The 57,671-nt window shown below is 43.3% G+C and carries 57 protein-coding genes and 1 other RNA gene (2 of these 58 running past the window's edge); 47 read left to right on the top strand and 11 right to left on the bottom strand.

Annotated features, from left to right (window positions below; translation table 11 throughout):
• Positions 1–1,077, bottom strand: partial view of a type IA DNA topoisomerase gene (locus tag CEQ75_RS02010; RefSeq protein WP_089608862.1) — the 5' portion only. It extends 1,056 nt beyond the left edge of the window; the window shows 1,077 of its 2,133 coding nt (coding positions 1–1,077); its start codon is at positions 1,075–1,077; its stop codon lies beyond the left edge, outside the window.
• Positions 1,078–1,263: 186 nt separating this feature from the next.
• Between CEQ75_RS02010 and CEQ75_RS02005 the strand changes: the two genes are divergently transcribed.
• Both CEQ75_RS02005 and CEQ75_RS02000 read left to right on the top strand, forming a co-directional pair.
• On the top strand, positions 1,264–1,692 hold the full coding sequence (locus CEQ75_RS02005) for a NapC/NirT family cytochrome c (protein ID WP_089608861.1): 429 nt from the start codon (positions 1,264–1,266) through the stop codon (positions 1,690–1,692).
• A 19-nt stretch (positions 1,693–1,711) separates the two neighbouring features.
• Positions 1,712–2,965 (top strand): ammonia-forming cytochrome c nitrite reductase subunit c552, encoded by a 1,254-nt coding sequence (locus CEQ75_RS02000; RefSeq protein ID WP_089608860.1) that lies wholly within the window; start codon positions 1,712–1,714, stop codon positions 2,963–2,965.
• A 57-nt stretch (positions 2,966–3,022) separates the two neighbouring features.
• Here CEQ75_RS02000 and CEQ75_RS01995 read toward each other — a convergent pair whose 3' ends face one another.
• Positions 3,023–4,174, bottom strand: coding sequence for an aminotransferase class V-fold PLP-dependent enzyme (locus tag CEQ75_RS01995; RefSeq protein WP_089608859.1), 1,152 nt, complete (start codon positions 4,172–4,174; stop codon positions 3,023–3,025).
• A gap of 369 nt (positions 4,175–4,543) precedes the next feature.
• On the opposite strand from CEQ75_RS01995, the gene CEQ75_RS01990 reads away from it, so the two are divergent.
• On the top strand, positions 4,544–5,320 hold the full coding sequence (locus tag CEQ75_RS01990; protein WP_089608858.1) for an acyl-CoA dehydratase activase: 777 nt from the start codon (positions 4,544–4,546) through the stop codon (positions 5,318–5,320).
• Here CEQ75_RS01990 and dinB read toward each other — a convergent pair.
• Positions 5,286–6,515 (bottom strand): DNA polymerase IV, encoded by a 1,230-nt coding sequence (dinB, locus tag CEQ75_RS01985; protein WP_089608857.1) that lies wholly within the window; start codon positions 6,513–6,515, stop codon positions 5,286–5,288. The genes CEQ75_RS01990 and dinB overlap by 35 nt on opposite strands.
• Before the next feature lie 179 nt (positions 6,516–6,694).
• Here dinB and CEQ75_RS01980 point away from each other — a divergent pair, with 179 nt between their 5' ends.
• Complete coding sequence (locus tag CEQ75_RS01980; protein ID WP_157677269.1) at positions 6,695–7,114, top strand: DUF3785 family protein; 420 nt, start codon at positions 6,695–6,697, stop codon at positions 7,112–7,114.
• A gap of 259 nt (positions 7,115–7,373) precedes the next feature.
• Here the strand turns inward: CEQ75_RS01980 and serC are convergent, their stop codons facing one another.
• A complete protein-coding gene (serC, locus tag CEQ75_RS01975) occupies positions 7,374–8,459 on the bottom strand; it encodes a 3-phosphoserine/phosphohydroxythreonine transaminase (RefSeq protein WP_089608855.1) in 1,086 nt (361 codons plus the stop codon).
• A 46-nt stretch (positions 8,460–8,505) separates the two neighbouring features.
• Positions 8,506–9,744, bottom strand: a complete 1,239-nt coding sequence (locus CEQ75_RS01970) for an aminotransferase class I/II-fold pyridoxal phosphate-dependent enzyme (RefSeq protein ID WP_089608854.1) — start codon at positions 9,742–9,744, stop codon at positions 8,506–8,508.
• A 231-nt stretch (positions 9,745–9,975) separates the two neighbouring features.
• On the opposite strand from CEQ75_RS01970, the gene CEQ75_RS01965 reads away from it, so the two are divergent.
• Positions 9,976–10,446: a DVU0298 family protein gene (locus tag CEQ75_RS01965; protein ID WP_089608853.1), complete on the top strand. Its 471-nt coding sequence runs from the start codon at positions 9,976–9,978 to the stop codon at positions 10,444–10,446.
• A gap of 170 nt (positions 10,447–10,616) precedes the next feature.
• Here the strand turns inward: CEQ75_RS01965 and mscL are convergent, their stop codons facing one another.
• On the bottom strand, positions 10,617–11,051 hold the full coding sequence (gene mscL, locus CEQ75_RS01960) for a large conductance mechanosensitive channel protein MscL (RefSeq protein ID WP_089608852.1): 435 nt from the start codon (positions 11,049–11,051) through the stop codon (positions 10,617–10,619).
• Positions 11,052–11,225: 174 nt separating this feature from the next.
• Between mscL and CEQ75_RS01955 the strand changes: the two genes are divergently transcribed.
• From CEQ75_RS01955 to CEQ75_RS19430, 10 genes are all read left to right on the top strand, one after another.
• Positions 11,226–13,133, top strand: coding sequence for an ABC-F family ATP-binding cassette domain-containing protein (locus CEQ75_RS01955; RefSeq protein ID WP_089608851.1), 1,908 nt, complete (start codon positions 11,226–11,228; stop codon positions 13,131–13,133).
• A gap of 353 nt (positions 13,134–13,486) precedes the next feature.
• On the top strand, positions 13,487–13,702 hold the full coding sequence (locus CEQ75_RS01950) for a hypothetical protein (RefSeq protein ID WP_089608850.1): 216 nt from the start codon (positions 13,487–13,489) through the stop codon (positions 13,700–13,702).
• A 358-nt stretch (positions 13,703–14,060) separates the two neighbouring features.
• Positions 14,061–14,501: a hypothetical protein gene (locus CEQ75_RS01945; protein ID WP_089608849.1), complete on the top strand. Its 441-nt coding sequence runs from the start codon at positions 14,061–14,063 to the stop codon at positions 14,499–14,501.
• A gap of 192 nt (positions 14,502–14,693) precedes the next feature.
• On the top strand, positions 14,694–15,632 hold the full coding sequence (locus CEQ75_RS01940) for an RHS repeat domain-containing protein (protein WP_089608848.1): 939 nt from the start codon (positions 14,694–14,696) through the stop codon (positions 15,630–15,632).
• Positions 15,629–16,285 (top strand): hypothetical protein, encoded by a 657-nt coding sequence (locus CEQ75_RS01935; protein WP_157677267.1) that lies wholly within the window; start codon positions 15,629–15,631, stop codon positions 16,283–16,285. The genes CEQ75_RS01940 and CEQ75_RS01935 overlap by 4 nt, the downstream gene beginning before the upstream one ends.
• On the top strand, positions 16,245–17,675 hold the full coding sequence (locus CEQ75_RS19630; protein WP_476700536.1) for an RHS repeat-associated core domain-containing protein: 1,431 nt from the start codon (positions 16,245–16,247) through the stop codon (positions 17,673–17,675). The genes CEQ75_RS01935 and CEQ75_RS19630 overlap by 41 nt, the downstream gene beginning before the upstream one ends.
• Positions 17,656–18,183: a hypothetical protein gene (locus CEQ75_RS01915; RefSeq protein WP_089608844.1), complete on the top strand. Its 528-nt coding sequence runs from the start codon at positions 17,656–17,658 to the stop codon at positions 18,181–18,183. Before CEQ75_RS19630 ends, CEQ75_RS01915 begins: the two co-directional genes overlap by 20 nt.
• Before the next feature lie 185 nt (positions 18,184–18,368).
• Positions 18,369–19,022 carry a tetratricopeptide repeat protein gene (locus CEQ75_RS01910; protein ID WP_198306606.1) on the top strand — a complete coding sequence of 218 codons (654 nt, stop codon included), beginning with the start codon at positions 18,369–18,371 and terminating at the stop codon, positions 19,020–19,022.
• A 27-nt stretch (positions 19,023–19,049) separates the two neighbouring features.
• Complete coding sequence (locus CEQ75_RS19435) at positions 19,050–19,250, top strand: ATP-binding cassette domain-containing protein (RefSeq protein ID WP_420828401.1); 201 nt, start codon at positions 19,050–19,052, stop codon at positions 19,248–19,250.
• On the top strand, positions 19,229–19,480 hold the full coding sequence (locus CEQ75_RS19430; RefSeq protein ID WP_420828400.1) for a hypothetical protein: 252 nt from the start codon (positions 19,229–19,231) through the stop codon (positions 19,478–19,480). Before CEQ75_RS19435 ends, CEQ75_RS19430 begins: the two co-directional genes overlap by 22 nt.
• On the opposite strand, the gene CEQ75_RS01900 is transcribed toward CEQ75_RS19430, so the two are convergent.
• From CEQ75_RS01900 to CEQ75_RS01885, 4 genes are read right to left on the bottom strand one after another with little or no spacing between them, the layout of a single operon-like run.
• A complete protein-coding gene (locus CEQ75_RS01900) occupies positions 19,443–20,114 on the bottom strand; it encodes a P-II family nitrogen regulator (protein WP_338031990.1) in 672 nt (223 codons plus the stop codon). The two genes, CEQ75_RS19430 and CEQ75_RS01900, sit on opposite strands and share 38 nt — an antisense overlap.
• Positions 20,089–21,594 (bottom strand): DUF1538 domain-containing protein, encoded by a 1,506-nt coding sequence (locus CEQ75_RS01895; protein ID WP_089608842.1) that lies wholly within the window; start codon positions 21,592–21,594, stop codon positions 20,089–20,091. Before CEQ75_RS01895 ends, CEQ75_RS01900 begins: the two co-directional genes overlap by 26 nt.
• 40 nt (positions 21,595–21,634) lie before the next feature.
• The gene (locus tag CEQ75_RS01890; RefSeq protein ID WP_089608841.1) at positions 21,635–22,330 is read right to left on the bottom strand and encodes a P-II family nitrogen regulator; all 696 of its coding nucleotides are present in this window, start codon (positions 22,328–22,330) and stop codon (positions 21,635–21,637) included.
• A complete protein-coding gene (locus CEQ75_RS01885; protein ID WP_089608840.1) occupies positions 22,327–23,964 on the bottom strand; it encodes a DUF1538 domain-containing protein in 1,638 nt (545 codons plus the stop codon). Before CEQ75_RS01885 ends, CEQ75_RS01890 begins: the two co-directional genes overlap by 4 nt.
• Positions 23,965–24,139: 175 nt before the next feature.
• Here CEQ75_RS01885 and CEQ75_RS01880 point away from each other — a divergent pair, with 175 nt between their 5' ends.
• On the top strand, positions 24,140–24,658 hold the full coding sequence (locus CEQ75_RS01880; RefSeq protein ID WP_157677261.1) for a DUF1648 domain-containing protein: 519 nt from the start codon (positions 24,140–24,142) through the stop codon (positions 24,656–24,658).
• A gap of 1 nt (position 24,659) precedes the next feature.
• Here CEQ75_RS01880 and CEQ75_RS01875 read toward each other — a convergent pair whose 3' ends face one another.
• Complete coding sequence (locus CEQ75_RS01875; RefSeq protein ID WP_089608838.1) at positions 24,660–24,965, bottom strand: hypothetical protein; 306 nt, start codon at positions 24,963–24,965, stop codon at positions 24,660–24,662.
• 118 nt (positions 24,966–25,083) lie between these two features.
• On the opposite strand from CEQ75_RS01875, the gene lgt reads away from it, so the two are divergent.
• The 31 genes from lgt to CEQ75_RS01720 all read left to right on the top strand — a co-directional run.
• Entirely contained in the window at positions 25,084–25,845 is a 762-nt protein-coding gene (gene lgt, locus CEQ75_RS01870) for a prolipoprotein diacylglyceryl transferase (RefSeq protein WP_089608837.1), read from the top strand.
• A gap of 152 nt (positions 25,846–25,997) precedes the next feature.
• Positions 25,998–26,333 (top strand): rubredoxin-like domain-containing protein, encoded by a 336-nt coding sequence (locus CEQ75_RS01865; protein ID WP_089608836.1) that lies wholly within the window; start codon positions 25,998–26,000, stop codon positions 26,331–26,333.
• A 172-nt stretch (positions 26,334–26,505) separates the two neighbouring features.
• Positions 26,506–27,270, top strand: coding sequence for a PHP domain-containing protein (locus CEQ75_RS01860; RefSeq protein WP_089608835.1), 765 nt, complete (start codon positions 26,506–26,508; stop codon positions 27,268–27,270).
• 95 nt (positions 27,271–27,365) lie between these two features.
• On the top strand, positions 27,366–28,259 hold the full coding sequence (rapZ, locus tag CEQ75_RS01855; protein WP_257912792.1) for an RNase adapter RapZ: 894 nt from the start codon (positions 27,366–27,368) through the stop codon (positions 28,257–28,259).
• Positions 28,256–29,308, top strand: coding sequence for a gluconeogenesis factor YvcK family protein (locus CEQ75_RS01850; RefSeq protein WP_089608834.1), 1,053 nt, complete (start codon positions 28,256–28,258; stop codon positions 29,306–29,308). Before rapZ ends, CEQ75_RS01850 begins: the two co-directional genes overlap by 4 nt.
• A gap of 24 nt (positions 29,309–29,332) precedes the next feature.
• Positions 29,333–30,289, top strand: coding sequence for a DNA-binding protein WhiA (whiA, locus tag CEQ75_RS01845; protein ID WP_089608833.1), 957 nt, complete (start codon positions 29,333–29,335; stop codon positions 30,287–30,289).
• Between the two features lie 13 nt (positions 30,290–30,302).
• Positions 30,303–30,806: an acyltransferase gene (locus tag CEQ75_RS19155; protein ID WP_089608832.1), complete on the top strand. Its 504-nt coding sequence runs from the start codon at positions 30,303–30,305 to the stop codon at positions 30,804–30,806.
• Positions 30,800–31,432 carry a DUF1405 domain-containing protein gene (locus tag CEQ75_RS01835; protein WP_089608831.1) on the top strand — a complete coding sequence of 211 codons (633 nt, stop codon included), beginning with the start codon at positions 30,800–30,802 and terminating at the stop codon, positions 31,430–31,432. Before CEQ75_RS19155 ends, CEQ75_RS01835 begins: the two co-directional genes overlap by 7 nt.
• Before the next feature lie 54 nt (positions 31,433–31,486).
• On the top strand, positions 31,487–32,857 hold the full coding sequence (rpoN, locus tag CEQ75_RS01830; protein WP_089608830.1) for an RNA polymerase factor sigma-54: 1,371 nt from the start codon (positions 31,487–31,489) through the stop codon (positions 32,855–32,857).
• Between the two features lie 242 nt (positions 32,858–33,099).
• On the top strand, positions 33,100–34,920 hold the full coding sequence (locus tag CEQ75_RS01825; protein ID WP_089608829.1) for a cobalamin-dependent protein: 1,821 nt from the start codon (positions 33,100–33,102) through the stop codon (positions 34,918–34,920).
• A gap of 5 nt (positions 34,921–34,925) precedes the next feature.
• On the top strand, positions 34,926–36,551 hold the full coding sequence (locus CEQ75_RS01820) for a response regulator transcription factor (protein ID WP_089608828.1): 1,626 nt from the start codon (positions 34,926–34,928) through the stop codon (positions 36,549–36,551).
• 216 nt (positions 36,552–36,767) lie between these two features.
• A complete protein-coding gene (locus CEQ75_RS01815) occupies positions 36,768–37,772 on the top strand; it encodes an ArsJ-associated glyceraldehyde-3-phosphate dehydrogenase (RefSeq protein WP_089608827.1) in 1,005 nt (334 codons plus the stop codon).
• 34 nt (positions 37,773–37,806) lie between these two features.
• Entirely contained in the window at positions 37,807–38,997 is a 1,191-nt protein-coding gene (locus CEQ75_RS01810; RefSeq protein ID WP_089608826.1) for a phosphoglycerate kinase, read from the top strand.
• A 1-nt stretch (position 38,998) separates the two neighbouring features.
• Positions 38,999–39,745 carry a triose-phosphate isomerase gene (tpiA, locus tag CEQ75_RS01805; RefSeq protein WP_089608825.1) on the top strand — a complete coding sequence of 249 codons (747 nt, stop codon included), beginning with the start codon at positions 38,999–39,001 and terminating at the stop codon, positions 39,743–39,745.
• A gap of 14 nt (positions 39,746–39,759) precedes the next feature.
• Positions 39,760–41,307: a 2,3-bisphosphoglycerate-independent phosphoglycerate mutase gene (gene gpmI, locus CEQ75_RS01800; RefSeq protein ID WP_089608824.1), complete on the top strand. Its 1,548-nt coding sequence runs from the start codon at positions 39,760–39,762 to the stop codon at positions 41,305–41,307.
• Positions 41,308–41,350: 43 nt separating this feature from the next.
• Positions 41,351–42,637 carry a phosphopyruvate hydratase gene (gene eno / locus CEQ75_RS01795; protein ID WP_089608823.1) on the top strand — a complete coding sequence of 429 codons (1,287 nt, stop codon included), beginning with the start codon at positions 41,351–41,353 and terminating at the stop codon, positions 42,635–42,637.
• A 132-nt stretch (positions 42,638–42,769) separates the two neighbouring features.
• A complete protein-coding gene (secG, locus tag CEQ75_RS01790; protein WP_089608822.1) occupies positions 42,770–42,997 on the top strand; it encodes a preprotein translocase subunit SecG in 228 nt (75 codons plus the stop codon).
• A gap of 25 nt (positions 42,998–43,022) precedes the next feature.
• Positions 43,023–45,074 carry a sodium-translocating pyrophosphatase gene (locus tag CEQ75_RS01785; protein WP_089608821.1) on the top strand — a complete coding sequence of 684 codons (2,052 nt, stop codon included), beginning with the start codon at positions 43,023–43,025 and terminating at the stop codon, positions 45,072–45,074.
• 68 nt (positions 45,075–45,142) lie between these two features.
• Entirely contained in the window at positions 45,143–45,541 is a 399-nt protein-coding gene (locus tag CEQ75_RS01780) for a PaaI family thioesterase (RefSeq protein WP_089608820.1), read from the top strand.
• Between the two features lie 96 nt (positions 45,542–45,637).
• Complete coding sequence (locus CEQ75_RS01775) at positions 45,638–46,804, top strand: cysteine desulfurase family protein (RefSeq protein ID WP_089608819.1); 1,167 nt, start codon at positions 45,638–45,640, stop codon at positions 46,802–46,804.
• A 70-nt stretch (positions 46,805–46,874) separates the two neighbouring features.
• Positions 46,875–48,056, top strand: coding sequence for a tRNA uracil 4-sulfurtransferase ThiI (gene thiI / locus CEQ75_RS01770; protein ID WP_089608818.1), 1,182 nt, complete (start codon positions 46,875–46,877; stop codon positions 48,054–48,056).
• Positions 48,053–50,173 (top strand): ribonuclease R, encoded by a 2,121-nt coding sequence (rnr, locus tag CEQ75_RS01765; protein WP_089608817.1) that lies wholly within the window; start codon positions 48,053–48,055, stop codon positions 50,171–50,173. The genes thiI and rnr overlap by 4 nt, the downstream gene beginning before the upstream one ends.
• A gap of 127 nt (positions 50,174–50,300) precedes the next feature.
• Positions 50,301–50,771 (top strand): SsrA-binding protein SmpB, encoded by a 471-nt coding sequence (gene smpB / locus CEQ75_RS01760; RefSeq protein WP_089608816.1) that lies wholly within the window; start codon positions 50,301–50,303, stop codon positions 50,769–50,771.
• Positions 50,772–50,883: 112 nt separating this feature from the next.
• Positions 50,884–51,235, top strand: a transfer-messenger RNA (tmRNA) gene (gene ssrA / locus CEQ75_RS01755).
• A 360-nt stretch (positions 51,236–51,595) separates the two neighbouring features.
• Positions 51,596–51,892, top strand: a complete 297-nt coding sequence (locus CEQ75_RS01750; protein WP_089608815.1) for a hypothetical protein — start codon at positions 51,596–51,598, stop codon at positions 51,890–51,892.
• 233 nt (positions 51,893–52,125) lie between these two features.
• The gene (locus tag CEQ75_RS01745) at positions 52,126–53,538 is read left to right on the top strand and encodes an amino acid permease (protein WP_089608814.1); all 1,413 of its coding nucleotides are present in this window, start codon (positions 52,126–52,128) and stop codon (positions 53,536–53,538) included.
• 406 nt (positions 53,539–53,944) lie between these two features.
• Positions 53,945–54,667 (top strand): ABC transporter ATP-binding protein, encoded by a 723-nt coding sequence (locus tag CEQ75_RS01740; RefSeq protein ID WP_089608813.1) that lies wholly within the window; start codon positions 53,945–53,947, stop codon positions 54,665–54,667.
• Positions 54,664–55,590, top strand: coding sequence for an ABC transporter permease (locus CEQ75_RS01735; RefSeq protein ID WP_089608812.1), 927 nt, complete (start codon positions 54,664–54,666; stop codon positions 55,588–55,590). The genes CEQ75_RS01740 and CEQ75_RS01735 overlap by 4 nt, the downstream gene beginning before the upstream one ends.
• Complete coding sequence (locus CEQ75_RS01730) at positions 55,587–56,408, top strand: COG1470 family protein (RefSeq protein ID WP_089608811.1); 822 nt, start codon at positions 55,587–55,589, stop codon at positions 56,406–56,408. Before CEQ75_RS01735 ends, CEQ75_RS01730 begins: the two co-directional genes overlap by 4 nt.
• Positions 56,409–56,414: 6 nt before the next feature.
• Positions 56,415–57,374 carry an ABC transporter permease gene (locus CEQ75_RS01725; RefSeq protein ID WP_089608810.1) on the top strand — a complete coding sequence of 320 codons (960 nt, stop codon included), beginning with the start codon at positions 56,415–56,417 and terminating at the stop codon, positions 57,372–57,374.
• A gap of 34 nt (positions 57,375–57,408) precedes the next feature.
• On the top strand, positions 57,409–57,671 hold the beginning of the coding sequence (locus tag CEQ75_RS01720; RefSeq protein WP_089608809.1) for a thrombospondin type 3 repeat-containing protein. Its footprint extends 442 nt past the window's final position; 263 of the gene's 705 nt are visible here — the first part of the coding sequence; the start codon lies at positions 57,409–57,411; its stop codon lies off the right edge, out of view.

Raw genomic sequence — 57,671 nt, 5'->3', positions numbered from 1 at the left:
TTTATTAAGTTTGGGCAGGGGGTTGGCCAAAATTTCCTGGGCGATCAGGCCTACTTTCTCCAGATGGCTAACGGCACGGATCATGAGGGGCAGTTCTCCCACCATGGCTTCATCAATATGCCGGGAATTGGTCCGGGGGTAAGATAGACATTTATGAGTTTCGTAGAGTTTTTGAGCCAAATCCAGGGTTTTTTGAGCAGTAAAACCCAGAGCCTTGGCCGCGGCAACCTGTAAATCACCCAGGTTAAAGAGCCGGGGCGGGGTTTCTTTTTGTCGTTCCTTTTTTATTTTAATAATTTTGCCTTGACCGGTTTTAACTTTATCAATGATTTCACGGGCTTCTTGGATGTTTTTGGTTGTATAAAAAACATCACCCTTCTCAATCAAAAGAGTTCCTTGATAAAGATGGCCGAATTCTGCCATAATTTGATAGTAGGTTTCGGGGACAAAATTTTCATTTTCCAAGGTGCGATCGACAATTAGTTTTAAGGTGGGTGTCATTACCCGTCCCACGTTAATGGTAGGTCCTGCTGCCAGGCTCACAGCTGGTGAGGCATTCATTCCTACATACCAGTCAGCATAACTTCTCAGTTTTGCGGCGCGGCTTAACCCCTGATAATTGCTTCCGTCCTTCATATTAGACCAGGCTTTTTTAATGCTGTCTTCGGTAAAAGCAGATAGCCAGAGGCGTTTCACCGGGAGCTTGCTCCCGGCATGCTGATAAATCAGATCGAAGATATATTGACCTTCCCGTCCCGCATCAGTGGCACAGACGACGGAGTCGAAAAGGTTGGTGTCTTTCAGCATTTTTTTCAGAAAATTGAATTCCTTGCTGCAGCCTTCCCGAATGGTCAGGGGAATGGTGGCAGGCAGGAGCGGGAGATGGTCATAAGACCAGCGCTTATATTTTACATCTATTTGGGCAGGGGTTTTCAAGGCACATAAATGCCCCCGGGCATGGGCGAAAACAACACCGTTTCCTTCCAAAAAGCCCGCGCTGTTTTTTCGGGCGGCAGGGGCAATCACTTTGGCCAATTCCCGCGCAACACTTGGTTTTTCTGCAATACACAGTATCATTATTATCCCTCCCTGAAACCCCAGGCTATTGTTTCCTTAAGGCTATCATTATTATAGCAGAACTTTTGGGGGATGAGGGAAAATATCTGGATTTTTGTAGAAGGGAAAAAAGAAGGAATGTCGAAATATGAGGTTATGACATACATAGAACTTTGCTTATCAGAAGGGGGGAGGGTTTAGGGGATAATGAAGAAAAAAATAGGGATGGTTTTAGGAATTCTGGTTGTAGGTTTTGGGTTGATTTTGCTCACAAAACTGCCGATTCTGGGACTTGATGAACCGGAGTTTTGCGGCGGATGCCATGTCATGGATGGGCAGTTGGAAACCTATATGCATTCTGCCCACCGTGATGTGACTAATTGCGGGAATTGCCATATTCCCCATAGCCTGGTTCCCGGGGCGACTTATAAGGCTTATACGGGAACGAAAGATTTGATCGGTGTTGTCTTTGACAAAGATCCATATCATATCCAGGCATCGCCCATGGCCAAGGATATTATTCAGGAAAATTGTCTGCGTTGCCACGAGGATTTTCTTGGAGATATTGGGGATACCAGCGAAGACGGAGGCAAGTACTGTTTTGATTGTCACCGCAGTACTCCTCACATGAAATGACAAAGGAGGGCAAATACTTTTGGCTAATAAATATTTATCAGGAAAATATTTGGGACTTGTGATCTTTGCAGGAGCAATTTTATTAATACTGATCACCTTTGGCATATCTTCCTTTTTCTTTAATAATAAGGAACTGCAAAGGGAAACCGTGGGGGAAATTGGGGCCAGGGAAGCAGACCCGGCGGTATGGGGTCAGTATTACCCCCTCACATACCAGACCTATTTAGAGAATTTTGAAAACACGGAAAAACCTTCTCATTTTGAAACCAAACCTTATATGCAAAAAATCTATGCCGGGTTGGGTTTTGCCGTGGAGTTCAATGAACCCCGGGGGCATGTTTATACCCTGGAGGATATTCGCGCTATTGCACCCCAGCGCTATAAAACAGGGGCGGCCTGCAATACCTGCAAGTCTTCTCAGATTCCGGAAATCATAGATAAATACGGGGATCAGTATTATTTGATGGATTTTAAAGAAATCAATGATCAGCTGGAGCATCCCATTGCTTGTTTGGATTGTCACGATCCGAAAACTATGGAATTAACCATTACCCGGCCGGCTTTGATCGAAGCTTATGCCCGACAGGGGAAAGATATTACAGAAGCAAGTCAACAAGAGATGCGCAGTTTGGTATGTGCCCAATGTCATGTGACTTATTATTTTGAAAAGGATACCAAGAAGGTTACCTTCCCTTGGGATAAAGGGGTAAAGGCGGATGAGATTCTCGCCTATTATGATGAGGATGGGTTTGTCGAATGGACTCATCCTGATTCCGGTACGCCCTTGATCAAGGCGCGCCATGCTGAATATGAAACCTTTATGGGCAGCACCCATCAGACCGCAGGGCTTGCCTGTGCCGACTGTCATATGCCTTATCAAAAAATGGGTAATACCAAGGTCACTTCCCATAATTGGACCAGCCCCCTCAATAATATTGAGGAAAGTTGCATGGTCTGTCATCGGGAAGGCAGCGACTGGCTGAAGTCACGGGTAGAAGATACCCAACAAAAGACGAAGGAAACTCAAGATCGAGCTGGAAATACAGTAGTGAAGGCCATTGATGAAATTAAAATTGCCCGGGCAACCCCCGGCGTCAATGCCGAACTTCTGCAGCAAGCAGATGAGACATTGCGTAAAGGATTCTGGTATTTGGATTACGTGATGGTAACCAATGGTTACGGTTTTCATAATCCCACGGATACCATGAATAACTTAGGCAAGGCCATTGATTATGCGCATCAAGCCATTCAATTTGCCAAGGACGCAAGATAGTATAGCTTCATCTTTCTAAAAGGACAAAAAAGCGGCGTGAGCCGCTTTTTTGTATCTCTATATTTCAGTACTCAGTTTCCTCATGGCATCCAGGAAAAAAGTGATCTCTTCCTGAGTGGTAAAATAACCTAGACTTACCCGGCAGGTTCCCTGCTGCAGGGTGCCGATGGTTTTATGGGCCAGAGGGGCACAATGAAGTCCGGAACGGGTGATGATGCCAAATCTCTCGTCCAAAGCGAAGCTGAGTTCGCCGCACTCCATCCCGGCCAGATTGAGGGATAAGACGGAGGTTTTTTTATGGCTGTCTTTAGGCCCATAGAGGGTAAGACCGGAAATCTCACTTAATCCGTCCATGAGCAAATTCATAAGCGGCAATTCATGTTGGCGGATAGTGGATAAGCCTGTCTCCAGAATAAAACCAACACCTGCCCCTAAACCGGCAATCCCAGGGGTATTGAGGGTGCCGCTTTCAAATTTATCCGGGAGAAACTCCGGTTGGATAATAGTCTCGGATAAAGAGCCGGTCCCTCCTTCGATCAAGGAACGGATTTCCAAACCAGGCCGAAGGTAGAATCCACCCGTGCCCTGAGGACCAAATAAACCTTTATGTCCGGTAAAGGTTAAGATATCAATGTTTTCTTCCTCCACATCAATGGGAAGGATTCCGGCACTTTGGGCAGAATCCAGCAAAAATACGGCGTTTCTCTCCCGGCAGATAGATCCTACTTCTTTAATGGGCATTATGGTACCGGTGACATTGGAAGCAGAAGTGAGAGCAACCATCCTGGTGTTTTTTTGCCAGGCTTTTTCGATATCCGGGGGATACAGACTGCCATCCGGAGCACATTCAACGACAGTGACCTCCACTCCGCTTCTTTTTAGCACACTTAAAGGACGGGTCACGGCGTTGTGCTCCATAGAACTGATAATAATATGATCACCGGGATCGAGATACCCTTTCAGCACGGTGTTAATGGCCTCAGTGATATTTTTGGTGAAGACGATGCGGGAGATATCAGAAAGATGAAAGAGCCGGGCCAGTGCCTCCCGGGTATCTAAAAGAACACCTCCGGCGGCGAAGGTTTTACTGCTGCTCCCCCGGCCGGGGTTGGCGCCAATATTTCGATGGTAGTTGTCCATGGTTTGATAAACTATTTCTGGTTTAGGCCATGATGTGGCTGCATTATCCAGATAGATGCTTGGTTTCATTTTGCCCTCCTGCTCTTAATCCCAGACCTGAATCTAATTAAAAATTTCTTTCATCACAGTTTAATCCTATTTCTTTAAAATTTCAAGGAAAGCTTGAACTCCAGTGGGGATTTGTTCTATAACCTGTTTACTGTTATCCGTTTCCAGATGTGTTTTTCCATGAATTTTAATGGAAGATAATTTAATTATACAAGTGAGTTTTCCCCATGGCCAATAAATTATATCTATTACAAAGTGAAGAGAATAAAATTAATCTATCTTTTCTTGCGATCTATACCCGTGCCCTGTGGTCAGATTCGTGATAGAATAATTATGGTGATTAAGCAGATGACACCATATTCACAATAAACTTTGAGGAGATACAATGAAATGCCAAATACTATCGGCGTGGATGTAGGTTCTACTTCCACAAAAATTGTCCTGCTTAAACAAGGAGAGATACATTACAAGATTCGTCCCACGGGATGGAGTCCCCGAGATGCAGCCCATCAGATTTTGGAGGAGCTTTTGCAGGAACAAGCCTTAAGCAGGGAAGAGATTGATTTTATTGTTGCTACCGGCTATGGGAGAGTTGCCATTACCTATGCCCATAAGGCGGTCACGGAAATTACCTGTCATGGCAGAGGAGCAGCTTTTTTGGTACCTGAAACTGATACGATTATTGACATTGGCGGACAAGACAGCAAAGTGATTAAAATTACCCCCCAGGGGAAGGTAATGGATTTTATGATGAATGACAAATGTGCCGCCGGAACAGGACGTTTTCTGGGAGTGATGGCTGTCGCTCTCGGCTTGGATGTGGATGACCTGGGGAAATTCCAGGATGTGAAACCTGCCTCCATTACCAATATGTGTACGGTTTTTGCCGAGTCGGAGGTCATTGGGCTTTTAGCTCAGGGAACACCAAAAGATGCCATCATTTCCGGACTGCACCAGGCCATTGCCCGACGGGTGGCAGCTATGGTCAAAAAAAGGGGATCCTATGAAAAGGTAGTTTTTACGGGTGGAGTAGCTTTAAATCAAGGGGTGTGCCGCAGCCTGGAAAAAGAACTAGGCACCAAGATTCTGGTGCCTGAGTATTGTCAAATCGCAGGAGCTATTGGAGCCGCACTTATCGGTCAGGATTCTTGTCCTGCCCAGTCTTAGCATGTAAGATTTGTATGGTGCCACGGTGGATTTTTTCCATACCGTGTTTCGCGCGAATTTTATCCATAACCTGATCAATGCGCTCATTGTGCACATTATGCTCACCTGTGACGGGTTTGGGGGCAAAATCAAAAAGAGACATCTGTTCCGGATTTTCTTCAGGATTAAACCCGCCGATGCTGATACCCAGGAGACGAATAGGTTTTTTTGCCTGCCAGTTTTCCTCCAAAAGGGTACAGCCGGCATGGTAGATTTCTAAAGTAGCATTGGTGCGGGGGATAGTCATTTGTCTGGTGATGATTTTAAAGTCACTATATTTTAGGGTGATTTGAACCGTATTGCCCTTTTTTTCATATTTTCGCGCGGTAATACCTACCCTCTCGGTAAGTTCCAGAAGGATGATTTTGGCCTGGTTGAGGTCGGCAAGATCCTGGGGCAGGGTTTTGGAGCGGCCGATGGATTTCATGTCTCCCGAAGAACGGGGTGTTAAAGGGGAAAAATCCAAACCGTTGGCATGTTGGTGGTGCTCCCGTCCCGCCTTGCCCAAATTTTTAACCAATCGATCCGGATCCAATTTAGCCAGATCATCAATGGTATGAATCCCCATATTATTTAATTTTTCAGCAGTTTTTTTACCCACTCCGTACATGGATCGCACCGGCAGGGGCCAAAGCTTACTTTCAATTTCATTTGGCCACAAGGTAGTGATACCAAGAGGCTTTTTTATTTCTGAGGCCATTTTGGCCAGGAATTTGTTTGTGGCAATACCTACGGAGCACCATAAGCCCAGTTGTTCTTTGATCTCTGATAAAATTTTTTCGGCAGCATCCTCCGGTTTGCCAAACAGACCTTCTGTACCAGTCATATCAAGCCAGGCTTCATCAATGCTGTTTTGTTCTATCAGGGGTGAGTAGTGAGCAAGAAGATCCATCACTTGATGAGACTTTTCCTCATAGAAATGATGATCCGGAGGTACCAAGAGCATACCGGGGCAAAGTCTCAATGCCTCATGGAGCACCATGGCGGTTTTTACGCCCTGAGCACGAGCCTCATAATTTGCTGCCAGAATAATACCTGTGCGTTTTTTGGGATTTCCGGCTACAGCGGCCGGTTTACCTTTCAGCTCAGGATTTCTGGTCATTTCACAGCTGATAAAAAAAGCATTCATATCGACAAGAAAAATAACAGGTTGCACCGGTCATTGTCCTTTCTATGGAATCTCATAAGGGTCTTTTCATTATCTAAAAATCCCTTTCATAATATTATAGCAGATGATCTGGCGCGCTGACTTGAAATCTTAAAAAATTAGCATATAGTGGTTAATAAGAAGACGCTATACTATTGATGGAATTTTTATTATTTCTGGAGGGAAATATGGCAAATTATCAATTCGATTTTCAGGGAAAAAATTATCAACTTACGGAAGGGCTATGCACTTCCTTACTCAATAACGAAGAAAAACCGGTACAGGGAATCTCCGTTAGGGAACTGCTGCAATTGCTCCAAGATCATCAAGGGGTTCAATTCGATATGGAATATTATGATCAGCCTTGTGTCCATTGTGGGACTGGAAAAAAGGAAAAAACCACTGCTTTTCCATTTTTAGAGTATCATTTTTTCCTTTATACCAAGAATGACCAATATGTGATCAGCAGTCTTTCTAAAGAATATGAAAACAGCTCTTTAAATCAACTCCTGAATACCGGCATCGTTGATAACAGCTTTATCGTAATGATTACCGTCTGTCCTCATTGCAGTGCTTACGATATCGAAATCAGTCAATGTGAAGTATAGATTACTACAATTAAGCATCATTCTGGAGAAGCTCTTGATCCGTTTTATCGGTTCTCATCAAGGAGGGACACAGACATGATCCGCTTTACAGGCGTCAGTAAATCTGGGTTTGAGATCAGTTAGTTCGGAAAATCATGCTCTTGGTGCCTTGTTGTGTTTTATATATGGTGCATATTCGTAAAGAGAGATTCTAGTGACAAAAAGGCAGCAGGGTTTAACATCTTGCCCTGCTGCCTTTTGTATTTTTGAATCATGATCCTTATGATCTATTCTTCATTTCAAAATCTTTCATAAAATCGACTAACTTACGTACCCCTTCTATGGGCATGGCATTATAAATACTGGCTCTCATGCCTCCTACAGAACGGTGCCCTTTCAGGGTACTCAGACCCTGTTTTCCGGCTTCGCTGATGAACTTTTCATCAAGAGCGTCGCTGGAGGTGGCAAAGGGGATATTCATTAAAGAACGGTATTTAGCCATCACGGGTGAGGTAAAAAGATTTGATTGATCCAGAAAATCGTAAACAATCTTCGCCTTATCCCGGTTAAGGGCTTCCATCGCTTTTATCCCTCCCAATTGCTCCAGCCATTCAAATACCAGTCCCGCCATATAAATGCTATAGCAGGGCGGGGTATTATACATGGACTGATTTTCGGCATGGGTTTCATAGCGCAGGATGATAGGTGTGTCTTCTCGATGATATCCAATAAGATCATTGCGCATAATTACCACGGTGACCCCGGCAGGACCGATATTCTTTTGAGCGCCCGCATAGATCAGGCCAAATTTAGTCACGTCAATTTCCTCGGAAAGGATATTGCTGGACATATCGGCGATCAAGGGGATCTTTCCGGTATCAGGCAATTGGTTAAAAACAGTACCTTCAATGGTATTGTTGGTGGTGATATGAACAAAATCCGCATCGGGGGAAAATTCAAACTGTTCGGGAATATAAGTAAAATTCTGATCCTCTGAAGAGGCAGCCACATGCACTTCCCCAAACAACTTTGCTTCCGCCATGGCTTTTTTTGACCAGGTGCCGGTATGGATATAATCCGCTTTCTTACTTTTGGTCATGATATTCATGGGAATCATGGCAAATTGCTGGGAGGCCCCTCCTTGCAGAAAGAGGACGGTAAATGTATCGGGAATATGCATTAGATTACGCAGTCTTTCTTCTGCATTTTCAATAATGGAGAGATAAGTTTTGGAGCGGTGGCTCATCTCCATAACAGACATGCCGCTTCCTTGATAATTCATCATTTCAGCTGCAGCTTTTTCTAAAACTGATTCCGGGAGCATTGAAGGTCCCGCGGAAAAATTATATACTCTGTTCCAGGTCATTTCATCCATTCTCCTTTTGTGAACTAATTACGGTCAATGTAGAATTTTAAAGGGCTTCCTTGAATTTTTTTGCAATACCGGGAATTTTGTGTGTTGGAGTTGCGCAAATGGCAATGCGAATTCCCTGGCCGGTGCCGGTAGCGAAAATATAATCCTCGGTTAATTTTTTCAAACTTGCTGCGGGAGCGGCTGCCGGAAGGGTAATAAAGAAACCACTGTGGTAGGGAAAGGTTTTTAACCCTATTTCTTGGGCTTCATTTATAAAGATGGCCGCTCTGTTAGCCAACAATTCCTGGGAAGCATCTCTTTCTGCGTCGATTGCGGCCCTAAGGTCAGGATTCTGCATCACGTCTGCCAGCAATCTCTGGGCACACCGGGTACCGTTAGACCAGACGCCCCGGTTGGAACCGGTATTGACCTGGGCAAATTCATTCACCACTTCTTCCGAAGAACTTAGGCCGATCAATGCCCCGGAACGCAAACCATAGACTAAAAAAGATTTGGACATGCTGTAAGCAATAGTCACCAAGAGATTTTGGGGCAGGTGGTGGAACAGGCGGAAAAATCTCCTTGTTTCATCAGCTTTACCGGCGTAATCAATATAGGCGATATCTAACAGCAAGGTGATCTTTTTGCTTTTGTCCTCGGCACATTCTTTTAATAAATCAAGCACTTGAGTCCAGTCTGATTCCGTTAAACTGTATCCGGTGGGATTATGGCCGGGGGTGTTAAAAAGCAGAACTAAATGATTTTGTTCTTTCAGCGTTGCTTTGACCTTGTCCCGGATGTTGGGAACATTCAATTGGTTATTTTCATCAAATAATGAATAAGTATCGTAGCTTCGATCCTGCTCTGAGGCGATGTTTCTATAATTTCCCCAATGCCAGTCAGGAATCAGTACTTTTTGACCAGCCTCCAGATAATTTTTAAATACGTGACGCAAGCCACCCGTTCCTCCGGGAGTGGCTACCGCCCGGGCAAAAGTACCTTCCGGCATGTTCCCTTGAAAAGTTACATCAATGGATGCTTGTAAAAATTCGGGGATTCCGGCAATCGGTGCATAATTCATTAATTCTTCCGGTGCCATTTGCTTCAAATGATCTACTACGGTTTTAAAGGTAGCGAATTGTTCCTGATCATCATATAATGCGCCAATGGAAGCATTAACAACCTTCTCCCTTCCTACTTGCAGCGCCGCCTTACGTGCAGCCATGGCAACGGCAAAAATAGGGTCAGGACTAGCCCCCTTGTTTTCAGCATGAGAAGCAACCATAAAAGTTGACATAATATACTCCTTCCTTCTGGTTCATATTCGTGATTTTTTATTGCTGCGAGCTTTTTATTAAACTTTAATCTATTATACTCATATTTTAAGCAACTGTAATAAAAACTACAAATTTTTTTCATTTTTGATGCTATAATATCTGTTAAAATGACATTAAGGATCAAAAATGAAAGCTAAAAGTTGCTTGCGGATAAGGTATGGGCTGTGGAAAAATGTTCTAAGGGGGACGAGATGACTCAGAAGGAAAGGATCTATCAATTATTGGCAAAGGAAGCTTTTGATCAATTATTGGTGTTGTTTGATCAAAAACCTAATATGATACGGAAATATGCCACGATGGCAGCTTATCATCTGGATGAAGGATTTCGCAAGAAGTCGATTGATTTTTTTGGCTACCTGTCAGAGAAAAGAGCAGTTGCCCAGCCGGAATATTTCCGGGAAATTATGCGGCGGCATCTATGGGGCATGAATGAGGAAAGCGGCAATATTGACTGGTCCGCTCCGGAAATTATTGGGGCCATCGTTGCTGCTCAGCCAGACCTGTTTAAGGAATTTGCGCCTATTATGATCGAAGCCGCTCTTTGTGAACCTGTTTTTCATCAGGGAATGCTGAAAGCTGTGGAGAGAATGGCAGCCAAAGATGAGAGGCTGATTGAATATCATCTGCCACGGCTGAAAGAACTGAAGCAACGGTGGCATTAATGAGCCCGCTTGGATAATGGGTAAACTCATTTGAACTAAAAAATACCCACGCAAGAGGAAAATGATTTGATTAGTTGAAAAATCAAGATAAGAATAAGAGATATAAATAAAAGCCCCGGATGATGGGGCTTTTATCATAGAAGTTTCACTTAATCCTTAGTTAAACGAAATCATTCCACCACGGATGTACAATGAGGACATCTGGTTGCTTTTAAAGGAATTTCACTAAAGCAGAAGGGACATTGTTTTGTGGTGATCTCTGCCGGAGCTTCTTCCTTTTTGGTGATTCGGTTGATTTGCCTAATCACAATGAAGATGGAGAAAGCAATGATCAGAAAGTCGATAATATTATTAATAAAAAGTCCATAGTTTAAGGTTGCCACACCGGCTTCTTTTGCTGCCTGAATGGTAGAAAATTCCCCATCGCCCAGAATGATAAATAAATTGGAGAAGTCGACATTACCTAAGAGCATGCCCACCAGGGGCATAATAATGTCTTCGACCATGGAGGAGACAATTTTACCAAAGGCTCCTCCAATGATGACACCGATGGCTAAATCCATGACGTTCCCTTTCATCGCAAACTCTTTAAATTCCTTCCACATGAAACACGCCTCCTTTCTTCATCATATTTTCTCGATATATCATACACTTTGATGATCTTGCTTTCATTTTTATAATAAATGATGTAATATAATTAATCAATAGACCAATAAAAAATTTGTCTATTTGTGGAACAATGGATAATATGATAGATAATGAACGGCTGGAGAAAATATATGAATTTATTAACCGTGGAGAATATCACAAAAAGTTATGGAGAACGAATTTTGTTTAATATCCCTGCTTTTGTTATTGGGGAGCAAGAAAAGATTGGATTAATCGGGGTGAACGGTACTGGCAAGTCCACTTTTTTAAAGATTATTGCGGGAAAGGAGACGCCGGATCAAGGAAAACGAATCATAAGTCATCATATGGTTATTGAATTTTTACCCCAAAACCCCTTATTCCTGGAGGAAGCCACTGTGCTCCAACAGGTTTTTCAGGGGGATGCGCCGGTGATGAAATTGATTCGGGACTATGAAGGCATTCTGGACAAGGTGAATCAAGGCAGAGAAGAAGATGCTGAAAAGGAATTGGTTGCCCTAAGTCAGCAAATGGATCAGATGAATGCCTGGGGTATGGAAAGCGAAGCGAAAAACATCCTGCATAAGCTGGGTGTTGAGGATTTTTCAGCTCAGGTGAAAACCCTTTCCGGGGGACAAAGAAAAAGAATTGCTTTGGCTGCTGCTTTAATCCAACCGGCGGATTTATTGATTTTGGATGAGCCGACGAATCATCTTGACAGCCAAGGAGTGGACTGGCTGGAGGAGTATCTGAATCAGAGAAAGGGTGCCCTTTTAATGGTAACCCATGACCGTTATTTTCTGGATCGAGTGGCCAATCGCATCATTGAACTGGATCAGGGTCACTTATACAGTTATATGGGAAACTACAGCTATTTTCTCGAAAAAAAGTCAGAACGGGAAGAATCGGAGATTGCTACCCAAAAGTCCAGAAAAAACCTTTATCGTCAGGAACTGGCCTGGATGCGAAAGGGCGCAAAAGCCAGAACCACTAAACAAAAGGCGCGGATTGAACGCTTTGAAAAACTGGCCGGTGAGATGGGTGAGACAAAAAATGAAAAATTTGAAATACAGACGGGGGCAACTCGTTTAGGCAAAAAGGTTTTCGAAATTGAAAATTTGGGAAAGAGCTTTGGAGAAAAAACACTGATTCATGATTTTAACTATATCTTTACCCGCCGGGATCGCATTGGAATTATCGGATCTAATGGCATTGGGAAATCTACCTTATTGAACATTATTGCCGGGAAGATTCTTCCTGATCAGGGCCGGGTGGAAACAGGCACCACGGTAAGACTGGGGTTTTTTTCCCAGGAAAATCAGGAGATGGACCTTGATCAAAGGGTCATTGATTATATTAGAGAGGGAGCGGAAGTGATTCCCATAGAAGGCGGCGGCACCATCAGTGCTTCTCAAATGCTGGAACGCTTTCTCTTTGCCCCTCAGGTGCAGTGGAAACCCATTGCCAAGCTATCCGGAGGTGAAAAAAGGAGACTTTATTTATTGCGCATCCTCATGGAGGCACCGAATGTACTTCTTTTAGATGAGCCTACCAATGATTTGGATATTGCCACCCTGACTGTTCTGGAAGATTATCTGGATCATTTCCCTGGCGTCGTCATCACTGTCTCCCATGATCGTTATTTTCTGGATCGGGTGGTAGAAAAAATCTTTGCCTTTCAAGAAAACGGGGAGATCCTTCCCTATGTGGGCAATTACTCGGAATATTATAATTATCTCATGCATGTCGCTGAGCAGGATTTAAAGGAGAAAAAGGAGTCAAAAGAACAAAAGGGAAGGGACGACCGCAAGAGAAAGCAGGTATTAAAGTTTACCTTTAAGGAACAAAAAGAATTTGAAACCATTGATGCTGAGATCGAAGTGATTGAAACGGAACTGGCGCAATTGGATGATGAAATCAACGAGGCAGGAGGAGATTATCTCTTGTTGCAGGATCTGCTGAATAAAAAAGAAACACTAAAAGAGCAGCTGGATGATAAGATGGGAAGATGGACCTATTTAAATGAATTGGCTGAAGAAATCCAACGGTCCAGAAGTTAGTTTATTTGATAATAAGAGCCATCCGAGAGAAGGATATTTTGTAACAGTCTCCCGGATGGCTTTATATGTTAAGCTCCCTTCGTGTTATCTAAAAAAGGCCGTTGCAAGATGAACAATTCTGTACATTTAGCAAGGCCCTATTTTTGTTATTCTTTGATTATGCCACATAACACTGGGTATTATTGTCACAACATGACATATTATGTCGAATAAAACAAATAAACAACATATTATGATAAAATATATTAAGTATAGCAAAATATAGAACAGGGGGATAAATAAAAATCAAGGTAAATCACTTAAACTAAAATTAAGTTCAGAGGATATATGATTGTGAAGAGGGGATGAAGGATTTGGAAGTAAGGAAATCTCTACACAATGCTTTTAATAATGTTAATCTTGGGAGTGGAGTGGCATCTGGAGTTACAGGGCTTGCTTTTGGAGCTATTTCTGGAGTCACAGGTAATATTTTGGGCATGTATAATATCCAAACTCAAAATTTATTAAAGCGTGCCGCTACAACAGCTTTAAGTTTTGATGATGGCTTGGCCTTTAATAGCTCAATGTAAGGAATTTTTAATTCAGCATAGGCTACCAGAAATAATTGGGTAACAGCGGAGGCTACCCTCACCACCATTTATAATATGGGCTCGACGTATTTTGATCCAATATTTAAGCCGCATATAACAGGGTATGGAAATTCAATCATGCACAATAATGGAATTTTACTGATTGGTATGACACGCTTCTTACCAATTACAGTAACAGTTATTTTACTACTACCTATTCATACGGTAAGTATTAATAAACAGAATATCAGATTTTACTTTAGTATGAATGGCTATATTATAAGTTGTTATTTATAGTACCTGATTAAATACTTAGAATATTGTTTTGTTTTATAAGGAAAAGAGTAGGAGGGATTCAATGAAAAGGTTTCTATATCTTGAATATAAAGCCATTTTGGTTGTGTCTATATTTTTAGTTGTAACTTTTCTCATCTTTTTCTCTATCATGCTTTTAAGCAAACAAGAAATAGGAAAGATAATATTTTTACTTTGGTGTTTAGTAGAAATCTACATGATATGGTACTTATTTTGGGAAAAAATTGTTATTGATGAAATTGGAGTTAGGTTTATAACGCTATTTAAAAAGAATGAGCTAAACTGGAATGAAATTAAAGAAATTGGGATAGGACATTTTTACCCTAGGGGTTCCAGAGGTTCTGACTACATATACTTTTCTAAGCATGATGAATTGTTGGGCAATCTAATATATCCTAAGATGGTAGGTAGAGATTTTATTATAATGCAATACAGGCAAAAGGCAATAGATGAAATACGCAGATATTGGGACAAACCTCTTTAAGAGACAAACTATAATGCATCCGGGTGCACAGTCGGGTAAGCGAGGCGCGGTGACGCACCTCGCTTACCCGACTGTGCTCTTGAATGAAACGATTTTGACCTACAGGGCAGGCTGATTTCATCCACCAATGAAAAAGGGGAAATCACTGGGTATTATTATGAGAATACGACTTATCCCGGCAATCTCACCAAGATGACGAAAGAACTGGGGGGTGGGAAAACCAGGACAATTACCTATGACTACACCGGAGCTTATAATGCCTTTCCCACTACGGTCACCGAACACTACACGGAAGAAGGGACGGCCAAAACTTCCGTCACCCATAATAACTATGAATTTATTTGGGGCAATGTAACCAATAGCACTGACCCCCTGGGTAATGTGACCAACTTTAGTTATGACGGACAGGGACGAGTCAATCAGATTACCTATCCGGTCACCAAAGGTCAAAGCGGGGATTATTTGATCAAAGAAAAATATAGCTATTACAAGAGCATAGCCCCAGGGGAGCTTGGCGGACAGCATACCTATCGTGTGTACCATAGGAAGACGAAAACCCTTGTGGGACAGTCAACAGAAACAACTTATGCCTTCAGCTATGACTATTATGATGACCGGGGCAATCTTCTTTTAACCAAAGACTACGATTATGATCAGGGCAAATATATCACAGAAATCTACAGTTATGACTCTACCGGTAATTTATCCTGGATCAAGGATGCCAAATCCAATCAGACCAACTATGCTTTTGACGAATGGGAGAGGATCAAAGAGATCACCGACAGTCAGGGAAATCGTCAGCTCTATAACTATGACATTTTCAACCGGACAGAATCAACGCATTTTGTCCCTGCGTCTACCGGAGTGGCTGAAAACCATTACAGCGAGGGGTATGACCAATGGGGAAATCTAATCAATCGTAAAGGTTATCCGGATGGCCTGGGTGCGCCCGCCTTGGTGGAAGAATCATATCAGTATGATCTGGTGGGGAATTTGATCACATCAACAGATCCGGAGGATCATGTAACCGCCTTTCAATATGATGCCCTGAATAACCTGGAAAAGGTCACCGATGCTTTAGGCAAACGGTGGATTACCAGTATGATCAAATGGGAAATATCAGTGAAATGAAGCAGTATGAAGGTGCAACATCCTTTGCATCAATTAAGGCATATGATGAAAGAGGTCTGCTGATATCCAGCAGACAGCCCGGAGGGGAGACCACAAATATTAAGTACAACAGGGCAGGACAGCCGGTGGAGATGAAAGATCCTTCGGGTAAGATCACCACGATGAGCTATGCTCCGGATGGAAAGCTTTTTGAGATGCGGGCTAATCGGGATCGGATCAGACAATATATCAGCCCTTATGGGGGAATAGAAAAATATGAGGTCTGGAACGATGATACAGGAAACGGGGAAAATCTGAGTTTTACCTATTATTCCACCGGTTTAATAAAAAATAAAATCTTGGGGAGTAAAGCCATCTCCTTTCAATACGATGATGTGGGAAATCAGACGAAGGTGACGGATCCTTTCAGCACACCCCTGGCAGTGGACTATCAGTATGATACTTTAAACAGGAACACGACTATTACTGCCGGGGCCAAGGTATTCACCTATGAATATTACCCGGATGGGATGGTAAAAGCCGGAATTTATCCCACACTGGACAATGGTCAAACCCTAAAAACGCTCAAGACCTACGATAACATGAACCGTCTGAAAACCTTAACAAAATCAAATTGGCACCCAGATTATTTCCCAGTACAGTTATGGGTATGATTGTAACGGCAATATCACATCTATCAACCAGAATGGGGATACAACAACCTATCAATACGATGCCTTAAACCGCCTGAAGAAGATAACAAGACCCAATGGCAACCAAATTGAGTATCAATATGATACCAGGGGCAACCGGACCCAAACCAATGGAAGCATCACAGGAGAAAGCAGCTATATCTCCGGGGTACTTACCTATAACGCCTGGGATGAGCTGGCGGATTTTAAAACCGGTAATCAAACCTACGAATATCAATATGATTCGGAAGGAATCAGGAAGAAGAAAACGACACCTGCCGGAACGATCAATTATTACTGTGATGATCTAGGCAGAGTAATCGGAGAAGCTGATGGCGCAGGAAATGCCATCGCCCAAATAATTTGGGGAAAGCAGCCATTGGCCCGGAAGATAGGGAGTAACTTCTATTACTACATCACCAACGGACATGTGGATGTAGTGCAAATGGTTGATGTGAACGGCAACATTGTTAACAATTATTCCTATGACGAATGGGGAAATATTCTCAGTAAAACGGAAAGTATCGCGAACCCCATCCGCTATGCGGGGGAATACTTTGATGAAGAAAGCGGCTTTTATTATCTAAGGGCTAGGTATTATGATCCAAGCACTGGCAGGTTTATTTCGGAGGATCCTTATGAAGGTAGTATTGACAATCCACTTAGTTTGAATCTTTATACTTATTGCAGTAATAATCCGATAAAGTTTGTTGACCCTAGCGGATTTGTCCCAGTCGTCCTTAGAGATGCGCTGCCCAAAGGTGCAATAATTTCTTGGGATAATATATCTAAAACCGCTTATGCTACAGTAAATGGTGTTACAACAGCATATAAAGGAAACATTGATAAGAATAACCGGTTATGGGTGGATGATTCATCAATTGCCAATAGTCAAAACTTTACAATTTCGACAGGCCCTACAGGTTCAATTGGCGGCGGGCCAGGGGTAATGGGTTCTCTTACTTATGCAATGGATAATCAGGGAAATAAAACGGCGCTGATAACGATTGGAGGAGGAGGAACTACACCAAATGTTGGATATGGATGGACACTCACTATTACTAATGCTCCGACAGTATACGATTTGACCAAATGGGGTGGTGAAACAGGTGGTTCAATCGGATATGTAACCATTGAATACGTTCAAGCAGGGAAGTATCGGGGTGTTAGTTTTACCGGTGCACCAAAACCACCACTTTATCCGGTCGAAGGGCATGGATATGTTACCTATACTTGGAATATGAAGCCTTCGCCACAAAAGGCTGCTCAAATTGAAAAAGAAATCAAACAGAGAATGAATTGGTTGAACGATAATTTACCTGATGATATCAAGGAGCAGCTAAATAAATACATTGGAACGCCAGTTTTTTAATAAGTATGAACCTTGGGCATTCTGGAAATGGAGGTGTGTAATCATTTTTATTCCATATTATACACTGCAAATTAATACCAACCTTGAATCAGATGAAATAAGGGAAAAATTGCAAAGCATTGTTGCCCCGCCGTCATTGTTATGGAATCTGGTTTATCTCACTACAAAACCTTTTCAAGGGAAAATTGGGGAAAAACATTTTAAGATAACGCGTATAAATGAAGGAGGGAAAATTGAAGGAGGTGCATTTTCACCGGTAATTAAAGGAGAAATAAAACAAAACGCGATAATTATAAAAATGCGACTTAGAATAAGTATGACTGTGTTTATGAGTTTTGGAATAATTTTTGTCGGTGTAACGGGTCTCAGTGTGTTAATAGAAGAAAGAAATGTACTTGCTTACTTGATGTTCCTCATGATCATGGCTTCGGGATACGTTATGACTACAGGTTCTTTTAGATATGGAGCTTATAAAGCGAGTACCATTCTTAAAGAGTTATTTCAATAATTCATTTAATGCGTGAGTCGGTTGATCACAAAAGACCAGTAATACAAGTTGTATTCTGTAGCCTACTAATACAATGTTTCTCATAAACCAGGGGGACGGTCCCTCCTGGTTTTGTAGTTTAAGCGGAGAGAAGGAAATAACTACCTATGAGGCCTACCATTCTGAATTTAAGGATGCGGTGCTATTTGCAGCTTAAAGAATTTGACTCTGCGATTAAAATATTTAAAGATTTAATCAGTGACTACCCGGATTGGGAAAGACCGTACTTTAACTTGGGCAGAGTATATTTAGAGATGGGTGTGATGGACCAGGCTTTAAAATTGTTTGAGGAGGCTATTTTACTAAGTCCTGAAGATGAAGATGCTTATTATTACTTAGGTATTTACCATTACAATAATAAGGATTACGAGGAAGCAAGGAAATGTTATGAAAAATCATTAACTCTGAATCCGAACCAACCTGAAACCCATCTTAACTTAGGAACATGTTATAGTCAACTGAAATTGTATGAAAAAGCCCTGATAGAATTTGACCTTGTTTGTAAAATTGACCAAGAACTGCATGAAGGGGCTTTGATTGATTTTGACGCTCCAGATCTGTTTGATCAAGAATGTCTGGATGCTATTTATAATAAAGGATTAGCACTGTTTTACTTAGAAAAATATGATGAGGCAATTAAGAAGTACATATTATTAAACCAATTGACTCCAACGGATACTGAAGTTATGATGAAAATTGCTGACTGTTATTATGAAAAAAGAGATAAGGAGAATGCAATTATATGGTCAAAAAAAGTCTTGGCAGCAGAACCAGAAAATGAATCGGCCCATGATTTATAGAATTCAATTGAGGAACTGTAGGGTTTTATGATTCATGATTTTAACTATATCTTTACCCGCCGGGACCGCATTGGAATTATCGGACCTAATGGCATTGGGAAATCTACCTTATTGAACATTATTGCCGGGAAGATTCCTCCTGATCAAGGCCGGGTGGAAACAGGCACCACGGTAAGACTGGGGTTTTCCCCCAGGAAAATCAGGAGATGGACCCTGATCAAAGAGTAATTGATTATATTAAAGAGGGGGCGGAAGTGATTCCCATAGAGGGTGGCGGCACCATCAGTGCCTCTCAAATGCTGGAACGCTTTCTCTTTGCCCCTCAGGTGCAGTGGAAACCCATTGGCAAGTTGTCCGGAGCCATCCGAGAGAAGGGTATTTTGCATCCTGTCTCCCGAATAGCTTTTTTCGATAAAAAAGTTAATACAAACCGTAGGTTTTATTTACATCCAGGATAAAAATGATCCCTTTACCCGGTTCATCAATATGGATGATCTCCTTAATAGAGGTAACGATCTCCTCGGTCAGTTTGTTTTCCGCCAGGATCAGGACAATTTCTTTTTCCGGCTCGATAGGCATGGCGAATAAGGTATGGGTTTCATGAATTCCGGAACCGCGGGCGTTCATGATGGTCCCACCCCGGGAGCCTGCTTTCTGTGCCGCTTCAATGACGTCTTCTGCATTGCCTTTATCGACAACTACAAAAATTGCCTTATACATGGTATCTGCACCACCTTTATTTTCATTCATGTTATCAGAAATATTGCATTTTTTACTTCCCAGTATTGCATCCACAGTCAAAGTAAAAGCGATGCCGTGGTTGGGTTTGTTGAAATGGAACTCTTGATTTAACTTTTCCAAGGCTTGGGCACTCACTGATTTTTCGGCAATCATCATCACGATTTCTTTACGAGTATCGTTTAGATCCAAAAATTCTAAGAGGCGGTTTTTTATTGTGCCTTTGCCTAAAAGAATGGTCCCTCCTGTGATGCCGTTTTTCTTAGCAATTTTAACAACCTTGCTTCCAATACCAAAGTTTACAATCACATAGATTAATTCAATTTCTTTATGATCCCAGCTGTTGATCATCATTTTTCAGACCTCCTTTACCGGACTTCAATTTAAAAATCAGACCTAAGATCTGCAAAGTGATCAGGGGTGTTAAGGCAACCATGGAAATCACGCCAAATCCCTCTCTTAAAACATCTGCCCCTTCAACCGCTTCTGCCACACCTTGAGCAAAAGCCAGAATAAACGTTGCTGTCATGGGACCGGAGGCTACTCCGCCGGAATCAAAGGCAATTCCAACAAATAATTTGGGCGTTAAATAGCTCATGATAATTGCAATTAGGTATCCGGGCAAGAGGTAATGCCATAATTGCACATTGGGTACGATGATTCTGATCATGGACAAGGCTACGGCAAAACCAACTCCAATGGACAAGGCCAATAATACTACCTTGGTTTTCACATAACCGCTGGTAACATCTTCAATTTGATGGGTTAAGACATGGACAGCGGGTTCTGCCAAGATAGTGACTAAACCTAAAATAAATCCTACCAGAATCACATAAAAATTATTATCCAAGGAAGCCAAACTGTATCCGACCACACTGCCTACGTCCATAAAGCCGGCATTTACACCGACTAAAAACAAGACCAGTCCCAGAAAGGTATAGAAGATGCCTTTCAGGATTTTTCTGAGGCTTTTTGAGGTCAGATGAAAGGAACCTTTTTGAAAAAGAAGGAGCAGGATTAAAATGGGCAGCAAAGCAAGAGCAATTTCTCCTGCGATCACAGGGATCTTTTGGATAAAGGGATTCAGGATAGAAACGGATTCGGACACATTGTATTTAAGGCTGCCGGAGAGCTCATTTGTCTTAAAAAAGATATTCATGATCATCACTGTGATGATCGCACCGGTAGAAGTTACGGCTACCAAACCGAAGCTGTCTTTTTCTGAGGCCTTACTATCCTTTTTTAAGGCGGAAACACCAAAAGCCAGGGCTAAGATAAAGGGCACGGTTAAAGCGCCGGTGGTGGCTCCGGAAGCGTCAAAGGAGATGGCTAAAAACTCCGGGGAGGTAAAAAGGGATAAAATAAAAATGATGAAATAAAGCACTGTTAATACTTTGTATAAAGGAATATTATAGGCAATTCTGATTAAACCTAAGGACAGCATCAGGGCAATGCCTATGGACACAACGACAATGATGCTCAGTTTGGAAATGACACCTGCGGTCACAAAATCCACTTGGCCAGCCAGAATATGCAAATCCGGCTCGGCAATGGAGATAAAAAAACCCAGCAGGATACCGGCTACACCGACGACCAGGAGTTTGTTGGTTTTCATGATGGTTGATCCCATTAAGTGGCCAATAGGGCTAATTCCAATATCAACACCTACTAAAAAGATGGATAATCCAATAACGATCAGCACCGCCCCCAGGATAAATCTCATAAGTTGGGGCATCGCCAGAGGGGTAAGAGTAAAATGCAAGATGAGAACGATGATGGTGATGGGAAGCACGGAAAAAAGCACTTCCTTAATTTTTTCGATCAATATATTCAAATAAAACCACTTCCTGCCTATGAGTTTTTGTAGGTTTTCTTTATTTCTTGAACATGTTTTCGATACCGACGACATCATTCACAGGCAAAGAGAAGACGATGGTATTGGCATCACTTTTTGGGCCCGTCTCTACCGCAATGGCTTCCATAATTTGCGGCCGCAATTCTCTCGAAGTGAGAATTAAGATGATGTCTTTTTCCGGCTGAATGGTGACGCCAAAAAACTTTTCCGCTTCTTTGATGCCGCTGCCCCGGGCATGAATAATCGTTCCTCCAGTTGCCTGGGCCGATTTGGCAGCTTCCATGACCTCTTCGGAAAATCCTCGGTTGGCGATAGCAATAATTAAATCATGGGGATAGGTTGGTGCCACAGAACTCCCTCCATTTCTTTGTGCAGTGCCTCTTAAATGTTTTTCCGCTCGAAAACCGCATACACTGTCCATGGGGATAGAAAAAGCGATGCCCCGTCCGGGGATGTCCAGGGAAAGTTTCCGGTTTAATTCCTTTAGCAGGTGTTGGGATTGATTCAATGTCATGGTACTAAACAAGATGTCCTTTTCCGTTTCACCTAAGCCTAGGTAATTTAATATTTTTGAATCTGCCGTACCTAAACCATGGGTTAACAGGATGAAGGTCACACCTTCACCTGCCAGATATTGAGAGATTTTTTCACCCTCCCCCCGATCTATGATGGTAACCATAAATGCCAAAGGGGCATAATTGCATACTTTGCTCAAGAACCTTCTCCTCCTTTCCGGGATTCCTCCTCATTGATTTCAAAAGGCGATTCATAGGCTGAACTTTCGTCCATGTATTCGATAATTGCCAAATCCCGGTCGGATGGACGTTCCATTGCTGCTATAGGAAGAAATTCCTGGTCCAAATTATTGTCCGCCATAGGAAGAAGGATATCCTGGGCGCGGCGCATTTTCTTCTGATAAAAGAAACCGAGGATTTGGATGGAAATCAAAGGGGTAGAGGCTACCATAGCCACAAGACCAAAGGCATCAGTCATGGCATTCCCTCCGATGGCAGCAGAGACGCCCAGAGCAAAAGGGGTTAAAAAGGCAGCCGCCATGGTCCCCGCAGCCACACCCCCTGAGTCGAAAGCGATGGAGGTAAAGATACGGGGCACAAAAAAGGTTAAGGCCAAAGCCAGGATATAGGCAGGTAAGAGAAAATACCAGATGCTGATCCCGGCCAGAATACGTATCATGGCCAGGGTTAAGGCAATACCCACCCCGACGGATAATCCGGCCATCATCATTCTTTTGGAAATCGCCCCTACCGTGATTTCCTCTACCTGCTTGTTAAGTACATGAACCGCAGGTTCAGCCGCCACCACGAAAAAACCGATAACAAAGCTCAAGGGGATCAGGATCCAATAATTGGTTAAAGAGGCTACCGCCTCACCCAGATATCTTCCTACAGGCATAAAACCGATGTTTACCCCGGTAAGGAAGATGGTCAGCCCTACTAAAGTAAAGATAATGCCAACGGCGATTTTGATCACCTGATCCTTGGGTAATTTTAATTGTATCAGCTGGAAAAAACCAAAGAAAATCATGATGGGCAGCAAAGCAAGGGTAATTTCCTTGAAAAACAAAATCAAACCTTGACCGTATAAGGTGAAAAAGGCCTGGACACTGTGCACGGAAAATACGGTTTCAAAGGCGAAATTTACATTGGAAGCATCATAGAACATGCCCATAATGAGCACAGTAAAGATAGGACCGATGGAACAGATGCCGCTTAAGCCAAAGCTGTCTTCTTCGGCACTTTTGCCGCTGCGTACGGAAGATACCCCCATGCCCAAAGCTAGGATAAAGGGTACTGTGATTGGCCCGGTGGTGACTCCTCCGGCATCAAAGGCCACAGCCAGGTAGTCCGGTGCGGTAAAGGATCCCAGGATAAATACGAGAGTATAGGCGACAATCAAAAAATAATTCATCGGGATCTGATAGAGAATACGCAGCAAAGCCAAGGAGAGAAAGAAGCCTACTCCAAGGGCTACCGATGAGACTAAAACCTGATCCGGAACTGCAGGTACTTGCTTGGCCAATACCTGGAGATCAGGTTCTGCCAGCGTCACCAGTGTCCCCAGGATGAAGCTGGTAATAATTAAAAGCCATAGTTTCCGGGAGCGTACTAATTTGGCGCCAATGATTTCCCCCATAGGCATAATAGCCATATCCGCTCCCATCGTAAAAAGAACCATGCCGATGATCAGCAAAAAAGTGCCGGTGATGAACAAAGCCAAGGTACTTAACGGCATCGGGGTGATGGTAAAATGGAGTAAAAAAACCAGAATGGCAATAGGCAGAATCGATTGGGCCGGTTCCTTAAATTTATCCAGTAAGTTTTCCCACATGGGCAGCCTCCTTTGGATACCTAATTTTCAATAGGATGTCGGCAATGCTTAATTATAACATAACAGGAACTATCATGAAAGGCGCAGCACCCGGGTCTTGCATTCATGATGAAAGAAGGATAAAATTTAAGATATTCTCTTTTCGCGGAGGACAAACATGTGGGGGACAAACATAATGAGGAAAGTTAATCGAAAAAAAGACTCCCGACCGGTGCTGGAGATTTCCCGCACCTATGAAGATTGGTTTTTAGATGCGGCATCATTAATTGGCCTGATTTTACTGGTCAGTTGCCTGATCTATTATTGGCCGCTTTTGCCCAATACAATACCGACCCATTTTGGTTTCTCCGGCCAACCGGATGATTGGGGCGGCAAATCAACCGTGATTATTTTACCGGTTACTGCTGTCTTGCTTTATATTCTTTTATCCGCGGTAAGTTATTTCCCCCATACCTACAACTATCCCTGGGCCATTACAGAAAAAAATGCCCGGGCTCAATATCTTTTGGCCCGGTCACTGCTGGGGTGGATGAAGGCGGAAATTATTTGGTTATTTTTATATTTAACCTGGATCACGATTTTAATTGCTCTGGGTCAGAAGGACAGCTTGGGTCCGGCCTCTATCTTTATCTTCCTGGGTGTGATTTTTGGAACGGTAGGTATTTATTTCCTCCTATCCGCTCGAGCCCAATAATTTAGAGGCTGCCGTCAATATAGATCCTGACCTTAATCCTTCCCTCAATGGGGTCTAAGACCTCCATACGGATCAGAGTATCTTTGATTTTCCCTTGTTCCACCAAGCGGGTCAGTTCCCCCATATTGATGTCCTGCAAGTGAATTCCGCTTTTCCTCAATTCCTTGACCGTTTCTTGGGGGATTACGTTCAGTGCTAAAAGGGGAAATTTTGCGGTTGCCTTTAGGATCCCCAGGGGAATATTGATATCGGCTTTAATTTCGGAATCCGTGTGAATTTTGATATGCAGGAAACGTTGGTTGGTCATATTTACCTCCCTTGAATGATTCTTTCCTATAGGATATGAAAGTCGGGGGATTTATCTTCTCTTTTTAAAAAAAAGGGAAGGAGTTGCGCGCTAAAAATTTGTAAAGGAGGGGAAAGCTATGTGGACACCTGATCCCATTGCATTTCAAATTGGTCCCTTTGTGATTCGTTGGTATGGGATCCTGATCAGTATTGGCATGGCACTTGGTACGTATTTGGCCTATCGGGAGGCAGAAAAACAGAAGCTGGATCCGGAACATGTGATAAATCTGGTGGTAGTGGCAATCCCTTTAGCATTGCTGGGGGCACGCTTGTATTATGTGATTTTCTATAATCTGGAGTATTATTTAGCCAATCCAGGGGAAGTTCTTGCTGTCTGGCATGGTGGTTTGGCAATTCACGGCGGCCTCATCGGCGGTATTCTTGGCGGTTACCTGGTAGTGCGCCATTACAAACTTAATTTTTGGCAGATGGCGGATATCGTAGCGCCCAGTATTATTCTGGGACAAGCCATCGGACGCTGGGGTAATTTTTTTAACCAGGAAGCTTACGGTTTTGAAACAGATCTGCCTTGGGCGATGTATATTGACGGGGCATTTCGCCATCCCACCTTTCTCTATGAATCAATTTGGAATCTGATGGTATTCTTCATTTTAATTTTTATCAGGCGGAAAAGTTTTCTCAGAAAGGGAGATTTATTTGCCGGCTATGTTATCCTTTATTCATTGGGAAGGGTCATAATTGAATCTTTCAGGACAGACAGTTTAATGTTTGGTCCTTTCCGGGTGGCTCAGTTGGCAAGTATTTTGGGGATCATAGCAGGAATAGCTTTTATTCTTTACAATCACAGGAAAAAGTTAGCACCCGCTAACCGCCTCTAAGACATCCGTTTTTCACAGCTCCAATAGACAGCCGTTTTTTATAAAAAAGTGCGAACAAAGGAAAATATATCAGTTGACTAAGGATTGTAATAATTATATAGTTTATACAGAGGCAGGTTCCTAAAATAAAATCTATGAGGAGGAGAGACCAAATGATTAAACTATGGAAATGCTCTGTATGCGGTATGATCAATAAGGGGGATGAGATTCCCGATTTCTGCCCTAAGTGCGGCGCTCCTAAGGAGAAAATCGATTTTATGTCGGATGAAGATGCCCAAAAGGTGATTGCCTCAGATCGAACAAATGATATCCATATGGCAATTACTAAATTAGCTATGGAAATCGTAGAACTGGCCAAGGAAGGAATCAAAATTGATCTTGACCCTCCCTGTGTAGCTCTTTTTAAACAGGCTAAAGATGAGGCTTGGATTATTAAACAACGGAGCAAGGCTGAAATCGCCGGCCATGTAAGCAGAGGCAAATGGTAAAATAGAATTCTGGCCCTCAACTTCTCAGTAAAGAAGTTTGAGGGCTTTTTATGTGACAGGGGACGTTCTTTGACAAGAGAACATCAAGATGATATGATTTTCCCATCAAATAAGCAAATTTCCCCAGATTCTTAAAGATCCAAAAAAATTCTATGATTTTGAGGTGAAAGATGTGCCCCGAAAAAGTAATTTTTTCTGGACGGGAGATTTTCATACCCATTCCAGATATAGTGACGGCAGAAATACTATTTCTGAGATGGTGGAGGCCGCATGTGAGAAAGGTTTAAAAAATCTGGCCATCACAGATCATGGTCCTTCCAATATCGGAACGGGTGTCTCCGCATCGGAAACCTTTTTAGCCATTAAAGAAGAAATTAAGGGTATTCAAAAGAATCATCCCGAAATCAGGATTCTCACCGGGGCAGAAGCAGATATCGTCAGTTGCCAAGGGTATATTGATATCTCAAAAAAAGTAATTCCCCAGCTGGATCTCCTTTTAGTGGGTCTTCATCCTTATGTGATGCCGAAAAGCTTTCGTGATGGGCTTCGTTTTGTCCTTGGTAATCAAATTTCCCGAGTGATCCCAAGTTTACGCCCGCGCATACAAAATATCAATACCAAAGCTTTGGTGGAAGCGATGCATAAATTCCCGGTGACAGCCGTTACCCATCCCGGATTAGGTATGCCCATCGACGTGGAGGAGGTAGCCCAGGCTTGTGCCGCAACAAATACTGCCTATGAAATTAATACCGGCCATAGGTACCAAAAAAAAGATGAAATTAAAATAGCGGGGAAAACCGGTGTTCAATTTATCGTCAACTCAGATGCTCATTTTACTCAAAGTGTAGGCGATCTGGATTTTGGATGGTCACTTTTACAGCAAGGGAACATTTCATTTCAGCAGATTATTAACTTGGAAATCAAAGATATGATATAATGTATATAGATAATATTGTTGGAGTTATGATCTCTCTGATCAACTGGGATAAATAAGGTGAGCAGCAAGAATACTCCTAAAAGGATGTGCAAATCGTGCAGGAACAGAAAAGGCCAGGGTTACAGCTGGAAATTATTACGGGAATGTCCGGGGCGGGGAAAACTCAGGTCATCCATTCCTTGGAGGATATGGGGTTCTATTGTGTGGATAATTTACCACCCGCCTTAATCCCCAAATTTACTGATCTGATTACCCAATCACCCAGCAAAATGGAAAAAGTAGCTTTAGTGATTGACATTCGGGGGGGAGAGTTTTTCCCTGACCTGTTTGAAGCCTTATCCAAGTTGAAATCTCAGAAAATTCCCTATGAGATTCTATTTCTGGAGGCCTCCAATGAGACATTGGTGCGTCGTTTTAAGGAAACGAGAAGGCGTCATCCCCTGGCACCTATGGGCAGAGTACTGGACGGTATCATCGAGGAGAGGCTGCGCCTGCAGGAATTGCGGGGTATGGCGGATAAAGTGATTGATACCTCTGATCTCTCGAACCAACAGCTGAAGGATCAGATCTGGAATCATTTTGCTGATAATAAACAGGGACAGCTTTCTATTACCATCATGTCATTTGGTTATAAATATGGGTTACCCTTAGACGCAGATTTAGCCATTGATGTACGCTTTTTGCCCAATCCCTTTTATATCGAAGCTTTACGTCCTCATACCGGGGAGAATAAAGAGGTTATGGAGTATGTACTGTCAAATCCCCTGGCGCAAACATTTTTAAAGAAATATCTGGATTTATTAGATTTTTTAATACCCCATTATTGTGAAGAAGGTAAGATGCATCTGATGATTGCTATTGGTTGTACTGGTGGGCAACATCGATCCGTAGCCTTGTCCAATTGGATTGCAAAATCTTTGAGAGGGTGTGGGTATCAAGTCGTCGTTAATCATCGGGATATTCTGAAATCGGGTGTGAAGCATACATGAAGTTATTCAACAGGTTTTATCCCGGCCTGAAGCTTAAACTCCGGCACCATTATTTAAAAAGGGGCCCACGAATTGTCGCTATTGGCGGTGGTACAGGTTTATCCACTTTACTGCGCGGATTAAAAGAACTCACTTCCAATATAACTGCCATCGTCACGGTCACGGATGACGGTGGAAGTTCCGGTAGATTAAGGGAAGATTTAGGCATGTCTCCCCCGGGAGATATTCGTAATTGTTTAGTAGCTTTGGCAGAGCAGGAAAACATCTGCGTGAATTTATTTAATTATCGGTTTTCTCATGGCAAAGAGATGTCCGGACACTGCCTGGGCAATTTGCTTTTAGCCGGTCTCACGGAGATGTCGGGCAGTTTCGCCATTGCCGTCCAGGAGATGAGTCGGATCCTGGCAGTCCGAGGCAGGGTATTGCCGGTAACCTTAGAGAATGTGGTCTTGGTGGGCGAGATGCAAGACGGGCGGATTATTAAAGGGCAGACCGAGATGGTCCATGACCCCGGCCGAATTAAAAGAGTCTTTTTAGAACCTGACGCATGTTCCCCTCTTCAGGAAGCCATTGATGCCATTTTATCTGCCGATGCCATCATTGTCGGACCGGGCAGTCTTTATACCAGTGTGATACCCAACCTGCTGGTCCCCGGCATTCGTGAAGCGATTCAGAAAACTCAGGCCAAAACATATTATATTTGTAATATTATGACTCAACCGGGAGAAACAGACGGCTACCAGGCTTCCCACCATCTAAAAGCCATTCTTGATCATACCGACCAAGGCTTGATTGATAAAATTATCGTCAATAATGAAATCATTTCTGAGAAACTTAAGCTGAAGTATCAAGCCCAGGGAGCAAAGCCGGTGTTAACGGACGAAAAAAATTTGGGAAAATTAGATATAGAAGTAAGTAGTTATCCTCTTTGCGCAGAGGACAATCTGGCCAGACATGATCCTCAAAAAATTCTGTGGGCGATGACGATGGAGCTTAGACAGCATCGGACATGTCTATTTGCCAACACCGGTAAGAATCCTCGGAAATGAGCATTTCGCTAGGATGTGATCGCATTGTCTTTCTCTGTAAAAACAAAAAATGAACTGGCCCAAATTATTTCCCATAAAAAATGTTGTCAACTGGCAGAACTGGCTGCTTTGTTTCGCATGGACGGTACCATTCAAATCAGTGCTTATCAAAAGATTTCCTTAGCGGTTATTACAGAAAATGCGGCGGTGGCTCGCAAAATATTTAAGCTGACCAAGGAACGATTTGGTATCCAGACAGAGATTCTTGTGCATAAGAAGAACCGTCTGAAAAAAAATAATGTCTATTCTATTCGTATTCCCCCCCAACCCCAGGTGGCTAATGTGTTGCGGCTTTTAGGTTTTGTGGATGGGGAAAATAACTGGGTGATGAATTATCAGAAATCTTTTCCCAGTGAACTGGTGCGTGATGTATGCTGCAAAAAAGCTTATTTAAGAGGGGCCTTCCTGGGAGGAGGTTCTGTAAATAATCCTGAAGGGACATATCATTTGGAGATCATCAGCAACAACAAAGATCACGCGGAGATTATTGCAGATTTGATGCACGATTTTCATTTGCCGGCCAAGATCAGCCGCCGTAAAAACTGGTATGTTGTCTATTTGAAGGAAAGTGACCAGATTGTAAACTGTTTGAATGTTCTCGGAGCGCACCAGGCTCTTTTAGATTTTGAAAATACGCGCATTATGAAAGAAATGAGAAATCAGGTAAATCGCCTGGTAAATTGTGAAACTGCCAACTTAAATAAAACGGTAGATGCTGCTGTCCGACAGATTGAAGCCATTAATCTTATCGAAGCCACCACAGGTTTGAATAAACTTTCCCCGGCGCTGAAACAAGTGGCGGAACTACGTTTGGCTTATCCCGATTTAAGCTTAAAGGAGCTGGGAGAAACGGCGACACCTAAAATCGGCAAATCCGGCATCAGTCATAGGATGCGTAAATTAGAAATGATTGCAGATCGCTTGAAAGAGCATAATAAATAGAGGAGGTTATTTTTTGAGGAATCTGGTGCACCATTCAGTGGAGGGCAAAAACTCTCTGCGCTTTTGGCATCGAGCAGTTCATCCTCTGCGGGTGGTACTGAATTTTTTAATCATTCAGTTTTGCCGTTATTCCCCTTCCCTGAAGCTGAAGAATCCACTTTATCGGATCTTGGGGATGAAGGTGGGTAAGAACGTTTCCTTTGGACTGATGGCCATGATGGATGTCTTTTTCCCTCAAATGATTACCATTGGGGAGAACAGTATCCTGGGCTATAATTGCACCCTGCTCTGCCATGAATTTCTCATTCATGAGTATCGCACCGGACCGATTGTAATCGGGAAGGATGCGATGATCGGCGCCAATGCAACCATCCTTCCCGGCGTAACTATTGGGGATCGGGCTGTTGTGGGGGCAGGAGCAGTGGTTGCTGCCAATGTACCCGCTGATACAACGGTTTTTGGCATACCGGCGAAACCAAAGGAATTGATTGATGATCAAGAAGGAGAGGTATGCTGAAAACCATGGTGCAATGGATCGACGATTTATTACGAAATCCCAGGTTTTTAACAGGATTATTCGTTGTAAATGTGATCGGTTCTATTTATGGCTATTATTGGTATTGGGGACAGTTGTCCTCCACCCCAAAATATTTCTGGATTTTTGTGCCTGACAGTCCTTTGTCAACCACCCTCTTTGCCATCGTACTGCTGTCAGTATTCCTGGGGAGAAAATTAAGGTTGCTTCCTTTTTTGGCCAGTGCATTTCTCATCAAATACGGATTCTGGGCGGTGTTGATCAACCTGCAGCTCTTATGGATCGGTGAGAGCTTTACGCTGATGAATTTAATGTTGGCCCTATCCCATTTAGGCATGGCCTTGGAAGGGATCATTTATTATCCTGGCCAAAGGATTGCTTTTGGGGAGGCCGCCTCCCTTACCGTCATTTTGCTTTTTCAGGATTTTATGGATTATGGGTTGGGATTACATCCCTATTTATTTAATACGGCCCAGTATGTCTTTGCCCAAAATGGGGCGTTGATGCTCACTGGTTTGCTCATCGGGTTCATCTGGTATCACTATTTTTTCCCGATAACTAAAAAGAGTTTTTTTTATCTGAACATTAAGAAGAGGAATTTTGACTAATAAAAAGAATAGTATAAATATATGCATAATGAAGGGATAGCAGGGTGAATATATATGGAGCCAAGACTGATTCTGGAACAAAGTCAAAAATTGATCATGACGCCTGAACTGAGGCAGGCAATTACCGTCTTAACTTTGCCTGCGTTGGAGCTGACCAATTATATTCAAGAACAGATGGAAGAGAACTCCGTTCTGGAACTGCCGGATGGTACGGTTGAACCCGATTTGCCTCAAAATGAAGATGGAAACAGGGATTTAAAAGAATTATTTGCGGACAGCAGCGATTTAGGGATTGGTTCCGGAGTGCGCCTAGAAAAAAACGAAAACGTTTTTGAGCCCGTAGTGGTGCAGCATTCCTCTTTACAGGACTATTTAAAGTTTCAGTTGCACATCATAAAATTAACAGCACAGCAAAGCCGCATTGGGGAATATATTATCGAAAATATTGACCAGGAAGGTTATTTAACGGTTGAGCTGGCAGAAATGGCAGAAATGCTCAAGGTATCTCAAGGGGAAGTGGAGGAGCTTTTATCGATCATTAAGAGCTTTGATCCTGTCGGTGTGGGTGCTTCCAATTTGTCCGAATGTCTGAAGCTGCAATTAGATCCCAGTGATCCCAGGTACGAGATTCTATTGGAAATGCTGGAACATCATTTAGATGACATTGCCAGCAATCGATTGGCTGTAGTAGCAAAAGCTTTGAAATTAAGTATTAAGGAAATTCAGGATCTGGTCTCGGTAATAAAGACTTTGGATCCGAAACCTGGTTTGGAATATGCGGAAGAAAAAACGGCGGTATACATCATGCCTGATGTGGTTATTGAACGGGTAGGAACGGAATATGTGGTGCTGGTGAATGATACCACGGTACCTCGTTTAAATATTAATTCTTATTATCGCAAAATTGTCCAGGGTGACGTGCATTCCGATGAAAGCGTACGCAAATTTGTAGAAGGTAAGCTTAATTCCGCCCTTTGGTTAATTAAAAGTATCGAACAAAGACGATTCACCTTATTTAAGGTGGCATCTGTGGTGGCAGAATATCAAAAGGAGTTTCTGGACAAGGGGGTTGCCTTTTTAGTGCCTCTTACTTTAAAGGAGGTAGCGGAAAAGGTCGGTGTTCATGAATCTACCGTGAGCCGGGCAGTAAATAATAAATATGTTCAAACACCCCGCGGCACCTTTTCCTGGAAATTCTTTTTTGCCAGCGGTATTGGGACCGATAAAGGGGAGGCTACCTCTGCTAATTGGGTTAAGAAGATGATTCAGGATCTGGTCTCGGAAGAAAATGAAACCCGGCCTCTTAGTGATCAAAAATTGACAGATCTCTTAACCGAAAAAGGGCTGCAAATCTCTCGCCGTACGGTAGCAAAATATCGGGAAGAGTTGGGAATACCCAGTTCCAGCCGCAGGAAACGATATTAAAATCCCTTGGGCAACAAAGCTTACATTTCGCAATATCTTAGTCTTGTCCATAACAGCAACTAAAGGTAATATTTAATTTGAGGGAATGTAAAATCTCATTTAAAGAAGTGAAAATAGCAATTGGCCGTAAGAGAAGGACCCTCTGCGGCCTTTATTTTTAAGGCTATGACAGTTAAGAAGATAGATAATCTGATGTAGTGTCTAAACAATTAATTATTGAACCGGTTGAAAGGATGAAGGAAATGTCTGGTCCCATTGAGAAAATAATTTATGAAGTGTTATGCGGCAATGCATTAGGTGTGCGGAATCAGGTAAAAAAAGCCCTAGCCATGGGGGAAAAACCGGATCATATTATCTCCCATGGTTTGGTAGCGGCGATGGATATTGTTGGCGCAAAGTTTCAGAATAATGAAATCTATGTAACGGAGCTGATCGTCACTTCCCGGGCGATGAATGCCGGGATGGATGAAATTGCTCCCCATATGGAGGTCGTTGTTGGTGTCATCCCCAGTCGGGTGGTACTGGGCACAGTGGCTGGAGACTTGCATGATTTGGGCAAAAACCTGCTTAAACTATTGCTGGAGGCATCAGGTTTTCGCGTTTATGACCTGGGCGTGGATGTTTCGCCCGGTGCCTTTGTGGAAGCCGTTGCCAAGCATAAACCCCAGGTTTTATGTATGTCCTCTCTCCTGAGTACCACGGTACGATCCATGCAGGAGACGATCGAGGCTTTAACGGATGCGGGTTTGAAAGAACAAGTGAAGGTCATTGTGGGCGGCGCGGCTGTGACTGCAGAAATAGCGGAAGAGGCGGGTGCCGATGCTTATGCGGATGATGCCTTCGGAGGTGTACAGAAGATCAGAGAACTGGTCAGCACTTCCCAATCGGTCACGGCGCCTTTAAGCATAAAGCATATTTTATCACGTTCTTCCCTGCAGGAATTGCAAAAATCCTTTTCATATCTGACAGGATTGGATGTAATGGTGGTGGATGCCACAGGAAATCCTGTCCATTCACCGGGCAAGTTTTTGGATTGTTCCTGCTGCTGCTCGGAAGCTAAAAAAGTATTGGGGGAAATTGGTTATCAGACGATACCTCTCTGGGAAGGACTGAAAGATGCTTTTGCATATCGCTGCCATGCCGGCTTAATTGAAATTACTTATCCTTTAATTGGCAGTACAGGGCGGATCGGTGCCATTCTTTGCGGCCATTTTCTGATGGAAGAAGATTGTACCGGAAAATGCCTGAAGGATATTCCCATATTAAATCAGGAGAAGTTGGACAACATTTGCCGCTTCTTATCCTTTATTGGAGGAAGAATTACGGATCTAGGCCAGGTTTTAGCAGAGAAACATCAGTTTGAAGAGAAGAGGAGCAGTTTTATTCATTTTATGAAGAGACAGCATCGATTGGAAGAAGCCTTAAAGGATGCGGAAATGAATGCACTGCAATCCCAGGTCAATCCTCATTTTCTGTTTAATGCTTTAAATACGATTTCCCGCATGGCTTTGCTCAAGGGGGATTCTTCCACCGAAAAGGTGGTCGGCTCCTTAGCCCGCTTGATGCGTTATAGTTTGTATCAGGTAAGATCCTTAGTTACAGTTCAGGAAGAAGTGCGCTCCATTCAAGATTTTATGATCATTCAAGATGCCCGCTTTCAGGGCCGGATTACCAGCCGCATTGAGGTAGATGAGGAGATCATGAAGGGAGAAATGCCCTGTATGATTTTGCAGCCTTTGGTTGAGAATGCCTCCCTTCATGGTTTAGAGCCTTTGAAGGAGGGGGGCATGATCATGGTGAAAGGCTGGCGGGACAAGGAACAAATATGTTTTTCTATTGAGGATAACGGAGTGGGTATGACTGAACAAACCAAGGTAGATATCTTTCAAATGTGGGATCAGGAAAAAAGCCGAGGACAGGTCAGCGGTTTAGGACTGCCCAATGTGCTTCGCCGGCTTCAATATCAATTCGGCAGCGATTGTGCTTTAAATATTGAAAGTGAGTTGGGTAAAGGGACAAAATTGCAGTTATCCTTTCCTTTTATAAAACGTGAAGGGAGGTAATTCTGATGTTAAATATTTTAATTGTGGACGATGAACCCTTAGAACGTCAAGGGATCAGATTAATTCTGGAAAAATACCGACCGGAAGATCAAGTGGTAGGAGAAGCGGGTGATGGGGAGGAAGCGGTGCAAATCGCCACCCGGGTCAAGCCGGATGTGATTCTCTTGGATATTCGCATGCCGGGCTTGGATGGGATGGAAGTTACAAAAATATTAAGACCGATTCTTCCGGATACCCGGATGGTTGTTATTACTGCTTATGGGGAGTTTAATTATGCCAAAAAAGCAGTCTCATTAGGAATATCCGATTATTTGTTGAAACCGGTGGACACCCAAGAACTATTAATTTTATTGGACCGTCTGGAAACAGAGGTGTTGACGGAACGGAAATCAAAGGAAGAAATGAAACGTCTTCAGGAGACCTTGAATGATGCACTGCCTTTGATTCGAGTAGGCTTTGTCATGGATCTGATTAACGGCAGTCTTGCCAATCCTGAGGAAGTTTTCACCAGAGCCGAGTTTCTGGGCATTCATCAACCCCTGCGTCTGGCGATGCATGTGTGGATTGACGAGCAAATCGGCAATACCACCTATCATTCAGAATTGGAATATCAAGTGCTGCAAAAACAAGTGGGAGATATTATTCAAAAGATTTTCCAAAATTGGAAAGGCGCCTTGACTGCCCCTGTAGGCAGCGGTCAGTTCGTAATTCTGCTTCCCTTTAATAATGAAGAGGAGCCCCAGATGATTCGTGAAATTGGTCAAAAGATAGGAGATGATATCTGTTCCCGGGTACGGATCAAGACCAATGCTACCGTGACCATCGGGATCGGACGGGCCGTAAATAATGCTGTTGGTATTATCCGCTCTCACCAGGAAGCCCTGACGGCAGGTGAATTTCGTCTTATCTATGGAGGTGACCAAGTCATTCATGCCGATGATGTCACCACCCCTCATGATTCCGGGATATTTTTAGAACAGGGGAATGAAAAAGGGATTGCCATGACGATTCGTATGGGTGACTGGGAAAAAACAAAGCAGCATTTTCAGTTTCTCTGGGCAGATATGCCGCCGGAAAATCGGTATAATGCCGGGGATATTCGCATGAAACTTTTGGAGGTTTCAGCTCTGGCTTCCCGGGCCGCTGTGGAAGGAGGCGTCAAAGCCGAGGATATCAGTGCCTTAAAGATGCCTTCCGATCAAGATGCTATTACCGCCCAATCCTTATTAAAGATTTATGATCACGTTCTTGATTGGTTAGGGGAATTGGTTTCGCGGGTGCGCTCTTCCCGGGATTTTCGTAATAACAGCTTGATAGAAAAAGCGGTGCATTATATGGAGGAAAATCACCCTAATGAGCTGAGTTTAGAGGATGTAGCTCATCAGGTTTATTTAAGTCCCTGTTACTTCAGCCGCTTGTTTAAACAGGTGAAGGGCTGGAGTTTTTCCGAGTATTTAACCCAGATACGTATGGAAGAAGCCAGGAGATTATTAGTCAATACGGATTTTCAAGTTTCGGAAATCGCCTCCCGGGTGGGATATCGGGATGCCAGATATTTTAGTCAGGTCTTTAAACGGAATGAAGGATGTACACCCATCAGCTATCGCCGGGACAATATAAAATATAATTAAACAAAATTTTACTGAAAGAGGGTTTGCGCTGAACTGAAATCAAGCAAACCCTTTTTTATTAATGTATACGAAAAGTTAGTTAGAATAATAATAAGTTTTGAGCAGGATTTTTTTATTATGTGTTGAATGATTAATAATGACATGTGGGAAAATTATCCTATTATCAGTTTATTTAGATAAGTGAATGATCAATATAATTTAAGAGGGGGATTTATCATGACAGTAAAAATAGGAATTAATGGATTTGGCAGGATCGGAAGATTGGTATTTCGAGCGGCACTAAACAAACCCGAATTAGAAATTGTGGCGATTAATGATTTAACCAGTGCGGAGACCAATGCTCATTTGCTGAAGTATGATTCTATCCACGGTACTTTTCAGGGAGAAATCAAGGCAGAAGACAACAATATTATCGTGAATGGGAAAAAAGTCAAGGTTTTAGCAGAGAGAGATCCTCAGAATCTGCCTTGGGGAGATTTAGGTGTGGATATTGTGGTGGAATCCACAGGTTTATTTACAGATGGAACCAAAGCAGCTGCTCATCTAAAAGGCGGGGCTAAAAAAGTTATTATCTCTGCCCCGGCAAAAAACGAGGATATTACCATCGTTTTAGGGGTTAATGAAGATAAGTATGATCCCAATGCCCATCATATTATTTCCAATGCTTCCTGCACCACCAATTGCCTGGCACCTGTAGCCAAGGTGCTTCATGAAAAGTTTACCATCAAAAGAGGCTTAATGACCACTGTTCATTCTTACACAAATGACCAGCGCATCTTGGATCAGGCGCACAAAGATTTGCGTCGAGCGCGCACGGCAGGGATGTCGATTATTCCTACCACCACCGGAGCTGCCAAAGCTGTGGCCTTGGTTTTGCCGGAATTGAAAGGCAAATTAAACGGTTTTGCCATGCGGGTTCCTACCGCCAATGTCTCCGTGGTGGATTTAGTGGCTGAATTGGAGCAAAACGCTACCGTGGAAGAAATTAACGGGGCATTAAAGAAGGCTAGCGAAAATGAATTAAAAGGCATTTTGGGATATTCAGAAGAACCATTGGTCTCCAGGGACTATAACGGGGATGAGCGATCCTCTATCGTAGATGCCCTTTCCACAATGGTGATTGGCGATAACTTAGTAAAGGTCATCTCCTGGTACGATAATGAGTGGGCTTATTCCAAACGGGTTGCTGATTTGGCTGCAATGGTTGGCCAAAGGATTTAACCTGACTAACTTGCTTCAAATTGGAGGAGGAAGTATGAATAAGAAAACAATTCAGGATGTGGACGTTAAAGGGAAAAAGGTCATCGTGCGCGTTGATTTTAATGTGCCTTTGGATCAGGATGGCCATATTACCAACGACACCCGGATCAAAGCGGCATTGCCCACGATCAGCTATTTAAGAGAAAAAGGTGCCATTGTGATCCTGATGTCCCACTTGGGCCGTCCCAAAGGTCAGGTGAAGGAAGAGCTTCGTTTAGGGATTGTGGCAGACCGGTTAGGGCAATTAATCGATTGTAAGGTGCTCTATGCCAAGGATTGCATTGGGCCGGAACCGGAAGCTCTTATATCCGGGATGCAGCCGGGGGATGTGCTTCTTTTGGAAAATCTGCGTTTTTACCCTGAAGAGGAAAAAAATGATCGGGACTTTGCCCGAAAACTGGCTTCACTGGCAGAGCTTTACGTTAATGATGCTTTTGGTACGGCTCATCGAGCCCACGCTTCCACAGCGGGAATTGCCGAGTTCCTGCCTGCTGTCGCCGGTCTTTTGATGCAAAGCGAAATTGGCATCATGGGAAAAGCCCTGGAAAACCCGGAACGTCCTTTTGTCGCCATTCTTGGGGGCGCCAAGGTTTCCGATAAGATGGCCGTCATCGAAAACCTGATGAACAAGGTAGATACTTTGATTATCGGGGGCGGCATGGCCAATACCTTTTTAGCAGCCCAGGGTAAGGATATGGCCAAATCACTGGTAGAAACAGACAAAATTGATTTAGCCCGTTGTTTGATGAAACAAGCAGCGGAAAAGGGCAAAGCATTTCTTTTGCCCAGTGATCTGGTGGCAGCGGAAGCTTTCGCTGACGATGCCAAGCATCAGGTGGTAGCGGCAGATCAGATTCCTGCCGGCTGGATGGCGATGGATATTGGTCCGGCAAGCATTGGATCTTTTGGGGAAGTTATCAAAAATGCTAAGACCATACTTTGGAACGGCCCCATGGGGGTTTTTGAAATGCCTTCCTTTGCCAAGGGTACCAATGAAATCGCCCGAGCGGTGACCGAAGCCCAGGCTGTGAGTATCGTCGGCGGAGGAGATTCCGTGGCTGCCGTACAAAATACCGGACTGGCTCACAAGATTACCCATATATCGACGGGTGGCGGAGCAACCCTGGAATTTTTAGAAGGAAAGGAGCTGCCCGGGGTGGCAGTGTTACAAGATAGGAGTGAGTGAGATGCGAAAACCGATCATTGCCGGAAATTGGAAAATGTTTAAAACTCCGGACCAGGCGGTCAGCCTGGTGAACGAGCTAAAGGAATTAGTCCATCAGGATCAGGTGGAGGCAGTAGTTTGTCCTCCTTTCGTAGATCTGCCCGGCGTGCTCCAGGCAGCGGAGAAAACCGGGATTAAAGTAGGTGCCCAGAATATGCACTGGGAGAATGAAGGGGCTTTTACAGGGGAAATATCTCCTTTAATGCTCACAGCATTAGGCTGTGAATACGTGATTATCGGCCATTCAGAAAGACGCCAGTATTTTGCCGAAACAGATGAAACCGTTAATTTAAAGGTGAAAGCAGCTCTGCACCATGGCCTGAAACCGATCCTTTGTGTGGGTGAGACTTTAGAGCAAAGAGAAGCCGGAATTGCAGAAACCTGGGTCGAAGGGCAGGTGCGAAAGGCTTTAGCCGATGTTCTTCCCCAGGATGGGGAGCAGTTGATCTTGGCTTACGAGCCGATCTGGGCTATTGGAACAGGGAAAACAGCTACGGCAGATGATGCTGGAAAGATGTTGACTCATATTCGTGGAGTGCTCAAGGAACTCTTTGGTATGGAGATGGCGGAACAAATTCGCCTGCAATACGGAGGCAGTGTCAAGGCAGAGAATATCAAGGAGCTGATGGAGAAGCCTGATATTGACGGAGCCCTGGTCGGAGGAGCCAGCCTGAAAGCGGAAACTTTTAGCCGAATTTTGCTTTTTTGAATGGGGGAAACTTCGTGTTCACAAAGAAAAAACCATTAATACTTATGATCCTGGACGGCTGGGGGAGCTGCGAGCAAGTAGAGGGCAACGCTATTATGTGTGCCTGGCTGCCCAATTATCAGCACCTCCTGAGTACTTATCCCCATACACTTCTCAAGGCTTCCGGAGAAGCAGTAGGCTTACCTGAGGGTCAAATGGGCAACTCAGAAGTTGGCCATTTGACCATTGGTGCCGGACGGGTCGTCTTTCAGGAATTAACCAGGATTCATCGCGCCATTCGAGATCAAAGCTTCCGGGAGAACCACGTTCTCTTGGAAGCCTTTCATATGGCTCAAGAAAGGGGCTCACGGGTGCATTTGATGGGTCTGCTTTCTGATGGCGGGGTACATAGTCACATTAATCACCTGATAGCAATTCTGGAAATGGCAGCGGAACTTGGGGTGAAAGAGGTTTATCTCCATTGCTTCTTAGACGGCCGGGATGTGTCTCCGACAAGCGGCAAGGAATATCTTGCAGAGATCCAAGAAAAAATGGCAGCATTAGGTGTCGGGACCATTGCTACCATGATGGGCCGGTTTTATGCCATGGATCGGGATCAGAGATGGGATCGGGTAGCCAAGGCTTACCAAGCGATGGTTTATGGAGAAGGGATAAGGGCTGTTTCCCCTCAAGCTGCTCTGGAACAATCATATGAACAAAGAGTCAATGATGAATTTGTCGAGCCTGTGGTGTTTGTGGATGAGCAAGGCCGGCCCAAGGGCAGGATTCAATCCGGGGATACGGTGATTTTTTATAATTTCCGCGCGGATCGGGCCCGGGAAATTACCCGGGCATTTATTGAACCGGAATTCAGCGCCTTTGATCGGGGAACTAATCCCCCCCAGGTGCACTATGTATGTATGACCCAGTATCATCATGAATTTCAGGTGCCGGTAGTTTTCCCGCCTCAAAACTTAGACCATACCTTGGGGCAGGTATTGGCTGAAGAAGGATTAAAACAATTGCGCATCGCGGAAACAGAAAAATATGCCCATGTGACCTTCTTTTTTAACGGAGGGGTAGAGGAGGCCAATCCGGGAGAAGACCGGATATTGATTCCTTCTCCTCATATAGCCACCTATGACTTAAAGCCTGAAATGAGTGCGTACGAAGTTACGGAAAAAGTAGTGGAAAAAATAAAAAGCGGCATCTACGATGTCATCATAATCAACTATGCCAATCCTGATATGGTAGGACATACAGGCATGATGGATGCCACTGTGAAGGCGGTAGAAACGGTGGATGTTTGTCTGGGAAAGGTAGTGGAAGCAGTACGAAATCAAGGGGGCAGGCTGCTCATTACTGCTGACCATGGCAATGCGGAAGCCATGATTGATATTAATACGGGAGGTCCTCAAACAGCCCACACCTCAGATGAGGTACCGTTCATTCTTGTGGACGATGAACTGATTGGTCTGGAACTTAAGGAGAAGGGTGCCTTGTCAGATATTGCACCGACCATGCTGGAATTGTTAGGAATTCGGCAGCCGGAAGAAATGACAGGGAAAAGTTTATTAAAATAATTGCAAAAAAAGTAAGAAGAACCATAAAAATGGAGGGAATAGCATGTCGATGATTACGGATGTTAATGCCAGAGAGATTCTGGATTCTCGGGGAAATCCCACAGTAGAGGTAGAGATTTATTTGGAAGACGGCACCATGGGACGGGCAGCTGTCCCATCAGGCGCGTCTACAGGTGCTTATGAAGCAGTGGAATTAAGGGATGGAGATCAAACCCGGTATTTAGGTAAGGGCGTATTAGAAGCTGTGACCAATGTCCATACCATCATCGCGCCTGAAATCATTGGTTTAAGCGTTTTCGGCCAGACTCAAATTGATAAGGTGCTTTTAGAATTAGATGGAACGCCCAATAAAGGGAAACTGGGGGCCAATGCTATTTTGGGAGTATCTTTGGCTTGTGCCCGAGCTGCCGCCAATTATTTGGAACTTCCCTTATATCGTTATTTAGGGGGGGTAAATGCCAAGGAACTGCCAGTGCCCATGATGAATATTTTAAACGGAGGAAAACATGCCGACAATAACGTGGACATCCAGGAATTTATGGTGATGCCCGTGGGGGCAGCCAGCTTTGCCTCTGCTTTGCGTATGGGCGCGGAGATTTTTCATCATTTAAGGAAGGTGCTGCAAGGAAAGGGATATAATACTGCTGTGGGAGACGAGGGTGGCTTTGCGCCCAGTTTAAAATCCAATGAAGAAGCCTTGGCCGTGATTGTAGAAGCTATTAAAGCTGCCGGATATGAACCGGGAAAAGATGTGATGCTGGCCCTTGATGTGGCGGCAACAGAACTTTATCAGGATGGAAAGTATCATCTCCAGGGAGAAGGATTGGTCAAAACTACGGAGGAAATGATCGATTTTTATGCTCAACTGGCAGAGAAATATCCTGTTATTTCCATTGAAGACGGCTTGGCGGAAGATGATTGGGAAGGGTGGGCTAAGTTAACCCAAACCATCGGTCAAAAAGTACAAATTGTTGGAGATGACCTTTATGTGACAAACACGGAAAGACTGGTGAAAGGGATTCAAACCAAGGCCTCCAATGCTGTATTAATCAAGGTCAATCAAATCGGAACCTTAACAGAAACCCTGGATTGTATTGAGATGGCAAAAAGAGCCGGTTTTACCGCTGTGGTATCGCATCGTTCAGGTGAGACTGAGGATACCACCATTGCGGATTTGGTGGTAGCAACCAATGCAGGACAAATTAAAACCGGTGCTCCATCCCGTACTGATCGAGTAGCAAAATACAACCAGTTGATCAGAATAGAAGAGGAATTGGATGAAACCGCCTCCTACGCCGGACGGGAAGCTTTTTATAATTTAGGTAATTAAAACACAGGCAGCCTCTCCGGATTGATTTTTTTTACCGCATCATCTAAATTGATATAAGAAAAAAGCATTTGGTTGTAACATAATAAGATTTATGTTACAATGAATTGATATTTTTTGAGATGGGGGTGAAAAATGTTGAAAACGTTCTTGATGGTTATACAGGTATTGGTTTCTTTAGGTCTGATTGCAACTGTACTTTTGCAATCTGGAAAAAGCGCCGGTATGTCAGGAGCGATCGCCGGGGGGGCGGAAACCTTTTTTGGCAAGAAGAAAGGGATGGATGAACTATTATCCAAAATTACTGCTTATCTTGCGATAGGTTTCCTGGTTATCACACTTATGATCTCAATAGCTTTTTAAAAATTTGGGGGGTATAAATTTAGTAATGGAAACGTTGTATTTTGCTGCTCCCATTACGGGAGTCATTGCGTTATTATTTGCTTACTATCTTGCTGCGAAGATTAACAAGATGGAACCGGGTAATGCCCGTATGCAGGAAATCGCCCATGCTATTCATGAAGGGGCGATGGCTTTTCTTAACAGGGAGTATCGTGTTTTAGTTGTTTTTGTCATTGCTTTGGCTGCAATTATTGCAATTGTTGGTTTTGCAACCAGCGGGCCGGAAAGCATGCATCCTGCCACCGCGATTCCCTTTGTCATCGGGGCGGTTTGTTCCATATTGGCCGGTAATATCGGGATGCGGGTGGCCACCAAAGCCAATGTACGCACCACTAATGCTGCGATGACCAAGGGTATGAACAAAGCTTTAGATATTGCTTTTTCCGGCGGAGCCGTCATGGGAATGTCGGTTGTTGGTTTGGGCCTTATTGGATTAGGTATTGTTATCTTTTTATTCCCAGGGCAGTTTGCTATTATTAACGGTTTTGCTTTAGGCGCTTCTTCCGTAGCTTTATTCGGCCGTGTCGGCGGCGGGATTTATACCAAAGCGGCTGACGTAGGTGCAGACTTGGTTGGTAAGGTAGAAGCAGGGATTCCTGAAGACGATCCTCGCAATCCCGCAGTTATTGCCGATAACGTGGGGGATAACGTAGGGGACGTGGCCGGGATGGGCTCCGACCTTTTTGAATCCTATGTAGGTTCTATCATTGCAGCTCTTGCTTTAGGTGCCTCTTTAAGCATTGGCAGCAATGGAGAAGGGGTATTAGCTCCGGTATTAGTAGCTGCAGCCGGAATCATTGCCTCGATTATTGGCATGCTATTTGTACGCACCGGTGAGGGGAAAAATCCTCAAAAGGCGTTAAATATGGGGACTATGACCGCCAGTCTCTTGGCAATTGTAGGTACATATTTTGCTTGTGTGATGATTCTTCCGGACTCATTTACCGTTGTTTCCTTTGGTGTTGAAGCCACCTATACCAACACGGGGGTTTTCTGGGCCAGTATTGCCGGTTTAGTTGCAGGTACTCTCATTGGGAAAATTACGGAGTACTATACTTCTGCCGATTACCAGCCCGTTAAGGATATTGCTAAATCCTGTGAAACAGGAACAGCAACCAATATTATTTCCGGGATTGCCACTGGGATGCTGAGCACCATGTTTCCCATCATTGTCATTGCCATTGCCATTATCGTAGCCTTTCAATTTGGCGGTCTTTATGGGATTGCCATGTCGGCCATTGGGATGTTGTCCACTACCGGGATTATTGTGGCTGTGGATGCTTATGGTCCTGTTTCTGATAATGCCGGCGGGATTGCCGAAATGGCTCATTTGGATCCCAAGGTAAGAGAAATCACCGACAAACTGGACTCTGTGGGTAATACCACTGCAGCCATTGGAAAAGGCTTTGCCATCGGTTCTGCTACTTTAACAGCATTGGCTCTCTTCACTGCTTATTCTCAGGCTGTGCATTTGCAAATGATTAATATTTTAGATCCCAAGGTTGTTGTCGGATTATTTATCGGCGGGATGCTGCCCTTCCTTTTCTGTGCTTTAACGATGAATGCAGTTGGACGAGCTGCCGGTTATATGATCGCAGAAGTGCGCCGTCAGTTTAGAGAAATCACTGGTTTGATGGAAGGCACAGCCAAACCGGATTATGCTCGTTGTGTGGATATTTCTACCACTGCCGCATTACGTGAAATGATTATTCCCAGTTTAATTGCTGTAGTTGTGCCGGTTGCTGTCGGGTTAATGCCTGGGTTGGGTAAAGAAGCTCTGGGTGGAGTTTTAGCCGGTACCTTAGTCACCGGGTTCTTACTGGCCATTTTCATGGCTAACTCCGGGGGTGCCTGGGACAACGCCAAGAAATATATTGAAGAAGGACATCATGGCGGAAAAGGCTCCGAAGCTCATGCAGCTGCGGTCAATGGGGATACCGTAGGTGACCCCTTTAAGGATACTTCCGGACCGTCCTTAAACATCCTGATCAAATTAATGACGGTTATTTCCCTGGTGTTCGCACCGATGTTCCTCTAAAATTTAAGTCACTAAAAGTGTTGGGATTGCATCCAACACTTTTTTGACATTAAGGGAGTTGTTTGCTGATGGATCAAATGGATAAGATGTGTTTTGCCTGCGGTAAAAAGAACCCCATTGGTTTAAAATTGGAATTTTTTGATAATCATGGGGAATATACCACTGTTTTTACACCAAAGGAGGAACATCAAGGGTATCCGGGAATTATACATGGCGGAATTACAGCGACCATTTTAGATGAGGTGACGGCACGATACGTTTTGTCCCAGGGTATTGTTGCCTTTACCGCTTCTTTGAATGTGCGCTATCGGAAGGGGATTCCCATCGGTCGTCCGGTAACTTTCAGAAGTCGTTTGGTACGGCAAAAAGGGCGTTTATATGAGATGGAAGCTCAAGCAATTTTGGATGATGGGACTGTGGCAGCAGAGGCTTCAGCGAAGGTAATGGAAGCGAAAAAACCAAGCTAAAAAGCAAAAGGATCATAACTTATGATTCTGTGAATACGTCCATGAATGAATGGGGTAAAATATTACTAAAAGAAATGGACAGATGGAGTGTATGTGATGGAGAGAGAAATCTATTTTGATAATAGTGCCACCACCCCGGTTCATCAGGAGGTGGCAGACCTAATGCACGAAACAATGAACCGTAATTTTGGCAATCCCTCTTCTTTGCACAAAAAAGGGATTCAAGCAGAACAGGGCGTGAATCATGCCCGTAAAATCCTGGCCGCCGCTTTGGAAGTGCATCCGGAGGAAATTTATTTTACTTCCGGGGGCACGGAAAGTAACAATATGGCCATCAAAGGCATTTGCCATGCTAATAAAAGCCGGGGCAATCATATCATTACCTCCAATGTAGAGCATCCTTCCGTGCTAAATGTTTATGATCATATGGAGGAGCTGGGTTTCCGGGTTAGTTTTCTGCATGTGCAGGAAAACGGTGTTGTCGATACCGAAGAGTTAAAAGAACTCCTTTGTCATGATACCCTGCTGGTCAGTCTGATGCATGTCAATAATGAATCTGGCGCCATACAGCCCATTCAAGAAGTGGGGAAGATTTTAAAAGATTATCATAAAAAAGTCTATTATCATGTAGATACGGTGCAATCCTTCGGTAAACTGCCGGTCTTTCCCGATAAATGGGGCATCGATATGCTATCTGTCAGCGGGCATAAACTTCATGGATCCAAAGGGAGCGGCTTATTGTATCTGCGCAAAGGAACCCGGATCAAGGCCTTGGTTGAAGGCGGCGGGCAGGAAAAAAGAATGAGATCGGGTACGGAAAATGTCCCGGGCATCGTGGGACTGGGTAAGGCTGTGGAACTGGCTATGAAAGATCGGGAAGAACATGTGAAAAAGATGGCGGCCATCCGGGAAACCTTGGCGTCAAGAATCAAGGAGCAGGTTCCGGATTGTAAGATCAATAGTAATTTTGATGATACTGGGGCGCCTCATATTTTGAATATCTCTTTTCCCGGAATCAAAAGTGAGGTTCTCCTCCATTATCTGGAGCAAGACGGGATCTATGTTTCATCCGGTTCAGCCTGTTCTGCCCGTAAGGGAAAACTGAGCCATGTGCTCACCGCGATGCACCTGACGGATGAAGAGATGGAAGGTTCGATTCGTTTCAGTTTTTCCTATATGAATGAATTGGAAGAAGTAGTGCCGGTGGCGGAGAGTGTGGGAAAAGCAGTGCGGGAACTACAGCAGCTTACCGGCAGGGGGTAGAACAGGGGACGGTTCTTTGTTTCAAACTGCTATTTGCACATAGAGAGTAGAGAAATAGGGGAGGTAACCTATGTACGAATTGATTTTGGTGCGTTATGGGGAATTGGGTTTGAAAGGGAAAAATAAATCTCAGTTTATTAATCGCTTGGTCTTAAATATTAAAAGGGGGATCAAAGGCTTGGCACCCCGGGAAGTAATCTCTACCTGGGGGAGGATCTGGGTACCGGTGCGGGATGATTTGGATCAGACCATCGAAAGATTGCAGCAAGTATTTGGCATTTATTCCGTGAGTCCGGTGATCAAGGTGGAGAAGAATTTGTCCGCCATTCAGGAAGCTGCTTTAAAAGTCCTTCATGATGCCCTGCCCCAAGGTGGATCTTTCAAGGTGGAGACCCGGAGACCGGATAAAACTTTTCCCATGCTTTCTCCGGAAATCAGTAAGGCGGTGGGATCCTATCTTTTTGCTCATAGTCCCGATATCTATCAAGCGGAAATGCACCATCCGGAACATACCATCCAAGTGGAGATTCGCAGCGAAGGAGCATTTGTTTACGGTCAGGTGATTCCCTGTGCCAAAGGGTTGCCGGTGGGTTCCAGCGGCCGGGCTGTGCTGATGCTGTCCGGAGGGATCGACAGCCCTGTCGCCGGCTGGATGGCAATGAAAAGAGGTGTCACTATCGAAGCGGTCCATTTTCATAGCTTTCCGTTTACCAGTGAACGGGCGAAGCAAAAGGTAATTGATCTTTGTCAGGTTTTAGCCCTTTGGGGCGGCAAGATTCGTCTCCATGTGGTTCATTTTACGGAAATTCAAAAGGCGATTCGCCAGAACTGCCGGGAGGAATATGGTATCACCATTATGCGTCGGATGATGTTTCGCTTGGCGGAACGGATTGCCGCCGAAAACAAAGCCTTTGCCATCTATACTGGTGAGAGTGTTGGGCAGGTGGCCAGTCAAACCCTGGAGAGTATGTATACTATTAATCAGGTTACCAATATGCCGGTGCTCCAGCCCCTGGTAGGGATGGATAAGGAAGAGATTATCAAGATTTCTCAAAGCATCAAGGCCTTCGACATTTCCATTCGTCCTTATGAAGATTGCTGCACCATTTTCTTGCCGGATTATCCCAAGATTCGTCCCCGTTTAGAAGAGGCCATCATGATGGAAGAAAAATTGGATGTTGAAGCACTGATCCGGGAAGCCTTAGAAAAAACAGAAGTTCTGGAGATTATCCAGGAGGAGATAATATCATGAATGAACAGGAATTACTGTCCTATATGCGGGAAAGCACTTATAAACCGCTGAATGCGGCGGAATTGATTGAGGCGCTTCAGATACAGGATGTGAAAGATTTTCTGATGCTGCTTCGTAATATGGAAAGCAAAGGCTTAATTGTCTTAACGCGAAAAAATAAATATGGACTGCCGGATAAAATGGGGCTGACCGCAGGTCGTTTCCAGGCTCATTCCAAAGGCTTTGGTTTTCTGATTCCTGATGATCGGGAATTAAGTGATATTTTTATCGGCGCGGATAATACCAATGGTGCAATGCATAATGACCGTATTATGGTGCGCCAGTTGAAGCAACAGGGGGAAGGGGCCCGTCAGGAAGGTGAAATCATCCGTATTCTGGAAAGAGCCAATCAACGGGTGGTGGGGCGATTTGAGGATGCAGGGCGGTATGCCTTTGTTCTTCCTGATGAGCAACGCTTAGCCCAGGATATTTTTATCGCTAAAGATAGTTTCAATGGAGCCAAGGATGGAGATAAGGTGGTAGTTGAGATTACCAAATGGCCGGAGGCGAGAAGAAATGCCGAAGGAGCGGTGGTGGAAATATTCGGCCGGGCCGGGGATCCGGGAATTGACGTTTTATCCATTATTAAGAAATTCCAGCTGCCGGAGGAGTTTCCGGAGCATGTTTTAAAACAGGCGGAAAAAATCGCTGTGATCCGGGAAGAAGATTATCAGGGACGTCGGGATTTGCGTCTATTGCCCATGGTTACCATTGACGGTGAGGATGCTAAAGATTTGGACGATGCCGTTTCCCTGGAAAGAATGGAAAATGGTCATTGGTATCTGGGCGTGCACATTGCTGACGTAGGCCATTATGTGCAAGAAAACAACGCCCTGGATCGGGAAGCTTTTGCCCGGGGAACCAGTGTCTATATGGTGGACAGGGTGATTCCCATGCTGCCCAGACAGCTTTCCAATGATATCTGCAGCTTAAATGCCGGTGTGGATCGCTTGGCCATGACCTGTTTTATGGAGATCAATGAACAGGGAGAGGTTCTGTCCCATGATATCACTCCTGCCGTGATCAATGTCAATGAACGCATGACTTATACCGATGTGAACAAAATTCTCAAGGAAAATGATCCTGATTTGATCGAAAGGTACCGGGATTTTGTCCCCATGTTTAAAGATATGTCTGTGCTCATGTATACTTTGCAACAAAAACGTCTGCTGCGCGGAGCAATTAATTTTGAATTTCCTGAAGCCAAGGTAATCCTTGATGAGGAAGGGAAACCGGCAGCTATTGTCAAAAGGACTTCTGATGTAGGGGAAAAAATTATTGAAGAGTTTATGATCGCCGCCAACGAAACCGTAGCGGAGGAATATTATTGGCGCAAAGCCCCCTTCCTTTATCGTGTCCACGAATCTCCTGATCCGGATAAACTGGAGGAAGTAAACGAATTCCTGCATCGATTTGGCTACCATATTAAAGGATCGGTTCATGAGGTTCATCCCAAAGCTTACCAGGATATTATTGAAAAAGTGGAGGGACGCCCGGAGGATCGTCTGATCAGTACGGTGCTGCTGCGCTCTATGCGCCATGCCCGCTATGCTGCCGAAGCCTTAGGACATTTTGGCTTGTCCTCAAAATATTATTCTCATTTTACCTCACCGATCAGACGTTATCCGGATCTGGTAATCCATCGGGTGATCAAAGAGTATATCCAGCATGGGGAATTATCTGATCAGCGCAAGGAAAAGTTGCGCAAGCGTATGGACGAATATGCAGAACAATCTTCTTTCCGGGAAAAAATTGCCGAAGATGCGGAGCGGGAATCCCTGGAAATGAAGAAGGTAGAATATATGGAACGCCATGTAGGAGAGTCCTTTGATGGTGTCATTTCGGGAGTAACAGCCTTCGGTATCTTTGTGGAATTGGATAACACAGTGGAAGGCTTGATTCATGTTTCTACCATGACAGATGATTACTATGAGTTCTATGAAAAAGAACTGACTTTAATGGGCCGGCATACCAGAAAAGTATATAAGCTGGGCGATCCCATACACATTACCGTTGCCAGGGTTAATGTAGAGGAAAGGTTCATCGATTTTGAATTGGCTTGTGAGGAGCCATCTTGACATTTACTGGGCATATGATATAATATGTTTAGCAAGTTGACATGATTATGAATGAGAGAGAAAACCCTTTCGGCAGGTTGGAAGAATGTTTCATCTGTGCGTGAGGGTTTGTTTTTCGGGGTGCCGTATGAAAGAAAAACAAGGAATCAAAGTTGTTACTGATAATAGAAAAGCAAGACATGACTTTCATATTCTGGAAACCTATGAAGCGGGGATTTCCCTCCAAGGTACGGAGGTTAAGTCATTGCGTGGCGGCAAGGCCAATTTAAACGATGCCTATGCCCGGATTGAAGATGGGGAAGCATTTCTCTACAATATGCACATCAGCCCTTATGAACAGGGCAATCGTTTTAATCATGATCCGAAACGTACTCGGAAATTGCTCATGCATAAGTTTGAAATCAACAAGCTGTATGGCACGGTCAGGGAAAAGGGACTTACCCTGGTTCCTCTAAGGGTCTATTTTTCCAAGGGAAAGGCGAAGGTTGAACTGGCTTTGGCCCAGGGCAAAAAGCTCTACGATAAACGTCAGGATATGGCATCGAAGGATGCGCGTCGGGATATGGACCGAGCTCTTAAGGATAGACAAAAGGACTAAGCAAAACCTTGGTTAACTAGAAAATTATAGCGGTTGACAATTGGCATAAAATCATGTAAAATCAGCAATTGAAGGGTAAAGAATGTTGCTATTTGATAATTTCATAAATCATGGGGGTGTACTGGATTTCGACGGGGGATGAATTGGCAGAAGTAGCGAGCCGGGGTTCCATCAGCCCGAAAAACGTTGGAAAAATTAATTAAACAACAACGATAATTACGCTTTAGCAGCTTAATGCTGCTAACATCCTGCCTCATTTTCCCGCGGTGAGGATTTAGGGTGTCAAATTAGTGGGATACTCTGATACCAATTCTCGGAGGTAAAAAGAGGAATTTTATCGAGATAGCAACCCAGCAGGCTGTTTGTGGCCGTCTGGGAAGCGAAACTTAAAACACAAACTGCGCTCGGAGAAGCTTTTGTGGGTTTTCTTTCGGACAGGGGTTCGACTCCCCTCACCTCCACCACATTTAAACAGACCTGATAGATGGTCTGTTTTTTTATATTTGCATAAAATTTTTATAAAAACATTCTTTTTGTTTTTATAAATCTTCTGAGTATCTGCCATTTCGCAGTGTAACTTTTTTGTATTCGCTTAATAATAAAAATGCATCATTTTTCTGGTGGGGATAATAAAAAAACAAAAACCGTGTCGACATTATTAGACATTATTTCTAAAGGTATTTCGTGCCAAATAGCCGAATATTGTCCTCATATGTAGAGTGAAGGGGCAAATATGGTATGAATAATAACCAAAAGAGTGACAACATAAATGGCCTTTGTGAAGAAGCAAAAACAGAATTGCCCTGAGCTGCCGCGCCGAGGAGTTGGAGAACAAGGAGAAAGAATATCTCGAGATCATAGACAGCTTTGCAGAAGGTGCATATATAAAAGACCTTGAAAAAGGCGAAATATGCTTTTCAAACGAATGGAAAAAGAGACTGGGCATGGAGCATTTGTCCCCGAAACTTTTTGCAGGAGACCGCGGAGCGAACCTGGGATGCGGTAGAGCGGGCGAAAGCCGAAGGAAAGCCCAGAAAAGCCCAGAAAAGCCCGTGAGCTTCTGGAGGTTCGGGTTCGGGAACGAACTAATGAACTCGCTGAGGAAAGGCAAAGATTGTTAAATGTACTTGAAACGCTGCCGGTGAGACCGCATCCTTGACAACCACCCTTGATAAATCGTTAAATTGTATTAAGAACTAATCATTGAAGCAATGGTTGGTTCTTTTGACGTATGCAAAAGCTATGATGTGGTTAAGGTCTTGAATTATTCTTGTTGCAACTTTATTTAGTTTGTATTAATATATAATTTATAAAATTTTTGATATTAGCCTTTTAGCTTAAGATGGGGGATAAAATGGAACAATTATCATCAGAAAATCAGAAATTATCGAGAGGGCTAAAAAATCGGCACGTTCAATTACTTGCAATTGGCGGTGCAATTGGTACGGGGTTATTCCTTGGTTCCGGTAGGTCAATCCATTTGGCAGGTCCATCTATTTTATTTGCGTATATGATAACAGGAATAATTTGTTTTTTTATTATGCGTGCCCTTGGAGAACTATTGCTTTCTAATTCAAACTACCATTCCTTTGTAGACTTTGTATATGATTATTTAGGAGAAAGAGCAGCATTTATTACTGGATGGACCTATTGGTTCTGTTGGATATCACTAGCTATGGCTGACTTAACTGCTGCCGGACTTTATATACAATACTGGTCCCCAAATATTGCTCAATGGGTTCCAAGCCTTATAGTTCTTGTAATTTTACTAATTATGAATCTTACTACTGTAAAGTTATTTGGTGAAATGGAATTTTGGTTTGCTTTAATTAAAGTTGTGGCAATTTTATCACTAATTATAATTGGTATATTTATGATTATTAAAGGATTTTCTACAGATGCTGGTATATCATCCTTTACCAACCTTTGGAGTCATGGAGGCTGGTTTCCAAATGGAGTTGGTGGATTTATCCTTTCCTTCCAAATGGTTGTATTTGCTTTTACCGGGATCGAATTAGTTGGTTTAACTGCTGGTGAGACTGAAAATCCAGAAAAAGTTATTCCAAAGGCTATTAATAATATTCCAATTAGAATTATTATTTTTTATATCGGCGCTCTTTTGGTTATTATGAGTATATACCCATGGAATTCAATTAATCCAGATAAAAGCCCATTTGTACAGGTATTTGCTGCAGTGGGAATTGCAGCAGCAGCAAGTATTGTAAATTTCATTGTACTAACTTCAGCCGCATCTGCGTGTAACAGCGGTATATTCAGTACAAGCCGTATGGTCTACTCCCTTGCTAAAGAAAATAATGCACCTGAATCAATGAAAAAATTAACTTCAAATCACGTACCTGCTAATGCAACAATATTCTCCGCAACTGTCATATTGATTTCAGTTATTTTGAACTATATGATGCCAGAAGGAGTATTTGTACTAATTACAAGTATATCAACATTTTGCTTTATCTTCATTTGGGCAATTATGGTCATCTGCCATCTAAAATATCGTAATTTTAATCCTGAACTTGCTGCTAAAAGCAAATTCAAAATGCCATTTTACCCAATCGCTAACTATATAATTTTAGCATTTATTGCTTTTATTATCGTTGTATTGGCACTTAATAAGGAAACCCGGGTAGCCCTATTTGTAACACCTGTTTGGTTTATAATGCTTGGAGTGATTTACAAGATACTTAAATTGAAAGCGAGAAATAAAAAAAGTACCCAAAGTAGCTTAGGATATAATGGTCCAATAAATTAGGTAATCTAACTTTATAAATTCGGCTTTTTGCGATATTCCGAAGATATTTGAACCCCCGTAAGCAACTGAATAGGGTTTTTGAATAAAATGAGCAGGCGTATTTTCACAGTAAAGATACGCCTGTTTTTTTATCGCATTTTTAAGCTATTCTTAGAAATTTCTCAGATTTAGCTAATTTATTTCTCAGATTGGATCTTTAGACTAAGCGCTATAAACAGAATTAACAAATTAGGTTCTGTTGGAAATTATGATAACTGATTCAGATGGTGAAAAATAATGAGAAGACTAAGAAAAATATCAGCTTGATATTATTGAGCTCTCGGATAACTGCTTTATAGTTATCTCGATAATAAATTTAATGCTCTAAATGCAATTAGATATTTTCAAAGTGAAATGAGGTGCAGCAATGCTGATAACAAAAGATCTTGGGAAAAAATATGGCAGCTTTTCAGCAGTTGAACACTTAAATTTAGAAGTTAAGGAAGGTTCAATTTTTGGATTTCTTGGTCATAATGGAGCAGGAAAGACAACAACGATATCAATGCTGACAACGTTGGTCTTACCCACATCGGGGAGAGCTAACATCTGTGGTTACGATATAGTGAAAGATAACCTAAAGGTAAGAAACCTGATAGGTTATCTTCCGGAAAATGTGACCCTGTATGGAGATCTTACAGCAATGGAGAATCTGAAGTTTTTTGGTCAGCTTTCTGGTGTGAAGGATGTGGATGCACGTATAGAGGATATCTTAAAGCTGCTTGAGTTTACCGAATGGAAAAACAGGAAGGTGAAAACTTATTCTAAAGGTACGAGGCAAAGAATCGGTATAGCCCAGGCAATTTTGCACAACCCTAAAATCTTGTTTCTGGATGAACCGACATCCGGCCTTGACCCACAGGGAACAAAAGAGCTAAGGGATATATTGCTCATGTTGAATCAGGAACGGGGAACAACGATTTTTATGAATACACATCTTTTGTCAGAAGTGACGAAGTTATGCTCGGATATAGGCATTATCAGCAAGGGGAGACTGCTATTAGCCGACTCAATAAAAAATATCGAAAATAAGTTCCCCGAAGAAAAATCCCTTGAGGAGATCTACTTTAAAATTGGGGGGGCAAAAAAATGAATGGCATCATGACGCTAGCCCGAAAGGAAGTGAAAACGGCATTTCGGGATTATATTTTTTTAATTGTGACAGGTTTGTTCGTTCTGTTGTCTGTTATTTCGGTCTATATAGGCTCCAGCACGAAAAATGCAGAATTGCAGGCATATCAGGATATCGTACAGCTGCTAAAAAGCCAGGGGGCAACAAGTTTGCCTGTACCGCCGGCGATTTATCCGCTGTCTGTTTTAAGCAATATTGTAAGCTACGTGAGTATGATTGGAGCGGTTGTGGCAATTTTCCTTGGTTTCGAATCCTTCAGCGGAGAGCGAAATAATGGTACTTTAAAATTAATTGCGGTAAGACCAGTATATAGGGATCAGATCGTAACCGGCAAACTACTGGGCGGGGGAATGGTTATAGGTGTTCTTCTAGGTATCATTTTGATTTTTAATCTTGTGCTGTTTGTTTTCGTGTCCGGTCTGACTCCTGGCATAAATGAGATTATAAGGCTGCTGAGCTTCTTTTTGCTTGCATTTGTCTATATGATGGTTTTTTATACAGCAACAATGTATGTTTCGATCAGGACCAATGACAGCGCGTTTGGTTTCATGCTGATGATGATTATATGGGTTACAATTTCTTTTCTTTTGCCTCAGCTTGCAGATAGCCAAAGGAGCTTTGCTTATGCTTTAAATGCGACAGCACAAACTGTAACACAGGTTCCATCTGATACAGTTGTTTCAAAAATGATAGAGCTGTTTTCGCCTGCGGCACAGTTTCGGAGCATTGGGAAAGACTTGCTTCAAGTGATTCCTGAAACATCAAACATCGGTCTTGTGGAATTGCTGCTAAAACAAACAGGAGCCATTATTGAAATTTTGATGCCGGGGTTGGCAATGCTGCTTCTTTCCTATAAAGCTGCTCAGAAGGAGGAAGTAATATGAAGAGCTTGAAAAAAACAATACTGCTTTTGAGCATGTTAATTATTGTGCTCGCATTCTCCATATCGACAGCATTTGCAGCAGATGTGAGCGACAGGGAATTTTTAACCGGATGCAATTTGTCACCTGGAGCAAGCAAAGCAATAGCACTGTTCATAGGAAATGCTGATGCAGCATCACATAGTTACACCCTGACTGCAGGAGATTCTGCAAACAGTTATGAGTTGTATTTTTCTACCGACGGGGCTGCGGTAAAAAGCCTGACAGTGCCAGCAGGTACAAGCGGCCAAGTCGATTTAAATATAAACTTAAAAGGCGAGTCATCAGTAAATGAGGATAAGCTGAGCGTAAAAGCGGTCCGAGACGATGGGAAAGAGAATGTGATTAATCTTTCCATCATAATTAACAAAGATCATATGCTTACAGTTAAAAGCATGTTGGATAAATTTGACGTATTTAGCGGGAAGTCAGCTGAAATTACCCTTTCGGTAACAAACAACGGATCAAAGGATCTGAATAACATTAAGATTAAACCCGAACTGCCCTATAAATGGTTTGTCAGCCAGGGGACCGAGACTGTTATGAACCTAAAGCCGGGAGAAACCGGTACCTTGACGATAAAAGTTGATGTACCAAGTTCACAAGTAGCAGGGAATTTTGCAGCTAAATTCACAGCAATGAGCGACGAAATGAGCAGTGGCCAGATTAGCATCCCTGTGACTGTAAAAACCAGTTCCAATATTGGTCTCTGGATGCTTGGTATTTTGATTCTGATAGCAGGTTTTACGCTGCTTCAATTCAAAAGGCATGGAAGGAGGTAATGAGAAATGATCATTGAAATTGCGAAGAAAGAAATAAGTGATGCTTTCAGAAACAAACTATTTCTCAGCATTCTTGTCATGCTTCTGGTACTGACCATTGTATCGATAATCCTCGGTTCATACCAGGTGAAAATCGCAATGGATAATTACAACAACTCGATAAGCTTCCTGCAATCACTTGGTAAGGCTGAATTACCTCCTATGCCGAAGCTCAATCCGATTTCTGCATCAAAGGGTTTTGTTAATTATATCGGAATGGTCGGAGCGCTGCTGGCAATTGTGTTAGGCAATACCGCCATTTCGAAGGAGTATAAAAATGGAACCATGAAGTTAATTTTATCAAGGGGAGTGTTTAGAGATACATTTTTGAACGGGAAACTTCTGGGTAACCTTGCCATATTGGCTGGAATTACAGTCTTGACAGGAATCATTACTTTTGTAGCTTTAGTAGCAATCGGAGGCGTTGCCCTTACGACTTATGACGTGATTCGGCTATTGCTGTTCTTCGGGATGTCATTCCTATATATGACGTTCTTTACTGTACTAAGCATGGGAATTGCCACAGTATCCACGAAAGGGAGCCGGGCACTGCTTATAACAGTGATTGTTTGGCTGGTATTGTCCTTTGTTCTCCCTCAGATTGGAGATACAATGGACATGGATAATCAAATACCGGGAGGCTTTTTTAGTTCGATGGGAATGTCCAGGGATCAGGAGCATCAGGTACTTAAGCAATTTAAGTTTTATGAAACGCTCCGGGATGGAGTTGAAGAAATGTCGCCAACAAAGCACTATGAAAGGATAAGCTACGCTCTCCTGAATGTAAAGCCAGGGTTCGAAGCCAATACGCCATTGGAGGTGGTCGGCTTAAAATGGGTTAACCTTTTAGGCTTGCTGGCTCCAAGCTTAGCTGTATGGCTACTTACCTATATTGCTTTTTTAAGGCGTGAAAATATTATCAATTAAACTAAAAACAAAAATTAATTTGGGGGTAATGAAAATGAATAATAAAATCACTTCGTGTAAAACAAAAAAAACAACCTTGGCAGCGGCCTTAATTATTTCGCTTTCAATTGTTGTGCTTGCAGGCTGCTCATCGGGAAATAACTCTAATCAAGCTACTAATTCAGGTACAAGCACGAGTAGCTCACAGACTGCCGCAGGTAAAAGTTCAACGGATACTAATGGAGATGGCATTCCAGATTCAGTGGAGAAAACATATGGAACCAATCCATATGTTGCTGATACAGACGGTGATGGGGT

Source organism: Dehalobacterium formicoaceticum, assembly GCF_002224645.1.
GTDB classification, from domain to species: domain Bacteria; phylum Bacillota; class Dehalobacteriia; order Dehalobacteriales; family Dehalobacteriaceae; genus Dehalobacterium; species Dehalobacterium formicoaceticum.
The sequence above is the reverse complement of the archived record's forward strand: the minus strand, read 5'-3'. Positions and strand labels throughout refer to the sequence as shown.

Bases quoted from the DNA above. Each gene is read 5' to 3' on its own strand.
- CEQ75_RS02005 (WP_089608861.1), top strand. From the start codon at position 1,264: ATGAAGAAAAAAATAGGGATGGTTTTAGGAATTCTGGTTGTAGGTTTT.
- CEQ75_RS01995 (WP_089608859.1), bottom strand. From the start codon at position 4,174: ATGAAACCAAGCATCTATCTGGATAATGCAGCCACATCATGGCCTAAA.
- CEQ75_RS01990 (WP_089608858.1), top strand. From the start codon at position 4,544: ATGCCAAATACTATCGGCGTGGATGTAGGTTCTACTTCCACAAAAATT.
- CEQ75_RS01980 (WP_157677269.1), top strand. From the start codon at position 6,695: ATGGCAAATTATCAATTCGATTTTCAGGGAAAAAATTATCAACTTACG.
- serC (WP_089608855.1), bottom strand. From the start codon at position 8,459: ATGACCTGGAACAGAGTATATAATTTTTCCGCGGGACCTTCAATGCTC.
- CEQ75_RS01970 (WP_089608854.1), bottom strand. From the start codon at position 9,744: ATGTCAACTTTTATGGTTGCTTCTCATGCTGAAAACAAGGGGGCTAGT.
- CEQ75_RS01965 (WP_089608853.1), top strand. From the start codon at position 9,976: ATGACTCAGAAGGAAAGGATCTATCAATTATTGGCAAAGGAAGCTTTT.
- mscL (WP_089608852.1), bottom strand. From the start codon at position 11,051: ATGTGGAAGGAATTTAAAGAGTTTGCGATGAAAGGGAACGTCATGGAT.
- CEQ75_RS01955 (WP_089608851.1), top strand. From the start codon at position 11,226: ATGAATTTATTAACCGTGGAGAATATCACAAAAAGTTATGGAGAACGA.
- CEQ75_RS01945 (WP_089608849.1), top strand. From the start codon at position 14,061: ATGAAAAGGTTTCTATATCTTGAATATAAAGCCATTTTGGTTGTGTCT.
- CEQ75_RS01940 (WP_089608848.1), top strand. From the start codon at position 14,694: ATGACGAAAGAACTGGGGGGTGGGAAAACCAGGACAATTACCTATGAC.
- CEQ75_RS01935 (WP_157677267.1), top strand. From the start codon at position 15,629: ATGAAGCAGTATGAAGGTGCAACATCCTTTGCATCAATTAAGGCATAT.
- CEQ75_RS19435 (WP_420828401.1), top strand. From the start codon at position 19,050: ATGATTCATGATTTTAACTATATCTTTACCCGCCGGGACCGCATTGGA.
- CEQ75_RS19430 (WP_420828400.1), top strand. From the start codon at position 19,229: ATGGACCCTGATCAAAGAGTAATTGATTATATTAAAGAGGGGGCGGAA.
- CEQ75_RS01900 (WP_338031990.1), bottom strand. From the start codon at position 20,114: ATGATGATCAACAGCTGGGATCATAAAGAAATTGAATTAATCTATGTG.
- CEQ75_RS01885 (WP_089608840.1), bottom strand. From the start codon at position 23,964: ATGTGGGAAAACTTACTGGATAAATTTAAGGAACCGGCCCAATCGATT.
- CEQ75_RS01880 (WP_157677261.1), top strand. From the start codon at position 24,140: ATGAGGAAAGTTAATCGAAAAAAAGACTCCCGACCGGTGCTGGAGATT.
- CEQ75_RS01875 (WP_089608838.1), bottom strand. From the start codon at position 24,965: ATGACCAACCAACGTTTCCTGCATATCAAAATTCACACGGATTCCGAA.
- lgt (WP_089608837.1), top strand. From the start codon at position 25,084: ATGTGGACACCTGATCCCATTGCATTTCAAATTGGTCCCTTTGTGATT.
- CEQ75_RS01865 (WP_089608836.1), top strand. From the start codon at position 25,998: ATGATTAAACTATGGAAATGCTCTGTATGCGGTATGATCAATAAGGGG.
- CEQ75_RS01850 (WP_089608834.1), top strand. From the start codon at position 28,256: ATGAAGTTATTCAACAGGTTTTATCCCGGCCTGAAGCTTAAACTCCGG.
- CEQ75_RS01835 (WP_089608831.1), top strand. From the start codon at position 30,800: ATGCTGAAAACCATGGTGCAATGGATCGACGATTTATTACGAAATCCC.
- rpoN (WP_089608830.1), top strand. From the start codon at position 31,487: ATGGAGCCAAGACTGATTCTGGAACAAAGTCAAAAATTGATCATGACG.
- CEQ75_RS01825 (WP_089608829.1), top strand. From the start codon at position 33,100: ATGTCTGGTCCCATTGAGAAAATAATTTATGAAGTGTTATGCGGCAAT.
- CEQ75_RS01820 (WP_089608828.1), top strand. From the start codon at position 34,926: ATGTTAAATATTTTAATTGTGGACGATGAACCCTTAGAACGTCAAGGG.
- CEQ75_RS01815 (WP_089608827.1), top strand. From the start codon at position 36,768: ATGACAGTAAAAATAGGAATTAATGGATTTGGCAGGATCGGAAGATTG.
- CEQ75_RS01810 (WP_089608826.1), top strand. From the start codon at position 37,807: ATGAATAAGAAAACAATTCAGGATGTGGACGTTAAAGGGAAAAAGGTC.
- tpiA (WP_089608825.1), top strand. From the start codon at position 38,999: ATGCGAAAACCGATCATTGCCGGAAATTGGAAAATGTTTAAAACTCCG.
- eno (WP_089608823.1), top strand. From the start codon at position 41,351: ATGTCGATGATTACGGATGTTAATGCCAGAGAGATTCTGGATTCTCGG.
- secG (WP_089608822.1), top strand. From the start codon at position 42,770: ATGTTGAAAACGTTCTTGATGGTTATACAGGTATTGGTTTCTTTAGGT.
- CEQ75_RS01785 (WP_089608821.1), top strand. From the start codon at position 43,023: ATGGAAACGTTGTATTTTGCTGCTCCCATTACGGGAGTCATTGCGTTA.
- CEQ75_RS01780 (WP_089608820.1), top strand. From the start codon at position 45,143: ATGGATCAAATGGATAAGATGTGTTTTGCCTGCGGTAAAAAGAACCCC.
- CEQ75_RS01775 (WP_089608819.1), top strand. From the start codon at position 45,638: ATGGAGAGAGAAATCTATTTTGATAATAGTGCCACCACCCCGGTTCAT.
- thiI (WP_089608818.1), top strand. From the start codon at position 46,875: ATGTACGAATTGATTTTGGTGCGTTATGGGGAATTGGGTTTGAAAGGG.
- rnr (WP_089608817.1), top strand. From the start codon at position 48,053: ATGAATGAACAGGAATTACTGTCCTATATGCGGGAAAGCACTTATAAA.
- smpB (WP_089608816.1), top strand. From the start codon at position 50,301: ATGAAAGAAAAACAAGGAATCAAAGTTGTTACTGATAATAGAAAAGCA.
- CEQ75_RS01745 (WP_089608814.1), top strand. From the start codon at position 52,126: ATGGAACAATTATCATCAGAAAATCAGAAATTATCGAGAGGGCTAAAA.
- CEQ75_RS01740 (WP_089608813.1), top strand. From the start codon at position 53,945: ATGCTGATAACAAAAGATCTTGGGAAAAAATATGGCAGCTTTTCAGCA.
- CEQ75_RS01735 (WP_089608812.1), top strand. From the start codon at position 54,664: ATGAATGGCATCATGACGCTAGCCCGAAAGGAAGTGAAAACGGCATTT.
- CEQ75_RS01730 (WP_089608811.1), top strand. From the start codon at position 55,587: ATGAAGAGCTTGAAAAAAACAATACTGCTTTTGAGCATGTTAATTATT.
- CEQ75_RS01725 (WP_089608810.1), top strand. From the start codon at position 56,415: ATGATCATTGAAATTGCGAAGAAAGAAATAAGTGATGCTTTCAGAAAC.